This is a genomic window from Rathayibacter sp. VKM Ac-2928 (assembly GCF_022815545.1).
Lineage (GTDB): Bacteria > Actinomycetota > Actinomycetes > Actinomycetales > Microbacteriaceae > Rathayibacter > Rathayibacter festucae.
On sequence record NZ_JALGRU010000001.1, the window covers coordinates 169,669 to 226,262 of the forward strand.

Below are 56,594 nucleotides of genomic sequence, written 5' to 3' on the forward strand. Positions count from 1 at the left end.
CGGCTCGGTCGTCGCCATGGTCGGTGCCATCTCCGCGATCGCGATGAACAACTGGGGCCTGCCCTGGTGGGCCGCCGTGATCGTCGCCCTGGTCACCGGTGCCGCCGTCGGCGCCTGGCAGGGCTTCTGGGTCGCCTTCGTCGGGATACCGGCGTTCATCGTGACCCTCGCGGGCATGCTGATCTTCCGCGGCTTCACCCTGGTCCTGCTCACCGGCGGCACGATCAACGGCCTGCCGACCGAGTTCACCGCGATCGGCGCGGGCTGGCTGCCGGGCGTGCTCGGCGGCATCGCCGGCCGCGACGCGCTCACCCTCGTGCTGGGGCTGCTCGTCTGCGTCGCCCTCGTCGTGCAGCAGGTGCGCACCCGCGCCACGCTGCGCCGTCTCGAGCTCCCGCGCGAGCCGATCGCCTCCTTCTACGTGAAGGCGGTCGTCGCGGTCGTCGCGATCATGGCCCTCGCCTGGCTGCTCGCGGGCTACAGCGGCACGCCGATCATCCTGATCGTGCTCGCCGTGCTGATCCTCGCCTACAGCTTCGTGCTCGGGCGGACGGTCTTCGGCCGCCACATCTACGCGATGGGCGGCAACCTGTTCGCCGCGATGATGTCGGGCGTGAAGACGAAGTGGGTCAACTTCTTCATCTTCGTCAACATGGGCGCGCTGGCCGGTGTCGCCGGCATCGTCAGCACGGCCCGCGCGGGCGGCGCCGTCGCCTCCGCCGGTCAGAACTACGAGCTCGACGCGATCGCCGCGGTCTTCATCGGCGGCGCGGCCGTCCAGGGCGGCGTCGGCACGGTGGTCGGCGCGGTCATCGGCGGTCTCGTGATGGGCGTGCTCAACATGGGCCTGTCGATCCTCTCCGTCGACGCCGCGTGGCAGATGGCGATCAAGGGCTTCGTGCTCCTGCTGGCCGTCGCGTTCGACATCTTCAACAAGAGGAGGGCGGGCGGGCGCTAGCCTTCTCTCCTCCCTGCACCGTGCCCGGGCGCGTGCTCTCTCCACGGAGGGCCCGCGCCCGAGCGCATCCCCGGACCGGTGCCCCATCGCGCCGACGAGAGGCTGAGCAGCATGGCAGGAGCAGTCGGAGCATCGAGCAACGCTCTGCTCCGTCGGCACAACCTCGCCGCCATCGCGACCCTGGTGCACCGCTCCGGACCGATCAGCCGCGCCGAGCTGGGCCGCCTGACCGGCCTGAACCGCTCGGCGGTCGCCAACCTCGTCGGCGAGCTGAGCGAGGTCGGCTGGGTGGAGGAGGAGACCACCGCCTCCGACGGCCGCATCGGCCGCCCGAGCGCGACGGTCGTCCCCGGCCGCACCTTCGCGATGGTCGGCGTCCACCTCGACACCGACGCGATCATCGTCGGCCTGGTCGGCCTGCACGGCGACCTCCTCCGCCGCGTCCGCTTCGACACCCCGAAGCCGGCGAGCCCGGCGACCGTCGTCCGCGTGGTCAGCGGCATCGTGGCCGGCTTCCGCGCCGAGCGGGAGACCCATCGCGTCCTCCTCGGCGCCGGCGTCGCCGTGCCGGGCCTCGTGCAGGCCGACTCGGGCTTCGTGCACCGCGCGCCGCACCTGGGCTGGCGCGACGTCGACCTCGCGTCGCAGCTCAGCCGCGCGCTCGACCTCCCCGTCTCGGTCGGCAACGACGCCACGCTCGGCGCGATCGGCGAGTCGCTGTTCGGAGCCGCGCGGGGCGTCGCCGACGTCGTCTACGTGACCGGCGGCGCCAGCGGCATCGGCGGCGGCGTGATCATCGGCGGCGTCCCCCTGCAGGGCTCCTCCGGGTTCGCGGCGGAGCTCGGCCACACCCTCGTCGCCGCGAACGGCCGCCTCTGCGGCTGCGGGCGGCACGGCTGCCTCGAGGCGGAGGTCCGGATGCGCTCGCTCCTCGACGTGCTCGGCGCCCGCGTCCTCGATCAGGACGAGCTCGACATCGCGCTCGGCACCTCCCGCGACCCCGCCGTCCTCGGGGAGGTGGCCCGCCAGGTCGACCTGCTCGCCGAGGGCCTCTCGACCTACATCAACCTCTTCAACCCGACCGCGGTCGTCCTGGGCGGCTTCCTCGGCTCGCTGCTCACCGTCGACCGCGAGCGCCTGGCGGCCCGCGTCTCGGCGCGCGCCCTCAGCGACCTCGCCCGCGGCGTCCGGATCGAGCGCGCGGCCCTGCGCTCGAGGCTGGAGCTGGTGGGGGCCGCGGAGCTACCCTGGCGTCGCGCGCTCGCGGATCCCGCGGCGGCGGTCGGCGGCTCGGAGCCGCCTCCCGCGTCCGGCCCCGGCTCGCGGACGGACGCCCTCGGCGCCCGCGCCTGACACCGACGTCGAGGAGCACGAGCATGGCCGACTTCAACGAGCAGATCATCGCGGAGTTCCGCGCGAACGGCGGGACGGTGACGACCGCGGGCTTCGGCCGCAGCCTCGTCCTCGTGCACCACACCGGCGCGCGCTCCGGCGAGGAGCGCATCGCCCCGCTGATGGGCCTGCACCCCTCCGACGACGTCTGGCTGATCGCCGCCTCCGCCGCCGGCGCCCCGAAGCACCCCGCCTGGTTCCACAACCTCGAGGCGAACCCCGACACCGTGATCGAGACCCCCGACGACGGCACCGTCCCCGTCCGCGCCCGCGTCCTCGAGGGCGCCGAGCGCGACGCCGGCTGGAAGCGCTTCACCGACGCCTCCGAAGGCTTCAAGGGCTACGAGGCCAAGACCACCCGCACCATCCCGGTCGTAGAGCTGACCCGCCGCTGACCCCCGCCCCCCTCTCCCCCTCCGCGAGATGCCACTTGTGCACGCGACACGCCGTGAAAGGCGTGCACAAGTGGCATCTCGCGGGAGCGGAGCGGTCAGCCGAGCAGGCGGGGGAGCTGCAGCACGAGCCAGGGGGAGAAGGCCCAGGGGGTCGCTCGGACGGCGGCGAGCGTCGCCTCGGGGTCGACCCACTCGACGTCCATGACCTCGTCGGCGCGCGGGTTCAGCGCATCGCGGCTCGACACGGTCGCGGTGTAGACGGGGCAGATCTCGTTCTCGACGATCCCGGAGGCGTCGACCGCGCGGTAGCGGAAGTCCGGCAGCGCGACCTCGAGCGTCTCGAGGCGGGCACCGAGCTCGCGCTCGGCACGGCGCACCACCGCGTCCTCGATCCGCTCGCCGGGAGCGGGGTGCCCGCAGAACGAGTTGGTCCACACGCCGGGCCAGGTGCGCTTGCCGAGCGCGCGCCGGGTGACCAGCAGCGCGCCGTCGGGGGCGAAGACGTGGCAGGAGAACGCGAGGTGCAGGCGGGTCTGCGTGTCGTGCACGGTCGCCTTGTCCGCCACGCCGACGGCGGCCCCGGACTCGTCGAGGAGGACCACCTCCTCGAGGAGATCCAGCTGCTCGAGCTCGTCGGTGCGCACGGCGATTCCTTCCGAAGTCATGACCGTAAGTCAAGCACGACGACGGAACTCAGCCGGCTTATTGCTAGAGAAGCGAGTTTGTTAGCCTCGACCCCGTGGATACGCGCGACCCCGTGGTTCTCTCCCGAAGGCGGCAGGAGCACGTCGATGCTGTCCTCGACCGGTTCTTCTCGCTGGCGCGCTCGCGCGCGACCCGGCTCGGACCCCGCTACCTGACCCTCTGGCAGACCATCGAGGCGAACACCCGCGGCGGCAAGCGCTTCCGCCCGCTGATGGTGATCTCGGCCTACGAGGCGCACGGCGGCCAGGACCCGGAGGCGTCCGCCCACCTGGGCGCGGCCTTCGAACTGCTGCACACCGCGCTGATCGTGCACGACGACGTGATCGACCGCGACTTCGTCCGCCGCGGCGGCCCCAACGTCTCCGGCAGCTACCGCGACGAGGCGACGACCGCCGGCCTCTCGATCCCGATCGCCGAGCACCGCGGCACCTCCGTCGCCGTCATCGCGGGCGACCTCGCGCTCACCGGCGCGCACCGCCTGGTCGAGGGCGTCGGCGCCTCCGACAGCGTCCGCGCCCGCCTGCTCACCCTGCTCGACGAGGCCGTCTTCGCCTCCGCCGCGGGCGAGCTGGCCGACGTCGACTTCTCGCTGATGCCCGGCATGCCCTCCGTCGACGAGGTGCTCGAGATGGAGCGGATGAAGACGGCGGTCTACTCGTTCGAGGCGCCGCTGCAGGCCGGCGCGATCCTGGCCGGCGCCGACGACGCGGCGGTCGAGGCGCTCGGCGAGTTCGGCCGCGGCATCGGCATCGCCTACCAGATCGTCGACGACCTGCTCGGCGTCTTCGGCTCCGAGGGGCAGACCGGCAAGACCACGCTCGGCGATCTCCGCGAGGGCAAGCGCACGGTGCTGATCGCGCACGCGGCCGGCACCGACCGCTGGCCGGAGATCGAGGGGCTGATCGGCGACGAGCACCTCGACCCGGACACGGCGGAGCGGGTGCGCTGCATCCTCGAGGAGTGCGGCTCGCGCGGCTACGCGGAGGCGCTCGCGAGCGACTTCGCGAACCGGGCCTGGGACGCGCTGCACACCCCCGCGGTCACGGAGGCGTTCCGCACCGAGATGCGGCCCCTCGTCTCCAGCGTCCTCGGGCGCACCCGATGACCGCTCGCCACGCGCGGATCTCGGCCCCGATGCCGGTCGACACCCGCCTGCGCCGTACGGTGGCACGATGAGCCGGCAGAGCGAACTGTACGACCGCGTCGCCCACGAGGCGTCCGCGCAGGTGATCCGGCGCTACTCCACCTCCTTCGGCCTGGCGACCCGGCTGCTCGGCGCCGGCGTGCGCGAGCGCGTCGAGGACGTCTACGCGCTGGTGCGCGTGGCCGACGAGATCGTGGACGGGGTCGCCGAGGAGGCGCACCTCGATCGCGCCGCCGTCGAGGAGTCGCTCGACGCCTTCGAGGCCGAGACCGAGCGCGCGCTCGTCAGCGGCTACAGCGCGAACCTCGTGATCCACGCCTTCGCCCGGACCGCGCGGGCGACCGGCTTCGGCACCGAGCTCACCGCACCGTTCTTCGCCTCGATGCGCGCGGACCTCCGCGAGACGGTGCACACCCCCGAGTCGTTCGAGAGCTACGTCTACGGCTCGGCCGAGGTCGTCGGGCTGATGTGCCTGCACGTCTTCCTCGCCGCACCCGACGCGGGCCTCGTCTCGCCCGCCGCGCGCGAGCGCCTCGTCGCCGGCGCCCGTCGCCTGGGCTCCGCGTTCCAGAAGGTCAACTTCCTCCGCGACCTGGCCGCCGACGTCGACGGCCTCGGCCGCAGCTACTTCCCGGGCGTCGACCCGCGGGCGTTCTCGGAGACCGACAAGGCGGCCCTGCTCGCCGACCTCGACGACGACCTCGCCGCCGCCGGCGCGATCGTGCCGGAGCTGCCGCGCTCGAGCCGCCGCGCCGTGCTGCTCGCGCACTCCCTCTTCGCCGCCCTCGCCGACCGGATCCGCGTCACCCCGGCGGAGGAGCTCCTCCGAGCTCGAGTCAGCGTGCCGACCGCGACGAAGGCGGCGCTCGCCGCCCGGGCAGCGGTCTCGACCATCGGCCCGCGCCTGGGCACCGGCCCCGCCCGCGCCTCGCGCTCGGCGAGCGGCCCGCACCGCGCCGTCGTGATCGGCGGTGGCATCGGCGGCCTCGCCTCCGCCGGCCTGCTCGCCCGCGACGGCTGGGACGTCACGCTGCTCGAGCAGCGCGAGGTCGTCGGCGGCCGCGCCGGCTCCTGGGAGCGCGACGGCTTCCGCTTCGACACCGGCCCCTCCTGGTACCTGATGCCCGAGGTGTTCGACCACTTCTTCCGCCTGATGGGCACGAGCGCCGCCGAGCGCCTCGACCTCCAGCGCCTCGACCCGGGCTACCGGGTCTACAGCCAGGGCATCGAGGAGCCGATCGACGTGCTCGCCGATCTCGAGTCGAACCTCGCCCTGTTCGAGAGCATCGAGCCCGGCGCGGGGGCCCGGATGCGGGTCTACCTCGAGTCGGCCCGCGACACCTACGAGGTCGCCAAGCGCCGCTTCCTCTATACGAGCTTCGCGTCCTTCCTCCCGCTGCTGCGCCGCGACGTGCTCAGCCGCACCGGCCGGCTCGGCCGCCTCCTGCTCACCCCGCTCGACACCTTCGCGGCGACGGCGGTCACCGACAACCGGCTCCGGCAGATCCTCGGCTACCCGGCTGTCTTCCTCGGCTCCTCGCCGTTCGCGGCGCCGAGCATGTACCACCTGATGAGCCACCTCGACCTGGCCGACGGCGTGCTCTACCCGATGGGCGGCTTCACCCGCCTGATCGCGGCGGTCGCCGAGGTGGCGGAGGAGGCGGGCGTCACCGTCCGCACCTCCTCGCCCGCCACCCGCATCCTCACGACCCGCGCCCCGCGCGGCAGCCGGCGCGGTGCCGAGGTCGTCGGCGTCGAGTACGAGGGGCCGGAGGGGACGAGGCGGCTCCCGGCCGAGCTCGTCGTCAACGCCTCGGACCTCTTCACCACCGAGCAGTCGCTGCTGCCCGACGAGCTGCGCAGCTACCCGCCCGAGTACTGGGAGAACCGCGAGCCCGGCCCGAGCGCCGTGCTGGTGCTGCTCGGCGTCCGCGGCGCGCTGCCGCAGCTCGAGCACCACACGCTGCTGTTCACGAGCGACTGGCGCGAGAACTTCGGCCGGATCTTCGGCGAGAACCCCTCCGTCCCCGATCCCGCGTCGATCTACGTCTGCCGCCCGAGCGCGACCGACCCCGGCGTCGCTCCCGAGGGTCACGAGAACCTCTTCGTGCTCGTGCCGATCCCGGCCGACACCTCGATCGGCCACGGTGGCGTCGACGGCGCCGGCGACGCGCAGGTCGAGGCGATCGCGGACGCCGCGATCCGCCAGATCGCGACCTGGACCGGTGCCGAGGACCTCGCCGAGCGGATCGTGGTGCGCCGCACCATCGGCCCGGCCGACTTCGAGAGCGACCTCGGCGCCTGGCGCGGCTCGATGCTCGGACCGGCGCACATCCTCTCGCAGAGCGCGTTCTTCCGCTCCGGCAACGCCAGCGCGCACGTCGACGGGCTGCTCTTCGCGGGCAGCTCGACCATCCCGGGCATCGGCCTGCCGATGTGCGTGATCAGCGCCGAGGTGATGCTCAAGCGCGTGCGCGGCGACGTGTCGACGGAGCCGCTGCCGGTGCGCGAGGCGCCCTCGGCGCCGGTCGCTCCGAGCGTGGCTCCCGAGCCCGAGCCCGTGGCCGAGCCCGTGCCCGAGCCCGTGCCCGAGTCGGTCGCGGTCGCGGGGGAGTAGCGCGTGGGGGTTCTCTACCTGCTCGCGCTCGTCGTCTCGATCACCGGGATGGTCGTGCTCGACCGGCGCTTCGGCCTGTTCTTCTGGGCGGACGCCCGCCGTGCCGCGATCGTGCTCCCGGTCGGCGTCGCGTTCTTCCTGCTCTGGGACCTCGCCGGGATCGGCCTCGGCGTCTTCTTCCGCGGTGAGACGCCGTACATGACCGGGCTGCAGATCGCGCCGGAGCTGCCGATCGAGGAGGTCCTCTTCCTCACGCTGCTCTGCTACCTGTCGATGGACGTGCACGGGTTCCTCGCGAAGCGGGCGGAGGCGCGCGCGTGACCTACCTGCTCCTGAACGCGGTGTTCCTCGCGGCGGTCGCGGTGCTGCTCGTGGTCGCGCTCCGCCGCGGCCGGCTCCGGCTGCCCGCGCTGCTCGGCACCCTCGCCGTGCTGCTCGTGATGACCGCCGTCTTCGACAACATCATGATCGGCGTCGGGCTCCTCGTCGCCTACGACGACGACCTGATCTCCGGCATCCGGATCGGCGTCGCGCCGATCGAGGACTTCGCCTACGCGATCGCCGCCGCGCTCGCCCTGCCGGCGCTCTGGACCCTCCTGCCCGCCCGGCGCCGGAGCGCCCCGTGAAGCGGCTGCGCGCGCTGTTCGTCTCGAGCCGCCCGCTGAGCTGGGTCAACACCGCGTACCCGTTCGCCGCGGCCTACCTGCTGACCACCCGCGAGATCGACCTCGCCTTCGTGCTCGGCACCCTCTACTTCCTGATCCCCTACAACCTGGCGATGTACGGGATCAACGACGTCTTCGACTACGAGTCCGATCTGCGGAACCCCCGGAAGGGCGGCGTCGAGGGCGCGGTCCTCGATCGCAGCGAGCACCGCGCGACGCTCGTCGCGGCCGTGGCGACGAACGTCCCGTTCCTGATCGCGCTCGTGCTGCTCGGCTCGCCGCTCTCCTGGCTGGTGCTGGCGATCAGCGTCTTCGCCGTCATCGCCTACAGCGCGCCCGGGCTGCGCTTCAAGGAGCGGCCGTTCGTCGACTCGCTCACCTCGGCGACGCACTTCGTCAGCCCCGCGGTCTACGGCCTCGCGCTCGCGGGCACGACGGCGACGCCGGGTCTGTGGGCCCTGCTGGTCGCGTTCTTCCTCTGGGGGATCGCCAGCCACGCCTTCGGTGCGGTGCAGGACATCCTCGCCGACCGGGCCGGCGGCATCGGCTCGATCGCCACGGTGATCGGCGCGAAGGCGACGGTGCGCTTCGCGATCGGCGCCTACGTCGCCAGCGGGCTGCTCCTGCTGCTGCTGCCCTGGCCGGGAACCCTCGCCGCGCTGCTGGCGATCCCCTACGCGCTGAGCGTCTGGCCGTACCGCTCGCTGACCGACGAGCAGGCCGAGCGGGCGAACGCGGGCTGGAAGCGCTTCCTTGCTCTGAACTTCCTCACCGGGTTCCTGGTGACGCTGCTGCTGATCCTGTTCTGGCTCGCGACCTGATAGGAGCTGCTGATCAATCGCTCGTCCGGGCGGCGGCGGCCGGCGTCTTGACCGGCAGCAGCAGCGCGAGCCCCGCGGCCAGCACGACGACCAGCCCGAGGATGCCCCAGTACTGCACGTCGGCGTCGCCCGAGACGCCCGCGGCGATCGAGACGGCCGCGGCGAAGGCGGCCGGCGCGAGGAACGACGCCGCACGACCGGTCGTGGCGTAGAGACCGAAGATCTCGCCCTCGCGCCCCTCCGGGATCAGCCGGGAGAGGTAGCTGCGGCTCGCCGACTGCGCGGGGCCGACGAACAGGCACAGCAGCAGGCCGAAGACCCAGAACGCGGTCGCGCCGGCGTCGTGCAGGAGGAAGACGGCGCCGCCGCAGACGATCAGCCCGATCAGCGAGGCGACGATGACGGACTTGGGCCCGAGGCGGTCGTCGACGGCGCCGACGGCGATCGTCGCGACCCCGGCGACGATGTTCGCGGCGATCGCGAAGAGGATGACCTGGCCCGCGCTGAAGCCGAAGGTGCCCTGCGCGAGGACGCCGCCGAAGGTGAAGACGCCGGTCAGGCCGTCGCGGAAGACGGCGCTCGCGAGCAGGAAGGCGAGTGTCGTCGGGCTCTCGCGGCGGAGCGCCCCGATCTGGCGGAGGAGCGCGCGGTAGGACTCGAGGACGCTCACCCGCTCCCCGCCGCCGACCCGTCCCGGGAGCTCCGGCACCGCGAACAGCACCGGCAGTGCGAAGACGGCGAACCAGACACCGGCGAGGAGGATCGAGACGCGGACGTCGAGGCCGTCCTCGCCGGTGACGCCGAAGAGCCCGACCTCGGGGGAGATGAAGCCGAAGTAGAGGATCAGCAGGAGCGCGATGCCGCCGACGTAGCCCATGCCCCAGCCGAAGCCGGACACGCGACCGACGCTCGCCCGGGTGGAGACCTGGCTGAGCATCGCGTTGTAGTTGACGCTCGCGAACTCGAAGAAGACCGTGCCGACGGCGAGCAGGCCGAGCCCGAGCCAGAGGTAGGCCGGGTCGGGGCGGACGAGGAACATCAGCAGGATGCACGCGACGACGACCGCGGAGTGCAGGCCGAGCCAGCGGCGCCGGCTCCCGCCGAGGTCGGCGCGGCGACCGGTGACCGGGGCGATCACCGCGACGACGACACCGGCGCCCGCGAGGGTCCAGCCGAGCGCGGCCGAGACACCGCTCGGCGTGCCGAAGAGGCCGTCGGTGGTGAGGTAGACGGTGAAGACGAAGGTCGTGACGACGGCGTTGAAGGCGGCGCTGCCCCAGTCCCACAGCCCCCAGGCGAGGACGGGCCAGCGGCCGGTGCGGGGGCGGGGGGCGGTTCCGGCGGTCATGGACTCACCGTAGGGGGAGCCGGAGAACGGGAGGTAGCGTGACGTTTTCTGCAGCCTGAGAGTTGAGTCGAAGCGACTCAGGTTTTCAGCTCTCGACTTGACTCCCCGCGGCCCATGCGTAAACTTGAGCGTGCGGGGCTCAACTCCCGCGAACGACTTTCCCGCAGAAGATCCACCAGTGAGGGGCGGCCCGACGGCCGCCCGCGAAGGAGAAACACGCATATGTCCCGTGCCGTAGGCATCGACCTGGGAACCACCAACTCGGTCGTGGCCGTCCTCGAAGGTGGCGAGCCCACCGTCATCGCCAACGCCGAGGGCTTCCGCACCACCCCGTCCGTCGTCGCGTTCACCAAGGACGGCGAGGTGCTCGTCGGCGAGACCGCGAAGCGCCAGGCCGTGACGAACGTCGACCGAACCCTCGCCTCCGTCAAGCGCCACATGGGCACCGACTGGACCTTCGCCGTCGAGGACAAGAAGTACACGCCGCAGGAGATCTCGGCGCGCATCCTCGGCAAGCTCAAGCGCGACGCCGAGCAGTACCTGGGCGAGAAGGTGACCGACGCGGTCATCACCGTCCCGGCCTACTTCAACGACGCCGAGCGTCAGGCCACGAAGGACGCCGGCGAGATCGCCGGCCTGAACGTGCTCCGCATCATCAACGAGCCGACCGCCGCGGCGCTCGCCTACGGCCTCGACAAGGGCAAGGAGGACGAGCTCATCCTCGTCTTCGACCTCGGTGGCGGAACCTTCGACGTCTCCCTCCTCGAGGTGGGCAAGGACGACGACTTCTCCACCATCCAGGTCCGCGCGACCTCGGGTGACAACCGCCTCGGCGGCGACGACTGGGACCAGCGCGTCGTCGACTACCTGGTCAAGCGCTTCAAGGACTCGACCGGCGTCGACGTCTCGAAGGACAAGATCGCACGCCAGCGCCTCAAGGAGGCGGCGGAGCAGGCCAAGAAGGAGCTCTCCTCGAGCACCTCGACCAGCATCCAGCTGCCCTACCTCTCGCTCACCGAGAACGGCCCCGCGAACCTCGACGAGACGCTCACCCGCGCCAAGTTCGAGGAGCTCACGAACGACCTGATCGAGCGCACCCGCAAGCCGTTCACCGACGTCATCGCGGAGGCCGGTGTCAAGGTCGACGACATCGCGCACGTCGTGCTCGTCGGCGGCTCGACCCGCATGCCGGCCGTGGCCGAGCTCGTCAAGAAGCTCACCGGCGGCAAGGAGCCCAACAAGGGCGTCAACCCGGACGAGGTCGTCGCCGTCGGCGCCGCGCTGCAGGCCGGCGTCCTCAAGGGCGAGCGCAAGGACGTCCTGCTCATCGACGTCACCCCGCTCTCCCTCGGCATCGAGACCAAGGGAGGGATCATGACCAAGCTCATCGAGCGCAACACGGCCATCCCGACCAAGCGGTCCGAGACCTTCACCACGGCCGACGACAACCAGCCGTCCGTCGCGATCCAGGTCTTCCAGGGCGAGCGCGAGTTCACCCGCGACAACAAGAACCTGGGTACCTTCGAGCTGACCGGCATCGCGCCGGCGCCGCGCGGCATCCCGCAGGTCGAGGTCACCTTCGACATCGACGCCAACGGCATCGTGCACGTGTCCGCCAAGGACAAGGGCACCGGCAAGGAGCAGTCGATGACGATCACCGGCGGCTCGTCGCTGCCCAAGGACGACATCGACCGCATGGTGCGCGAGGCCGAGGAGCACGCCTCCGAGGACAAGGCCCGCCGTGAGGCCGCCGAGGTCCGCAACAACGCCGAGACCCTCGCCTACTCGATCGACAAGCTGATCAAGGAGAACGAGGACAAGCTGCCCGAGGACGTCAAGACCGAGGTCCAGGGCGACGTCGACGCGCTGAAGACCGCGCTCGCCGGCGACGACGACGCGGCCGTCAAGACCGCGTTCGACGCCCTCAACGCCTCGCAGACCAAGATCGGCCAGGCCATCTACTCGCAGGACCAGGCCGCGCAGAGCGCTCCGCAGGACGCGCCGGCCGAGGACGAGAAGAAGGACGACGAGGACATCGTCGACGCCGAGGTCATCGACGAGGACGAGCCGAAGGACACGAAGTAGCGATGGGGAAGCACAACCAGGAGCCGGACAACGGCGTGCCCGAGGACGAGCCGACCAGCGGAGCCGAGGCGGCCGAGTCCGCCCAGGACACCGAGGGCCTGATCGAGGCCGAGGGTCCCGACGTCGAGACGACGCTCTCCGACGCCGACCTCTCGTTCCTCTCCGGTCAGTCCGACGCCGAGACGCTCGCGGCCGAGCACCTCGCCGACCTCCAGCGGGTCACCGCGGAGTACGCGAACTACCGCAAGCGCACCGAGTCGAACCGCCAGGTCGACAAGGAGCGGGCGATCGGCGACGCGGTGAAGGTCATCCTCCCCGTGCTCGACGACATCGACCGCGCCGAGAAGCACGGCGACCTCGCCGAGGGCGGTCCGTTCACCGCCATCGCGCAGAAGCTGCGCGGCGGCATCGAGAAGCTCGGGCTGGTGAAGACGGGCGCCGTGGGCGACCTGTTCGACCCGAACATCCACGAGGCGATCTTCCAGCAGCCCACTCCCGGCGCCGAGACCTCCACGGTCGCGGACGTCGTCGAGTCGGGCTACTACCTCGGCGGCTCGCTGCTGCGCGCCGCCAAGGTGGTCGTCGCGGTCCCCGCCGACTGACCCGCCTCCCGCACCACTGCGGAGCCTCCGCTCCCGAGCAGGGGCCGTCCCGAGCACGGGCGGCCCCTGCCGGGGGGCGGGGGCCGCGCACCACGACGCAGGCCGCAGGACGGCACCGGGCCCCACGACGACCCGGGCCGCAGGACGGCACAGGCCGCACTACCGAGAAGAAAGAGGCGCATGGCCAGCCAGGATTGGTTCGACAAGGACTTCTACAAGATCCTCGGTGTCTCGAAGGACGTCTCCGCGGCGGACCTGAAGAAGACCTACCGCAAGCTCGCCCGGCAGTTCCACCCCGACTCCAACCCGGGGGACGCGAAGGCCGAGGCGCGCTTCAAGGAGATCAGCGAGGCGTACACCGTCCTCTCCGACGCCGAGCACCGCAAGGAGTACGACCAGATCCGCGCCATGGGCTCCGGCGCCCGCTTCACGGCCGGCGGCCAGCCCGGCGGCTTCGACGACGTCTTCGGCAACGTCTTCAACCAGGGTGGCGGCGGCCGCACCTCGTACAGCACCCAGCAGGGTCCGCCCGCCGGCTTCGAGGACATCCTCGGCGGCATGTTCGGCAACGCGGGCGGCGGCCGCTTCGGCCAGCCCAGCGGCGGATTCCGCGGCTTCGGCGGCCCGCAGAAGGGCGCCGACGTCACTGCCAGCACCACCATCGACTTCCGCACCGCCACCCAGGGCGACACCGTGCAGCTGCAGACCGGCGAGGGCCGCGCGCTCTCGGTCCGGATCCCGGCCGGGGTCGCCGACCAGCAGAAGATCCGCGTCCGCGGCAAGGGCCGCCCGAGCCCCGACGGCGGCGAGCCCGGGGATCTCGTGCTCACCGTCGCGGTGCGCAAGCATCCGGTCTTCGAGCGCGACGGCCTGAACCTGCGCGTCACCGTCCCCGTCACCTTCGTCGAGGCCGTCTTCGGCGCGACGATCGAGGTGCCGACCCTCGGCGGCGACCCGGTCAAGCTCCGCGTCGCGCCCGGCACGCCGAGCGGCCGCGTGCTGCGGGTCAAGGGCCGCGGCGTCGCGACCGGCAAGGGCACGGGCGACCTGCTCGCCGAGATCCAGGTCGCGGTGCCCGACCACCTGTCCGGCGCGGCGCGCGACGCCCTCGAGGCCTACGCGGCCGCCGAGCCGTCGGACAACCCGCGGGACGACATCCTGGAGAAGGCCCGCTACTAGCGCGGTCCGGTAGGAGCGCTGCCCGGTCCCGTGCGGGCCGGCCGGAGAGGAGGAGACGTGGACGAGAGCACCCCGGTGTTCGCGATCGCGGTCGCCGCCGACCTCGCCGGCATGCATCCGCAGACCCTGCGGCAGTACGACCGGCTGGGCCTCGTGCGGCCGACCCGGACGGCCGGCAAGTCCCGCCGGTACTCGATGCGCGACGTCGTGCAGCTGCGCGAGGTCGCCCGGCTCTCCTCCGAGGGTGTCTCGCTCGAGGGCATCGCGCGCATCCTCCAGCTCGAGAACCAGGTGCTCTCGCTGTCGCAGCGGGTGCGCGAGCTGGAGTCCGCGCTGGCCGACGAGCTGCTCAACCGTCCCGGCCGCCGGGTCTTCGCCGCGGGCCTCGAGGGCGACGTCGTCACCCTCCGGCACGGCACGCGCGCGCAGCGGCGGACCGAGCTCGTGGTCTGGCGGCCGCTTCCGCGCGGTGCCGACGGGGATGCCGACACCCCCTGAACAGGGCTAGCCTGACGGGGTGCTCGGGACGGACCGGGCCGCTGAGAGGGCACCATGACTCAGGACGACCGCGGCGACGATGCCGCGACGCCGGACGCCGAGACTTCCGACTACAGCCGCGAGGACTACGCGATCCACGCGACCCGGAGCGAGCTGCCGCTCTTCGCGGACGCCGTCGCCGACCGGCGCAACGACTCCGACTGGCTGTCCTCGCTCTCGGGTGTCCTCGGCGGCACCGAGAAGGACACCGCCGCGGCCGCCGCGCAGGCGGCGCTCGAGCGCCGCGCGCGCCGGACCGACGGCGCCTGACCCACCTGCTGCGGCCGGCGGGTCTCGATACGCCCCTGCGGGGCTACTCGACCAGCAGGTGAAGGCGAGGGCCGCCGGCTACTTGCGGGCCGGGATGCGCAGGGGTGCCGGGGCGCCGAGGCGGCCGCCGCTGAGCCGCTGCAGGATCTCGGAGCCGAAGGGCACGGCTCCGACGAGACGGCGCGCGTCGACGTGCTCCTCGTCGGAGTAGCTCACGAGCACGTAGACGCCGACGACGACGATCGCGGCGATGGTGGCGACGCGGACCGGGATCTGGTCGACCGCGCCGCCTCCGCCGTCGACCGGCTCGGCGAGCGTGACGCACATCAGGAAGACCGTCGCGTAGACCGCCAGGTGCCGGTGGGTGCTGCGCCAGGGCCGTGAGAGCGCGGCGATCGGCAGGATCCACAGTGCGTACCACGGGTGGATGGCGGTCGACGCGGTGACGAAGGCCAGCAGCGCGCCGGTCAGGCGGGCGAGCGGGTCGATCGCCCGTCGCGACAGCATCAGTGCACCGGCGATCAGCCCGGCGGCGAGCAGGGCGAGCATCTTCACCACGGCGATCGCCGTCGCCGGGTCGTGGCCGGTCATCTGCACGGCCGTGGAGACCGCGACGACGACCGCGGACATCGGCGCGTACCAGTGCAGGATCGAGCCGGGCACGATCATCGCGCCGATCCAGCCCACGCCCACGCCCGCGGCGAGGCCGATCGCGACCACGACGGCGAGCGCGCCGGCGCCGCTCCAGGCCCAGGCGCGGATCCGCTCGCGCAGCGTCGCGTCGTGGCGGAGCCAGAGCAGCGCGAGCACCGGCAGTGCGATGACCGCCACCGGCTTGACCGCGATCGCCGCCCCCATCAGCAGCACCGCCGCCACCCGGCGGTCGGTGTGCCCGTAGTAGAGCGAGGCGAGGATCAGCGCGATCATCACCGAGTCGTTGTGCCCGGCGACGACGAAGAGGACGAGGGTGAGCGGGTTGGCGACGAGGCTCCAGGCGGTGAGCGGGACGGACAGCCCGCGCAGCCGGGCGAGCCGGAGCGCGTAGACGGCGCTGACCGCGACCCCGGCGACGGAGAGCGCCCGGAGCATCGCGATCGAGAGCTCGGGGAAGGTCCAGCCGGCGACGTGCACGGCGGTCTGCTCGGCGAGCAGGTAGAGCGGGCCGTAGGGCGTCGGGGTGTCGGCCCAGCGCGGATCGACGCCGAGGGCGAACCAGCCGGGGAGGGTGGCGACCCCGCTGGAGTACGGGTTCACGCCGGCCGTCATCAGCCGGCCCTGCGCGACGTAGGAGAACATGTCGCGGCTGAACAGCGGGACGGCGAGCAGCAGGGGAGCGGCCCAGGCCAGCGCGGCGACCAGGATCGCCCGGACCGAGCCGGGCCGGTCGTCCAGCGCGACCGCGCGCAGGCGCAGCCAGGCGACGAGCAGCAGGATCCCGCCGCCGACGACGGCGACGACGCCGAGCTCGGTGGCGCCGGCGGAGGCGCGCAGTGCCGCGATCAGCGGCCAGCTCCGGATCGGCGAGTCGAGCGGCAGGTAGCCGACCGCGAGGGAGCCCGCGAGGATCGCGAGCGAGCCGATCAGCCCGACCGCCAGGGGCGCCGCCGTCGACAGCAGCGGCGCGCGCAGGCGGATGCCCTGCGTCCGGACCTCGTTCGGTCGTCGTGTCGTCCCCCGAGTCACCATCCCGGCCACGCTAGGGGACTCGAATCGGAAAGCGGTGGACAGGCGGTGAACGGTTGACCAGCGGACTCTCAGGCGTTAGCGGTGTCCGGCGCGGCCTCGGCGAAGCGGATCTGGTTGCCGAACGGATCGATCAGATCGAGCGCGAAGCCGAACGGCGACCGGGTGATCCGCGGATTCAGGTACGGGTACTCCTTCGAGTCGAGCTCGGCGTGCAGCTCGCGCACCCCGCGCAGGGCCACGTGCACCGCCGCTCCGGGACTCCCGTCGCGGTGGTGCTCGCTCAAGTGCAGCCGCAGACCGGACCTCGAGACCTGCAGGTAGAGCGGTGCGTCGCGCGAGGCGCGGTGCTCCCAATCGACGGTGAAGCCGAGGTAGTCGACGTAGAACTCGCCCGCCTTCGCGACGGAGAAGATCCTCAGGATCGGCACAGCCGCCTCCAGCCGGACCGCTTCCAGGCGCGGAACGTCGCCTCCGGTCGGATGGTCTCTGGCGCGTCGTCTCGTCTCCACGCCACGAGGCTAGCCGCCTGCGCGAGGGCCGCTCGCCAGCGTCGTCGGCCGACGCCGCTCCGCTCAGTCGAGGAGGCCCCGCTCAGTCGATGAGGTCCAGGGCGCGCAGCCGCGCGAGCGTGTCGACCCCGGCGGGCGGGCAGCGGTGCGCGTCGGCGCCGGTGATCCAGTGCAGCGCGTCGATCTCGCCGCTCGCGCGCGGCTCGCCGGCGAGCTCCGCGGCGAAGACGGTCATGTGCACCTCCCGCCCCTCCGGCTCGCCGTGCGCCTGGGTGCGGACGGTGAAGAGCTCGCGCAGGGCCGTGGGCGCGGTGCCGAGCTCCTCCTCCGTCTCGCGCGCCGCCGCCTCGGCGCTCGTCTCGCCCGGGTCGACCTTGCCGCCCGGGAGGTAGACGACGTCGCGTCCGCGGGCCGTCACCATCAGCACGCGGCGCTCGCGCAGGACGGCGACCGCGGAGACGACGAGGGGAGGGAGGCTGCTCATCCCGCCATCATGCCCGCGGACGGACCCCGCCGCGGTCGGCCGCCGGGCCCGCGGCTACCATGGACGCACACCAGAAGGACGCGCGCAGCCGGCGCGCGCCAGGGCCCCGTGCGCCCGAACAGCTAGGAGCTCCCCGTGGCAGAACCCACCACCCTCGACAAGGTCGTCACCCTCGCCCAGCACCGGGGGTTCGTCTTCCCCTCCGGCGAGATCTACGGGGGCACCCGCTCCGCCTGGGACTACGGCCCCCTCGGTGTCGAGCTCAAGGAGAACATCAAGCGCCAGTGGTGGAAGGCGTTCGTGCAGGGCCGCGGCGACGTCGTCGGCCTCGACTCGGCCGTGATCCTGCCGACCGCGATCTGGAGCGCCTCCGGTCACGTCGGGGTCTTCTCCGACCCGCTGACCGAGTCGCTGATCACCCACAAGCGCTACCGCGCCGACCACCTCTTCGAGAAGTACGAGGAGGTCAACGGGCACGCCCCCGAGAACGGCCTCGCCGACATCCCGGACCCGGAGCACCCCGACAAGATCGGCCAGTGGACCGAGATCAAGCAGTTCTCCGGGCTGATGAAGACCTACCTCGGCGTCGTCGACGACGAGTCGGGGCTGCACTACCTCCGCCCCGAGACCGCGCAGGGCATCTTCACCAACTTCGCCAACGTGCTGCAGAGCGCGCGGAAGAAGCCGCCGTTCGGCATCGGCCAGATCGGCAAGGCGTTCCGCAACGAGATCACCCCCGGCAACTTCATCTTCCGCACCCGCGAGTTCGAGCAGATGGAGCTCGAGTTCTTCGTCGAGCCCGGCACGGACGAGGAGTGGCAGGAGACCTGGATGCAGCTGGCCTGGGACTGGTTCGTCGACCTCGGGATCTCGCCCGAGAACATCCGCCAGTTCGAGCACCCGAAGGACAAGCTCTCCCACTACTCCAAGCGCACCGTCGACATCGAGTACCGCTTCAGCTTCGCGTCGGGCGAGTGGGGCGAGCTGATGGGGGTCGCGAACCGCACCGACTTCGACCTCAAGACGCACATGGAGCACTCCGGCAAGGACCTCTCCTTCTTCGACCAGACGAGGAACGAGCGCTTCGTGCCGTTCGTGATCGAGCCGTCCTTCGGCCTGACCCGCGCGCTGATGGCGTTCCTCGTCGACGCCTACGAGGAGCAGGAGCTGCCGCCGAACGCGAAGGGCAAGGTCGAGACGCGCACCGTGCTGCACCTCGACCCGCGTCTCGCGCCGGTGAAGGTCGCCGTGCTGCCGCTCTCGCGCAACGAGGCCCTCTCGCCGCTCGCCCGCGAGGTCGCCGACCGGCTCCGCGCGCTCTGGAACGTCGACTTCGACGACTCCGGCGCGATCGGCCGACGCTACCGCCGCCAGGACGAGATCGGCACGCCCTACTGCGTGACCATCGACTTCGACTCGCTCGAGGACAACGCGGTGACCGTGCGCGACCGCGACACCATGAAGCAGGAGCGCATCCCGCTCGACCAGCTGGAGACCCACCTCTTCACGGGCCTGCGCGGCGCCTGACCCTTCTCGCGAGAGGCCACTTGTGCACGCCTTCCACGGCGTGTCGCGTGCACAAGTGGCATCTCGCGGAGGGCGTCAGCGCTCGCGGGCGAGGAGGGCGTAGACGAGGGTCGAGGTCCACTCGCCCTTGCAGAACTCGTCGTCGAGGTGGTGCGCCTCGAGGCGCAGGCCGAGTCGCTCGCAGAGGCGGGCGGAGGCGGTGTTGCGCGCGTCGAGCTGTGCGACGATCCGGTGGGCGCCGAGCCGGTCGAACGACAGCTCGATCAGGGCGCGGGCGGCCTCCGTCGCGAAGCCCTGCCCCTGCGCCTCCGGGTGCAGGACCCAGCCGATCTCGACGCCGGCCTGCTCCGTCGAGGTCGCGATCAGCGTGAGATCCCCGACGACCCGGCCGGCGAGCGGCCCGGAGCGCGGCACGATCGCGAGCACGACGACGTCGCCGTCGGCCGCGAGCCGGTCCGACGGCAGCCGGACGGCCAGGTGCGCGCGCGACTCCTCGGGGGTCCGCACCGGCCAGCGCAGATAGCGGACGGCCTCCGGGTCGCCCTGGTAGCGGGCGTGGTCCTCGGCGTCGTCGAGCGAGAGCGGACGCAGCAGCAGCCGCTCCGTCTCGATCGGCTCCGCCTCGTACGGGAGCCGGAGCGGCGTCACGCCGAGGCCGCGGACGCGCCGCCGGCCTCGAGCGGGCGGGCGGCGGTGCGCTCGGCCGGCACCTCGATGCCGAACAGCGCCTCGAGGCCGGTGAGGTACGCCTCCTGCTCGCCGGCGCGGGCATAGTCCCGGGCGCGGACGCTCGGGGTGTGCAGCAGCACGCCGGCCAGGTGCCGCAGCGCCTGCTCGGTGCGGCCGTCCTCGTCGCCGCGGGAGCGGGCGCGCTCGATCTCGGCGTCGAGCGCGTCGAAGACGTGGGCGCGGAGGGCGACCACGGCGGGGGTGAGGCTCTTCTCGTCGGCGACGTCGGAGAACTTGCGGACGGCCTTGTCGACCAGGGCGCGCGCCTGGGTCGACGCGTCGAGCACGTCGAGCGGGGCGTGCAGGCTGATCGTCTCGAGGTCGAGCAGCTCGACGCCGGTCACGGTGGTGACGTCGGCGGCGACGTTGCGGGGGAGGCCGAGGTCGATGATCAGCTGGCGCTCGCGGGAGAAGCCGCGCAGGCGTCCCTCCGCGAGGATCGCCGCGTCGAGGACGGGCTCCTGAGTGGTGGTGCAGGTGATGACGACGTCGGCGGCGACGGCCTCGGTCGCCAGCTCGGCGCCGTCGATCGGGCGCAGCGCGCGGCGGGTCGCGAAGCCCTCGGCGCGGCCGGAGGGGGAGTGGACGGCGATCTCGAGCACGCCGCGGTCCCGCAGCGCGGCGACGGTCGCGCGGGCGTAGCTGCCGGTGCCGATCAGCAGCACCCGGGCGGCGCGCCAGTCGGTGATGCGGCTGGAGGCGAGGTCGAGGGCGAGGCGCACGATCGAGCGGCCGGCGCTGCCGAGGCCGGTGCGGTTCTTGATCCCGCGCGAGGTCTGCGAGGCGCGCTGGAAGAGGCGCTCGAGCTCGGAGGAGGTGGTGCCGAGGCGGCGGGCCTCCTCGAGCGAGCGACGGACCTGGCCGGCGATCTCGCCCTCGCCGACGACGACGGACTCGAGCCCGCTGGAGACGGCGAAGAGGTGCTCGGCGACGCGGTCGCCCGAGACGACGGTGACCGAGCTGCGCAGCTCCTCCTGCTCGACGCCGGTCGCGGCGCTCACCGCGGCGGTGGCGGCCTCGACGGTCACGGCCTGCGCGGCGGTGAGCGGCTCGTCGATGTCGAGGTAGGCCTCGAAGCGGTTGCAGGTGGCGACGACCACGGCACCCGAGACGAAGTCGATGCCGTCCGAGAGCGCCGACGCGACGGCGGAGGAGTCGACGGAGAGCTTCTCGAGGAGATCGAAGCTGGCGTTCTTGTGCGACGCCGTCAGACACAGAAGCACCAGGGCAGTCTACCCGGGGCGTCCGGGGGTCGGCCGCGGTCCTGGGGAAGACTGCACGAATGCTCCCGGATCAGCGGGGCCTGGAATAATGCCGCGGTGACCTCCCCCATCGCCGGCCTGCTCGATCCGCTGCACCCGCTCGCCTCCGGGCGCACGGCCGACTCCTCCCTCCTGCGGGCCTACCGCTCCGATCGACCGGAGTCGACGCCCGTCTGGTTCATGCGCCAGGCCGGTCGCAGCCTGCCCGAGTACCGGGCGCTGCGCACCGACACCCAGATGCTCGACGCCTGCCTCGACCCGGCGCTCGCGAGCGAGATCACCCTGCAGCCGATCCGCCGTCACGGCGTGGACGCGGCGATCTTCTTCAGCGACATCGTCATCCCGCTGCGCCTCGCGGGCGTGGCGGTCGACATCGTCCCCGGGCGCGGACCCGTTCTCGAGAAGGCGGTGCGCACCGCCGCGGACGTCGACGAGCTGGTCGCGCTCGATCCGGCCCTGCTCGACGAGACGCTCGAGCCGATCCGCGAGGGCGTCCGCCGCACGGTCGAGGGTCTGCGGGAGATCGGCGAGGGCGGGACGCCGCTGATCGGCTTCGCCGGCGCCCCCTTCACCCTCGCGGCCTACCTCGTGGAGGGCGGGCCGTCCAAGGACCACATCCGCGCCCGCACCCTGATGCACGCCGACCCGGAGGCCTGGGCCCGGCTGATGGAGTGGACCGCCGAGGTCACCGGCCGCTTCCTCCGCGCGCAGGTGCTGGCCGGGGCGAGCGCCGCGCAGCTCTTCGACTCCTGGGCCGGCGCGCTGTCCCTCGCCGACTACACGGCGCACGTGGCTCCCGCCTCCTCGCGGGCGCTGACCCACGTGCGCGACCTGGCCTACGACCACGGCGAGATCCGCCGGAACGTGCCGATCGTGCACTTCGGTGTCGGCACCGGCGAGCTGCTCGGCGCGATGCACGGGATCGGCGCGGACGTCGTCGGCGTCGACTACCGGATCCCGCTCGACGAGGCGAACCACCGGCTCGGCGGCTTCGTCCCGGTGCAGGGCAACGTCGACCCGGCGCTGCTCTCCGCCCCGTGGGAGGTGCTGGCCGGGCACGTCGACGACGTCCTCCGCCGCGGCACCAGCGCGCCCGCGCACGTGCTCAACCTCGGCCACGGCGTGCCGCCCGAGACCGACCCCGACGTGCTGACGCGCCTGGTCGCGCACGTGCACGCCTGGCGGCCATGACGGAGGGGAACAGCACCGAGGGGCACGGCACCGGGGCCGGCGCCGACTACGACGTCGCGGTCGTCGGCGGGGGAGTGGCGGGGCTCGCCGCCGCCGCCGAGTGCCTGCGGATCGGCCTGCGCGTGGTGGTGCTCGAGGCGGGCGACGCGGTCGGCGGCTCGGTCGCCCCGCTCGAGATCGCCGGAGCCGTCCTCGACGCCGGCGCCGAGAGCTTCGCCACCCGCGGCGGTCACGTCGAGAAGGCGCTCGCCGCGCTCACCCTCGACGGCCGGCCGCTCGCCGAGTCGATCGTCGAGCCGCGGACCGGCGGATCCTGGCTGCACCTCGCGGGCGGGCGCTCCGTCCCCTCGCCGCGCGCCGGGATCCTCGGCATCCCCGGCACCCCGCTCGCACCCGACGTCGTCCGCGCGATCGGCCGCCGCGGCGCCGCGCGCGCCTGGCTCGACGCCGTGATGCCGGTGCTGCGGATCGGCCGGGCCCACTCCCTCGCCGAGCTGGTGCGCACCCGGATGGGGCAGCGGGTCCTGGACGATCTCGTGGCGCCCGTCGTCTCCGGCGTCTACTCCAGCCGCCCCGAGGACATCGACGTCGACGCGGCGGCCCCCGGGCTGAACGGGGCGATCACCCGGGCGGGCTCGCTCGCCGGCGCGGTCGCCGCCCTGCGCGCGAACCTCCCGGCCGGCGTGGCCGTCCGCGGGATCGACGGCGGGATGCACCGGCTGGTCGCCGCGCTCGTCGAGCGGATCGACTACCTCTCCGGCGAGATCCGGGTGCGGACCGGCGTGACCCGGCTCGAGGGCGACGGCGAGCCGTTCCTGCTCACCCTCGGCGACGGCGCGGTGCTCAGCGCCCGCGCGGTAATCGTTGCGACGCCGGAGCGCGACGCGCGCGAGCTGCTCGCCGGGATCGTCCCCGCCGTGCGCGACGAGGCGGCCGAGGTGCTGCACGACTCCGTCGAGCTGGTCACCCTCGTCGTCGACGACGCCCGCCTGGACGCCGCCCCGCGCGGCTCCGGCGTGCTCGTCGCGCCGACCGCCCGGGACGTCACGGCGAAGGCGATCACCCACGCCACCGCGAAGTGGGCCTGGCTGGCGGCCGGCCTGCCCGCGGGTCGGCACGTCCTCCGCCTCTCCTACGGGCGCCCGGGCGAGCATCCGCCGCTGGAGGGCGCGAGCGACGCCGAGGCGGCCGCGACCGCCCTGCGCGACGCGTCGATCCTGCTGGGGATCGAGCTCGACCCGGCGACCCTCGTCGACTCGGCCCGGGTGCGCTGGGCGAACGTCCGCCCGGCCGCGGCGCTCGGCCGCCGCGCGCACCTGGAGGCCTTCCGCGCGGCGCTCGCCCCGGTCGCCGGGATCGCCGTCACCGGCACCTGGCTCGCGGGGACCGGGCTGGCCTCGGTGCTCCCGCACGCCGCCGAGACCGCCGCTCTTATCCGCCGCCGACTGGTGCGTCAAGGCGTCGGCATACCGCGCGAAGAATATGACGGCGACGGCTACTCTGGGTCGGAGGCTCCCGCATGACTGCGGCGTGCCCCGACACGAGTGGTCATCGACCGCGTGAACGAGCCGCGAGAGCGGCCCAGGACGAGGAGTAGGCGTGAAGGGCAAGATTCTTTTCGTGGCAGGAGCCGCAGCCGGCTACGTGCTGGGAGCGCGTGCCGGTCGGAAGCGGTACGAGCAGATCGCCTCGGCGGCGAACAAGTTCTGGCAGACGCAGCCCGTGCAGGACGTCGCGGGCGCCGTCGGCGGAGCCGCCAAGACGCAGCTCAGCACCGTCTCGGACAAGGCCTACGAGCTCGTCCGCACCGTCGTGGTGAAGGCGGTCTCCGGCGGCAAGAAGGCCCAGGGCGCCTCCTCGGCCGAGGCGACCGCCGCGGCCCGCTCGGCCGCGTCGAAGGTCGACGAGGCCGCCGCCGCGGCCGGCTCCGGAGGATCGACGTCGTCGTCCTCCACCAGCAAGGCGTAGTCCTCATCCCTCCGGGCCGTCCGTTCGGCCGAGGCCCGGCACGACCACCCTCCGAGGAGCCCCCGTGGTGAACGAACGCAATCCGAAGAACGCCCGATCGCTGGGCGAGCTGGTCAGCGACCTCCCCGGTCTCGTGATCGAGCTCGTCAAGGCCGAGATCGCGTCCCTCAAGAACGAGCTGTCCGGGAAGGCGAAGAGCGCCGGACTCGCGGTCGCGCTGTTCGCGGTCGCGGCCTTCTTCCTCCTCACCGCGTGGGCGACCCTCGTCACCTTCGCGATCATCGGCATCGCCTCCTGGCTCCCCGCCTGGCTGTCGGCGCTGATCGTGACCGTGTTCTTCCTGCTCGTGGCGGTCGTGCTGATCCTGGTCGGCGTCAAGTCGATCAAGAAGGCCGTCCCGCCCGTTCCGCAGGACTCGATCGAGAGCATCAAGAAGGACGTCCAGGCGTTCAAGGGAGTCGGCAGCTATGACAACTGATCGCGCTGTATCCAGCACCACGCCCCGCTTCGTCGACCCGGCGGAGCTCCAGCCGAGCCAGCTGAAGGCGGACATCGAGCGCGCGCGCACCGAGCTCGCCGCGACGCTCGACGCCATCGAGTACAAGGTGAACGTCCCGCGCAAGGTGCGGAACGTCCAGCGGACGCTCGAGCGCAAGGTCTCCGTCGTGCGCAAGCACCACCCCGAGGCGCTGATCGCCGGGGCCGCCGGTGCTGCCGCCGCGGTCGGCCTCGTCGTCTGGGGCATCGTCCGCGCCGTCGTCGAGGACTGACCCCACCCGCCTCACCTCCTGCGCCGAGGGGTCCGGATCGCTAGCGCTCCGGACCCCTCGGCGCCAGAGCTCCTCCCGCTTTTGTGCATCCGCACGAGCGGAGGGATGATGGATCAATGACCGATCAGACCGCCGACACGGCGGGTCCCGTTCAGTCCGCCCCCGACACGAGCGCCGCTCCGGCGCCGCAGCCCCCCGCCGATCAGGATCACTCCGATCAGGCCCTGGGATACACGCTCTGGGCGGTTCTCCGCAGGGATCCCTCACGTCCGTTCACCCTCTCCGCCGACGAGGCCGCCCAGGCGGCCGCCGGCTACGAGGACACCGTCGCGCGGCTCGCGGGCGAGGGCGTCACGGTGCGCGGCACCTACGACGTCTCGGCCCTGCGAGCCGACGCCGACATCATGCTCTGGCTGACCGGAGCCGCGCCCGAGGAGCTGCAGCGCGCCTACCGGGATCTCCGCCGCACCGAGCTGCTCTGCGCGCTGCTGCCCACCTGGAACGCGATGGGCGTGCACCGCGACGCCGAGTTCAGCGCGAACCACCTCCCCGCCTACATGCGCGGAAAGGCGCCCGCCCGCTGGCTGACGGTCTACCCGTTCGTCCGCTCCTACGAGTGGTACATCCTCCCCGAGGAGGAGCGCCGCACGATGCTCGCCCAGCACGGCCGTCAGGGCTCGCGCTTCCGCTCCGTCCTGACCAACACGGTGGCCTCGTTCTCGCTCGGCGACTACGAGTGGATCCTCGCGCTCGAGGACGAGGAGCTGGTCAACCTGGTCGACCTCATGCGCGATCTGCGAGCCACCGAGGCCCGCCGCCACGTGCGCGAGGAAGTCCCCTTCTACACCGGTCGGCGCATCGAGGCCGACCAGATCGCCGAGGTCCTCCGATGAGCAGCACCGTCCCCGCCCCCGAGGCGCGCGACTTCGCCGAACCCGTCCCCGAGGTCGCCGAGGGCGTCCTCGTCCGCGGTGCCACGCCGGCCGCGGCGTCGGGCCCCGAGCACGTCACCGAGCCGGTCGCCTACGACGCGATCCTGCTCGCCGGCTTCGGCGGCCCCGAGGGCCAGGACGACGTCATCCCGTTCCTGCGCAACGTCACCCGCGGCCGCGGCATCCCGGAGGAGCGCCTCGAGGAGGTCGCCCACCACTACCGCCACTTCGGCGGCGTCAGCCCGATCAACGCGCAGAACCGCGCGCTCAAGGCCGCCCTCGAGGCCGAGCTCGCGAACCGCGGCATCGACCTGCCGGTGCTCTGGGGCAACCGCAACTGGGCGCCGTACATGAGCGAGGCGGTGACGGAGGCGAAGGAGCGCGGCTTCTCGAACCTGATCGCCATCGCCACCAGCGCCTACTCCTCCTTCTCCTCCTGCCGGCAGTACCGCGAGGACTTCGCGGCCGCGCTCGACGCGACCGGCCTCGAGGGCGAGCTGCGGATCGACAAGGTCCGCCAGTTCTTCGACCACCCCGGCTTCGTCATGCCGTTCGTGAAGGCCGTCCACGACGGGCTCGACGAGCTGCGCTCGCGCCTGCCCGGGCTGGACGTGGCGACCGAGGTCGAGGTGCTCTTTGCGACGCACTCGATCCCCTCCACCGACGCCGCGCGCAGCGGCCCGCACGAGCGGCACGAGGACGGCACGGTCGTCGACGTCCACCACTTCGGCGACGGCGGCGCCTACGAGGCGCAGCACCTCGCGGTCGCGGAGGTCGTGATGGCGGCGGCCGGCGCGGAGGACGTGCCGTGGCAGCTCGTCTACCAGTCGCGCTCCGGCCCGCCCACCCAGCCGTGGCTCGAGCCCGACATCAACGACGCGATCGCCGAGCTGCCCGCCAAGGGCCGCAAGGCGCTGGTGATCGTTCCGCTCGGCTTCGTCTCGGACCACATGGAGGTCATGTGGGACCTCGACAACGAGGCGCTCGAGACCTCGGAGGAGCACGGCCTCGTCGCCGTCCGCGTGGCGACGCCGGGCACCGACCCGGTCTACGTCTCCGGTCTCGTCGACCTGGTGATGGAGCGGGTCAACGGCACGCCCGTGGAGGACCGTCCGTCGATGACGGCGCTCGGCCCCTGGTACGACGTCTGCCGTCCCGGCTGCTGCGAGAACGTGCGCGCGGGCTTCAAGCCGGCGCTGGCGGGGATCGCGCCGTGACGGGCGGGGTCGCCCTGTGACGGGGAGCATCGCCCCGTGAGCATCCGAGTCGGCACCCGCGCGAGTGCGCTCGCGGTGGCGCAGACCCGGATGACCGCCGATCGGATGGCACAGGCCGCCGGCGTGCCCGTCGAGCTGGTGCGCATCGAGTCCGACGGCGACCGGATGCGCGGCTCGCTCGCCTCGCTCGGCGGCACCGGGGTCTTCGTGAGCGCGCTGCGCGACGCGCTGCTGGCCGGGCGCTGCGACGCGATCGTGCACTCGCTGAAGGACCTGCCGACGGCGCCGGTCGAGGGCCTCGTCCTCGGCGCGGTGCCCGAGCGGGAGGATCCGCGCGACGCGCTCTGCGCCCGCGACGGCGCGACGCTCGCGACGCTGCCCCGCGGTGCGCGGGTCGGCACCGGCTCACCGCGGCGTCGCGCGGCGCTGCTCGCAGCGCGCCCCGACCTCGAGATCGTCGACATCCGCGGGAACATCGACACCCGGCTCGGCCGGGTGGCCGACGGGAGCTCGTCGCCGCTGGACGCGATCGTGCTCGCCCTGTCGGGGCTGCGGCGCCTCGGGCGCACCGACGCGGTCACCGAGGTGCTCGACTTCAGCGTCTCGCCGCACGCGCCCGGTCAGGGTGCGCTGGCGATCGAGGTCCGGGACGAGGAGCCGTCCGACGATCTGCGCGCGGCCCTCGCGGCCGTCGAGCACGCCCCCACCCGGGCGGCGATCACCGCCGAGCGGGCGCTGCTGGCCGTGCTCGAGGCGGGCTGCGCGGCGCCGATCGGCGCGAGCGCGACGGTCGAGGCCGGCCGTGTGGTGACGCGCGGCGTCGTCTTCGCGGTCGACGGCTCTGCGTCCCTCTCTCGGGAGGTGGCGGAGCCGATCGATAACGGTTCGGTCGACGGACCTCGACACCTGGCGGTTTCGCAGTATGGTGGTCGCGAACTGCCCGTCGTCGAAGCCGCGTTCCGTTGCGGCTCTCTGCTCGCTGACGCGCTTCTCGGTGCGGGTGCCGCCCAACTCGCACCTCTGGGAGCCTCTTCGTGATCGTGCCCGCCGCCTACTCCCAGTGGGAGAAGCCGTTGCAGGGCTGGCGTGTCCTCGTCCCCCGCGGAGGTCCGTGGGGCGACGGCGTCGCCGGTGCCCTGCGCGCGAAGGGAGCGTCGCCCGTCGTCGCGCCCATGATCAACTTCGCGCCGACCGACGACTTCCCGGCGCTCGAGCAGGCCCTGGCCGACCTCGAGGCCGGCGCCTTCGACTGGATGACGGTGACCAGCGCGACCACGGTCGACGTGCTGTCCCTGCTGCGCACGACCGTGCCGGCGGGGACGAAGGTCGCCGCCGTCGGCGAGACCACGGCCGCGGCACTCGTGGCGGCCGGCTACTCCGTCGATCTCGTCCCGTCCGAGGACAACTCGGCGAAGGGCCTGCTCGCCGAGTGGGAGCAGGCGACCGGCGGGCAGCACCCGCTCCGGGTGCTCACGCTGCGCTCCGAGATCGCGAAGCCGCTGCTGACCGAGGGCCTGAAGCGCATCGGCCACGACGTCCGCTCGGTGGTCGCCTACCGCACCGTCGGCGTGCAGGTCGAGGACCGCGTCGTCGCCGATGTCGCGAGCGGCGCCGTCCACGCCATTCTGATCACCTCCGGGAGCGTGGCCGAGCAGGTGCAGAAGCAGCTCGGCCCGGTGCCCGAGTCGACGCTGGTCGCCGCCATCGGCCCGCAGACCGCCAAGGACGCGCGCGCCTTCGGCCTGCGCGTCGACGTCGTCGCCGACGAGCGCTCGGCCTCCTCCCTGATCGAGGCCGTCGCCGGCGTCGCCGCGGAGCGCGCGCCCCGCTGACCGACGCTCTTCGCGCACAACATCAGCCAGGAGTCGATCTCATCGCCCACGGGCGATGAGACGGCCTTTCAGCTGATGTTCCTGCGGCGGCGCTGTGCCGGCGTCCAGAGGTGCTTCTGTCTTCGGATGAGCGTCAGCAGGACTTCCTCTGTCCGCGGCCGATCGTCCATGATCTGGTGGTTGTCGAGCCGGATGCAGAGGTACTCCTGGCGGGCGAGTTCGAGGTCGCGCCGCCGGTCCTTGTAAAACTGCTCTGCGCTCGAGTGGTAGCGGTAGCCGTCGCTTTCGACGACCATCCGCTCGCCGACGATCCCGCTCACTCGGCCGACACGGGGGATGTGCACCTGGGGACGGAACTGCACGCCGAGTGCGCGCATGCAGACGCGGGTCTTGCTCTCGAGTCCGGACTGACTGCGTCCGTCGACGCGGTCGAAGACCGAGCGCTTTCCGGCGGGAGCGACGGTGCGGAGTGCCTGCACGTCGTCGACGCCCAGGAGCCCGATGTCGAGGGCGGAGTCGATCGAGGCGATCGCGTCCACCTCGCTCACGCAGGTCACGAGATGCAGAATCGCGGCGCCGATCCCGTCTCGCGCGAAGGACCGGCGGCCCTGGCCCGGCCAGCGACGCCAGTGCCCGACGACTCCGGGCCGGGAGTCGTGAACGGACGAGTCGCCCAGCGCCACGTGGAGGACCGGTCGCTCGGACGTCCAGACGCCGAGATGACGGAGGAGGGACACGCAGGTCAGCACTCCGCCTGCTCTGATCGCTGCGACCTCGATGGGCGACGCTCCGGCGAGGGCGTACCAGCCGCGACGCACCCGGACGACGGTTCCATCGTCGAGAGCACGATCGAGGGTCGAGCGGTTGATGCCCGCGTCGACGAGGGCGCGTGCCGGAGCGAAGCCGCCGCCGGCCGCGAGGAGAGGAGAGAATGCACGCGCTGAAATCTCGCGGCTGCCGACCTGGTGCGGGGCTCAGCGGAGTCGATTCAGGGGACAGACCGGCAAGCGGGGCGCTTGGTGAGGACTCACCATCAGCTGTGCACCACGGTCACCGGCGATGGCGGTCGAGATGGACTGTCAGCTGATGTTCTGCGGTCAGGGGGCGCGACGCGAGCCCGGCTTAGGCTGGAGGCATGACCGCGATCCGCCCGCGGCGCCTCCGCACGACCCCGGCCCTCCGCCGGCTCGTGCGGGAGACGCGCGTCCACCCCGCCCAGCTCGTCCTCCCGCTCTTCGTCGCCGAGGGGATCACGGAGCCTCAGCCGATCGGCTCGATGCCGGGGGTGTCGCACCACTCGCTGGACAGCGTCCGCCGCGCGGTGACCGAGGCGGCCGAGGCGGGGCTCGGCGGCGTCATGCTGTTCGGCGTGCCGACCACCCGCGACGCGGTGGGCTCCGGAGCGACCGACCCCGACGGCGTGCTCAACGCCGCCACGCGGGTCGTCGTCGAGGAGGTCGGCGACGCGCTCGTCGTGCAGACCGATCTCTGCCTCGACGAGTTCACCGACCACGGGCACTGCGGCGTCCTCGACGCGCACGGCCGGGTCGACAACGACGCGACGCTGCTCCGCTACGAGCAGATGGCGCTCGCGCAGGCCGAGGCCGGCTCGCACCTGCTCGGGCTCTCCGGGATGATGGACGGCCAGGTCCGCGCGATCCGCGCGGCCCTCGACGGCGCCGGCCACCTCGACACGGCGATCCTCGCCTACTCCGCGAAGTACGCCTCCAGCTTCTACGGCCCCTTCCGCGAGGCCGTGCAGTCGACGCTCGAGGGCGACCGCCGCACCTACCAGCAGGACCCGGCGAACCGCCGCGAGGGGCTGCGCGAGGCGACGCTCGACCTCGCCGAGGGCGCGGACGTCGTGATGGTGAAGCCGGCGATGTCCTACCTCGACGTGCTCTCGGACGTCGCCGCGATCTCCGACGTGCCGGTCTGGGCGTACCAGGTGTCCGGCGAGTACGCGATGATCGAGGCCGCCGCCGCGAACGGCTGGATCGACCGCGAGGCCGCGATCGTGGAGTCGGTCACCGGCATCGTCCGCGCCGGCGCCGACGCCGTGCTCACCTACTGGGCCGTCGAGCTGGCGAACGATCTGCTGAAGTAGGCACATCCTCCGTGAAGGGTCCGCGCCGTATCGTGGTCGGGTGACTCCCACCGCGAACGACACCCTGTACGAGCGTGCCCGGCACGCGATCCCCGGCGGCGTGAACTCGCCGGTCCGCGCCTTCCGCTCGGTCGGCGGGACCCCGAGGTTCATGGTGTCGGCGACCGGCCCGTACATCACCGACGCCGACGGCCGCGAGTACGTCGACCTGGTCTGCTCCTGGGGTCCGGCCGTCCTCGGCCACGCGCACCCCGAGGTCGTCGCCGCCGTGCAGGAGGCGGCGGCTCGCGGGCTCTCCTTCGGCGCGTCGACCCCGGCCGAGACCGAGCTCGCCGAGCTGGTGGAGGCGCGGATCACGGCCGGCGGAGTGTCGCCGATCGAGAAGCTGCGCCTGGTCTCCACCGGCACCGAGGCGACGATGACCGCGATCCGCCTGGCCCGCGGGGTCACCGGCCGCGACCTGCTGATCAAGTTCTCCGGCCACTACCACGGCCACTCCGACGGCCTGCTCGCCGACGCCGGCTCCGGCCTCGCGACGCTCGCCCTGCCCGCGTCGGCCGGCGTCACCGCGGCCACCGCCGCGCAGACGATCGTGCTGCCCTACAACGACCTCGACGCGGTGCGCGCGGTCCTCGCCGAGCGCGGCTCCGAGATCGCCGCGGTGATCACCGAGGCGGCCGCCGCGAACATGGGCGTCGTCCCGCCCGCGCCGGGCTTCAACGCGGCACTGGCCGAGCTCGTGCACGCCAACGGCTCGCTGCTGATCATGGACGAGGTGCTCACCGGCTTCCGCGTGAGCGCCGGCGGCTGGTGGGGGCTGGAGAACGCGGGCGCCGGTGCGGATGGTGCCGAGGCGCCCTACGTCGCCGACCTCTACACCTTCGGCAAGGTCATCGGCGGCGGGATGCCGGTCGCGGCGCTCGGCGGCCGCGCGGACGTGATGGACCACCTGGCCCCGCTCGGGCCGGTGTACCAGGCGGGCACGCTCTCCGGGAACCCGGTCGCCGTGGCCGCCGGCATCCGCACCCTGCAGCTCGCCGACGACGCCGTCTACGCCTCGCTCGACCGCACCGCCGTGACGCTGCAGCGCGAGGTCTCGGCGGCGCTCTCGGCCGAGGGCGTCGTGCACACGGTGCAGAGCGCGGGCAGCCTCTTCAGCTTCATGTTCACCGACATCGGTGGACCGGTGCGCGACTACGCCCAGGTCCAGGCGCAGGAGTCGTACCGCTACCCGGCCTTCTTCCACGCGATGCTCGACGCGGGCGTCTCGCTGCCGCCGTCGGTGTTCGAGGCGTGGTTCGTCTCGGCCGCGCACGACGACGCGGCGATCGGCCGGATCGTCGACGCGCTGCCGGCCGCCGCGAAGGCCGCGGCGGCAGCGCGCCCGCAGGAGTAGGCGGTCGCGCCGGGGATCAGCCCCGGCGTGACACCGACTTCGGCAGCACGAAGACGAGCGCGAAGGCGGCGATCGCCATCAGCGCGCTGACCAGCATCGCCGGGGCCGCGGCGTCGAGGAAGCCCGAGGCGACGGTGTCCGGGCCGGTGATGACCAGGCCGCCGAAGAGGATGCTGCCGATCGCGGCGATGCCGACCGCCGAGCCGATCCGCTGGATCGCCGAGATCACGCCACTGGCCGCGCCCGCGTCCTGCGGGTCGACCGTCGAGACGATGAACTGCACGTTCGGCGCGATGAAGAAGCCGTTGCCGATGCCCGCGATGAACAGCGGCGCGAGCAGCTGCCAGTTGGTGATCGAGTCGGGCGTCGCGGTCAGCAGCACCAGCCACACCCAGATCAGGCCGACGGCGAGCAGTCCGCTGCCGAGCACCAGGACGTTGCGGCCGAGCTTCGCGGTGAGGCGGTTGCTCTGCGAGGAGCTGACGATGCTGCCGATCGCGAAGGGGATCGAGACGAGGCCCGACTCCAGCGCCGTGTGGCCGAGGCCGGACTGCCAGAGCAGCGAGATGGTGAAGAAGATGCTCGTGAAGGCCGCGAAGTAGACCAGCGCCAGGATCACGCCGCCGGTGAAGGCGGGGTGGCGGAACAGGGTCGGCGGGACGAGCGGCGCGCGGCCGCGGCGGGTGTACGCGACCTCCCAGGCGCCGAACGCGGCGAGGAGGATCACGCCGCCGGCGATCGAGAGGAAGGTCCAGAGCGGCCAGCCCTCGTCCTCGCCCTGGATCAGCGGCACGAGCAGCGCGACGAGCCCGCCCGAGACGAGGATCAGCCCGAGCCAGTCGACGCCGCCGCTCGGGGCGCGGTCGCCGTCCTGGAGCTCGCGGCGGGTCGGCAGCAGCATCGCGGCGGCGATGAGCGTCGCGACGCCGATCGGCAGGTTGACCCAGAAGACCAGGCGCCAGCCGTTCTCGTCGCCGAAGGCCTGGATGATCAGACCGCCGATGATCGGGCCGAGCGCCGACGAGACGCCGAGGACGGCGCCCATCACCGCGAACGCCTTGCCGCGGGCGGGGCCGCGGAAGAGGATCTGGATGTAGGCGTTGACCGCCGGGACGAAGATCCCGCCCGCGAGGCCCTGCACGACGCGCGCGATGACGAGTTGGACGTCGTCGGCGGCCAGGCCGCAGGCGAAGCTCGCGACGGTGAACAGCGCGACGCCGCTGACGAAGACCCACTTGTGCCCGAAGCGGTCGCCGAGGCGGCCGGCCGGGATCAGCGCGAGGCCGAAGGCGAGCGCGTAGCCCGAGATGATCCAGGAGAGCGTCGACTCGGAGGCGTCGAGGGTGGTGCGGATCGTCGGCAGGGCGACGTTCACGATGGTGGTGTCGAGCAGGGCGATGAACATGCCCGCCAGGAGGACCACGAGGGAGCGCCAGGCGCGGCGGTCGGGGGCCGGCGGGGCGCCGGTCACGCGGTCGGACGACGTCTCGGTCATGCGGAGGGAGGCCTTTCGAGAGGCGGGAGAAAGGGGGAGGGGGAGCGGGACCACCCATCGGGGGTACGACCGCATGTGAACTCTCGCAGGAGCACCCGGGTTTCTGCACGCCTTGGCCTGTGGGGGCCTTCAGGTGCGGGGGCGGAACCGCCGTCAGCGGGGGCGGAACCGCCGTCAGCGGGGGCGGAACCGCCGTCAGCGGCGGCGGGACTCGGCGGCGCGGGCGCAGTCGATGCAGAGGTCGGCGGTGGGGCGGGCCTCGAGGCGGGCGGCGCCGATCGGGCGGCCGCAGCGGGCGCAGTCGCCGTAGTCGCCGGCGGCGAGGCGCGCGCGGGCGGCGGCGAGATCGCGCTCGGTGCGCGCGAGAGCGTCGCGCACCCCGGCCATCCGCGACCACTCCGCCGAGAGCGGGGTGCCCTCCGGATCGTGCTCGTCGTCGGCGGTGCCGTCGGCGCGGTCGAGGAGGAGCTCGCGGAGGGACTCATCGAGTGCGGCCGCCTCGCGCCGAGCCTCGGCCTGCCGCTCGGCGAGGCGCACGTCGAGGAGTCGCCGCTCGTCCGGATCCGTGGCCATCCCTCCATGCTGCCACCGCGACCCCCGGGCGCCGAGTGCGATGGGCGGGGCAGACTAGGGGCATGCCCGTCGTGACCGTGCTCCCCGACCGCCTCGAACTCCGCCTGACCCGCGCCGAACGGGTGCTCGCCCTGCACCGCGGCGACGTCGTCGTCGAGCGCTCGAGCATCCGCTCGGCGACCGTCACCGAGGATCCGTGGATCTGGGTGCGCGGGATCCGGGCGCCGGGGACCGCGGTGCCCCTGACCCTCGCGGCCGGCACCTGGAAGTTCCACGGCGGCAAGGACTTCCTGCTGATCAAGCGGACGGCCGCTGCGGTGGTGATCGACCTCGTCGACGAGGAGTACTCGCGCCTGATCGTCAGCACGAAGCACGCCCCGGAGCTGATCGCGGCGCTGCAGCTGGGGACCGCGACCTCGGCGATCCCCGTCATCGAGACGGACGACCTCGTCGTCGTGCCGGCCGTCGCCGAGCAGGCCGCCGAGCGCCTGGCTGCAGCGCAGGCGGAGGCGGAGCGCAGGGACGAGCAGACGCCCGCGGAGGAGACGCTCGCGGAGGAGACGCCTGCGGAGGAGACGCCGGCCGAGAAGGAGACCGTCGCGAAGAAGCCCGCGGCGAAGAAGGCGCCCGCGAAGAAGCCGGCGCCCGAGAAGTCGGCGCGCGAGAAGCCGGTCGCTGAGAAGACCGCCACCGAGGCGCCTGCGCCCGAGAAGCCCGCAGCGAAGAAGCCGACCGCGAAGAAGCCCGCCGCGAAGCCGCGCCCCGACTCCTCCGTGGGTCACGCCTCCGCCGAGCCCAGTGGCGCGACCGAGGCCGCCGAGTAGCTCGGACCGCCGCGCGACCCGAGCTCCGGAGCGTCAGCCCCGGACGTCGACCAGCGTGCGCCCGTGCGCGCGCCCTTCCAGCAGGTCGGCCGCGGCGTCGATCGCGCCCGCGAGCGGCACCGCCGTGGTCAGGCCGTCGAGCAGCTCCAGGTCGAGGTCGTGGGCCAGCCGGCGCCAGGCCTCCTCGCGGAGCTTCCTCGGTGCCTCCACCGAGTTGATGCCCGCGAGCGTCACTCCGCGCAGGATGAACGGCATCACCGTCGCGGGCAGGTCGCCGCCCTGCGCGAGACCGCAGGCGGCGACGGTCCCACCCCAGCGGGTCTGCGCGAGCGCGTTGGCGAGGGTGTGCGAGCCGGCGGAGTCGATCGCGCCTGCCCAGCGCTCGGACTGCAGCGGCCTGCCCTTCTCGGACAGCTCGGCCCGGTCGAGGACCTCCGTCGCGCCCAGGCGCTGGAGCAGCTCGCCGTGCTCGTCCGCGCGCCCGGTCGAGGCGACCACCTCGTGGCCGAGCTTCGCGAGCAGCGCGACGGCGAGGGAGCCCACGCCGCCCGAGGCGCCGGTGACCAGCACCGGTCCGTCGCCGGGGCGGACGCCGTGCCGCTCGAGGGCGAGGACGGCGAGCATCGCGGTGAAGCCGGCGGTGCCGATCGCGCCGGCGCGGGCGGAGGAGATCGCGCCGGGGATGCGCAGCAGCGACGCGGAGTCGACGCGGGCCCGCTCGGTGAAGCCGCCGTCGAAGCGCTCGCCGAGGCCGGCGCCGTTGAGCACCACGCGGTCGCCGGAGTCGAAGCGCTCAGCTGCGGCGCCGTCCGCGTACTCGACCGTGCCGACGACGTCGATGCCCGCGATCAGCGGGGTGCGGCGCACCACACCCGGCCGGCCGGCGAGAGCGAGGGCGTCCTTGTAGTTCACGCTCGAGTACTCGACGGCGAGGGTCACGTCCCCGTGCGAGCGGTCGGGATCGTCCCGCTCGGTCAGTCGTGCGCGATTCGGGGTCTCGGTGTCGGAGGAGGAGTGCTGCTCGACGACGACGGCTCGGAACATGAGCCCACGCTACGCCCGAGCGCGCGGAACGCGCCCGGGCGGCGGGGTCAGTTCAGCGGCCGGGTGCCCTCGGGCAGCGCGCCGCCGGCGTAGAGGGCGGTCGCCGCGTCCTGCAGGGCGGTCAGCGCGACGCGCTGCGTCCACGGTCCGTAGGAGACGCGGGCGAGGCCGAGCTCCTCGAATCGCGCGGGCGATTGCGAGCCGGGGACGCCGATCACGCTGACCCGCTGGCGGCCGAGCGCGGCCACGAGGGCCTCGAGCTCCGCGTCCTGGAGCAGGCCGGGGACGAAGAAGCAGGTCGCCCCCGCGTCGAGGTAGGCGCGTCCGCGCTCGATCGCGTCGGCGAGCACCTCGCCGCGGTCGCGGTCGCCGGCGCGGAGGAAGACGTCGGTGCGGGCGTTGAGGGCGAAGGGCACGGCCTCCTCCTCGGCGGCGGCGACCGCCTTCTCGACGGAGCGCAGCGCCTCGGCGAGCGGCTTCGCCTGGTCCTCGAGGTTCGCGCCGACGACGCCGACCTCGATCGCGCGGCGGATCGTCTCGCCCGCGTCGCCGTAGCCGGCCTCGAGATCGGCCGAGACGGGCACGTCGACCGCGGCGACGATCCGCTCGATCATCCCCAGGTGCAGGTCGAGCGGGATCCGCTCGCCGTCCTCGTAGCCGAAGGTCGCGGCGATCGAGTGGCTCGCCGTCGCGAGCGCCCGGGTCTCGGGGAGGGCGGTGATCGTGGTCGCCGAGACCACGTCCCAGACGTTCACCACGCTCAGCAGCTCGGGGGCGGTGTGGAGGTCGACGAGGGTGCGGCCGCGCGCTTCGATGCTCATCCGAGCACCGTAGCCCGCTCCGCGACGTCCCCGCGGTGCGCCGCGCAGGCCGCGCTCCCGCAGCCCTCGCAGACGACGAGCTGGGCGCGGCAGGCGGGATCGGCGCAGTTGCGCATCCGGCTGGTCGGCGCCGCGCAGACGGCGCAGCGGCCGAGCACCTCGGCGTCCGGGGAGAAGGTCAGCGAGCCGCGCCCGTCGAAGACGTAGAGCGCACCGCGCCAGAGCCCCGTGTCGCGGCGGGCCTCCTGGTAGCGGACGATGCCGCCGTCGAGCTGGTACACCTCGCCGAAGCCGCGGGCGAGCATCAGGCTCGAGAGCACCTCGCAGCGGATCCCGCCGGTGCAGTAGGTGACGACCGGCCGGCCCTTGAGGTGGTCGTAGGCGCCGGAGTCGAGCTGCTCGACGAACTCCCGGGTGCTCGCGACTCCCGGCACGACGGCGCCGTCGAAGCGGCCGATCTCGGCCTCGAAGGCGTTGCGCCCGTCGAAGAAGACCACGTCGTCGCGCTCGGCGACCAGGGCGTCGACCTCGTCGGGCGCGAGCCGAGTGCCGGTGCCGACGACGCCGGACTCGTCCACCCGCAGCTCCTCGGGCGCTCCGAACGACACGATCTCCTCGCGCACCTTCACCGAGAGCCCGGGGAAGTCGACGCTGCGACCCTCCTCGTCCAGGCCCGAGCCGTCGCTCCACTTCACCTCGAGACCGCGGAAGGCGGAGTGCTCGCGGGTGCGGCGGACCCAGCGCTTGAGCGCATCCATCTCGCCGCCGAGGGTGCCGTTGACACCGTCCTTCGAGAGCAGGACCCGGCCGCGCAGGCCGAGGTGCTCGGCGAGCTCGCGCTGCCAGAGCCGGACGGACTCGGGGTCGGCGAGCGGCACGAAGCGGTAGAACAGCAGGATCTTCGGCAGCACCGGGTCATCCTACGAGGGCCGGGCCGGGTCGGCCGAAACGCTCCGGCAACGCGGGTGTGACAGCATCTCCCGGTGACCGACGCCCCTCTCCCCGTGCCGCACAGCCGCTTCGAGGACGTCTTCGGCCTCGTGACCGGTGCGTTCGTCGTCTCGCTCGGCCTGTTCCTGCTCCGCGCGAGCGAGGCGGTGACCGGTGGGACCGCGGGGCTCGCGCTTCTGCTGGGCTACGTCGTGCCGATCCCGTTCGGTGTGATCCTGATCGTCGTCAACCTGCCGTTCCTGGCGCTCTCGCTGTGGAAGAAGGGCTGGCGGTTCACCCTCCGGACGATGTCCTCGATCGTGCTGGTGTCGGTGCTCGCCGGGCTGCACCCGCTCGCCTTCGGCACGATCCGGATCGATCCGGTCTACGGGGTGCTCACCGGCGACGTGCTCGCGGGGATCGGCCTGCTCATCCTGTTCCGGCACGGCTCGAGCCTGGGCGGTTTCAGCATCCTGGCCCTCCTCGCCCAGGAGCGGCTGGGCTGGCGGGCGGGCTACGTGATGATGGCGCTCGACGCCTGCGTGGTCGTCGCGGCGCTGCTGGTGGTACCGCCGCTCAACGTGCTGATCTCGGCCGCGGGCGTCGTGGTGCTGAATCTGGTGCTCGCCTTCAACCACCGGCCCGGGCGCTACCTCGGTTCCTGAGCGGCGTGGCGTGAGCGGCGCAAGCCCTCGACCTGCGGCCGTCGGTTCCTAGGCTGGTCGGAGGCGCGCGACTGCCGCGCCCGAACGGAGAACCGGATGTCCGACTGGAACTACGACCCCTACGCCCGCCTCGGCGAGGTGCCGACCTTCACCCTCGAGAGCGACGACATCAGCGACGGCGCAGCGCTCGCCCCGCGCCACTACGGCGAGGGCTCGGGCGGCGAGGACGTCTCGCCGCAGCTGCGCTGGTCGGGAGCGCCCGCCGAGACCAAGAGCTTCGCGGTGACCGTGTTCGATCCGGACGCGCCCACCGGCTCGGGCTTCTGGCACTGGGCGGTCTACAACCTGCCGGCCGACACGACCGAGCTGCCGACCGGCGCCGGGGCGGCCGGATTCGAGCTGCTGCCCGCGGGCGCTCAGACGCTGCCGAACGAGATGCGGCTGCGCCAGTTCATCGGAGCGGCACCGCCGGACCGCGAGCACCGCTACTTCTTCGTCGTGCACGCGCTCGACGTCGAGGAGCTCGAGCTCGACCCGGAGTCGACGCCGGCGATCCTCGGCTTCAACGTGCACTTCCACACGCTCGCGCGTGCGGTGCTGGTCGCGACGGCGACGCCGGACGGCGCGAAGGGCTGACGACGGCGGGTCTCGGTGCGCCGCTGCGCGGCTGCTCGACCAGCAGGGAGCTTGCTGATCGAGCAGCCCGCGCAGCAGGCGTCTCGAGATCCGCGCTACCCGAAGAGGGTGCGCGCCTCCTCGTAGCGGGAGTCGGGCACCGTCTTCAGGGTGCCGAGGGCCTCGGCGAAGTCGACGTGGTAGATGTCGGTGCCGCGCAGGGCGACCATGCGGCCCCAGTGCTCGGCGACGACGGAGTCGGCCGCGGCCATGCCGAGGCGGGTGGCGAGCACGCGGTCGAAGGCGCTGGGGGTGCCGCCGCGCTGGATGTGGCCGAGTGTGGTGGCGCGGGTCTCGATGCCGGTGCGGTCCTCGATCATCGGGGCGAGCATCTCGCCGATGCCACCCAGGCGCGGACGGCCGAAGGCGTCGAGGCCGCGCTCGGAGTGCGCGTCGTCCATCGAGTCGAGCGAGAAGCCCTCGGCGACGACGACGAGCGGGGCGCGACCGCGGTCCTGCGCGCTCTGCACCCACTCGACGATCTGCTCGATCGAGGTCTTCTTCTCGGGGATGAGGATCACGTGCGCGCCGGCGGCCATGCCGGAGTGCAGCGCGATCCAGCCGACGTGGCGGCCCATGACCTCGGCGACCATGCAGCGGCCGTGCGAGTCGCCGGTGGTGCGCAGGCGGTCCATCGCGTCGGTGGCGATGCCGACGGCGGTGTCGAAGCCGAAGGTGTAGTCGGTGGCGCCGAGGTCGTTGTCGATGGTCTTGGGGACGCCGACGATCTTGAGGCCCGCGTCGGTGAGGCGCTTCGCGGCGGCCAGGGTGCCCTCGCCGCCGATCGCGATGATCGAGTCGATGCCGTTGCGGTCCATCATCTCGGCGATCTTCTCGGGGCCGCCGTTGTCGCCCTCGAAGGGGTTCGTCCGGCTCGTGCCGAGGATCGTGCCGCCCTGCTTGGCGATGCCCTGGATCTCGGGCCGCCCGAGGGGGAGGAGGTCGCCGTCGACCACTCCGCGCCACCCGTTGCGGAAGCCCACGAATTCTTGGTCGTACACCTTGATGCCCTTGTACACGGCACCGCGGATGACGGCGTTCAGCCCGGGGCAGTCGCCCCCGGAGGTCAGGATCCCGATCTTCACCCGCTCAGAGTAGAGGACGCGGGCACGGGGTCGGGTCGCCCGCTCCGGCCGGAGACGACGAAGGGCCCCTCCTCGCCGCCTCGAGGAAGGGCCCTTCGTCGTTCAGGGACTAGAGAGTGTCAGTGACTAGTTGGCCTGGCTGGTGTTGACGACGCCGTTGACACCGGCGGGGAAGAATCCACCGGAGGTCGCGGCCTTGCTGTTCAGGTAGACGACGTTGAGGACCTGGCCGGGGTTGCGGCTGAAGGCGATGCCGTTGGCGTCGGTGGGCTGGATGTTGGCCTGCCCGTCGACCTTGACGCCCTGGTCGTCGTCGGTGGGGCCGTCGAGGCTGTCGCGCGCGTCGGACAGCTTGCCCGCCTGCACGTCGAGACCGGCGCTGTAGATCGCCGAGCGGATGGCACCGGCGTGGTACGCCTCCACCGCGAGGATGCCGGCGGCCGCCTCCAGGTAGAGCTTCGACTGGATGAGGGGGGCAGCGCCCTTGTAGGCGGTGACTCCGACGTCCTCGAAGACGAAGGCGCCGAGCAGGAAGTTCTGCTCGTTGAGGAACGGGTCGAACGTGCCGCCCGCGGGGATGAGGCCGGCCGCGGCTGCCGCCGCGTTGAAGCTGGCCTCGAGGTTGATGGAGGGGCGGGCGACGGCGGCAGCGCCGAGCTGGCCGCGGAGGAACTTGACGTGCGCCTTCTCGTCGTTGGCGACCTCGCGGGCGAAGGACTTCAGCCACGGGGTCTTGAACGGGACGGCGCGGCCGCCCTTGACGCCGCCGAGCTTGCCGGTGCCGCCGGTGTCGCTGCTCGCGAGGCCGGAGCCGGTGACGGCGCGGAGGTAGAACTCGGCCTCGAGGTACTCGAGGTTGAGCGCGAAGTTGAGGACGGCGGCGTCGCCGGGGCCCTCAGCGGCGACCTCTTCGGCCGAGGCGGCGGGGGCGGAGGCCAGGGCCGCCGCTCCGATGCCGAGTCCGGCGACGCCGGTGGCCTCGAAGAAGCGGCGACGGTCGAGAGCCGTCTCCGAGCTCCTGACGATCGCGTTGCGGATGAATGTGGTGTCGAACATGTGCGCATCTCCAGTGATAGGCGGTTGGCCGGGCTGACGGACTGTGCCGCGACAGCGCGAAACTACGCCCGGGATCGGGGCGCTGCCTAGCGGAATCGGGGGATCCAGATTGCGCATGTGTTCTTCCGGGTTGAACCAATCCGGGACGGTCACCGCTCCGAACACGTGGTGGATGGCAGTTCTGCGGGACACCCGATCAGCCCGCCGTTCCGGGTCCCTCGGCGAGTGTCGGCGGCCGCGGCTAGCATCGCTGCGTGTCGTCCGCCCTCCCCGCTCCCGTGCCGTCCCTGGCCACGGTCTACGCGCCCGCCGTGCCGGTGAGCCTCGCGCTCACCCTGCGCACGCTGCTGCGCGGCTCGGGCGACCCGACGATGCTCATCGACGCGACCGGCTTCTGGCGCGCCTTCCGCACGCCGCTCGGCCCCGGCACGCTGCACCTGCGGCAGGCGGCCGACGGCGCCGTGCACGCGCGGGCCTGGGGCGAGGGCGCGGAGTGGCTGATCGATCACGTGCCCGAGCTGCTCGGCCATGGCGACGACTGGAGCGCGCTCGACCTCTCCGCGCACGGCCCGCTGGCCGAGGTGCTGCGCCGCTCGGCGGGGCTGCGGCTGACCCGGGCGAACCTCGTCTTCGAGATGCTGGCGCCGTCGATCCTGGAGCAGAAGGTCACCAGCACGGAGGCGTGGCGCGCCTACCGCGCGCTGGTGCGGCTGCACGGCGAGCCGGCTCCCGGGCCGGTGCCGCTGCACGTGGCGCCGTCGGCCGAGCAGTGGCGCCGGGTCCCGTCCTGGGACTGGCACCGGGCGGGTGTCGACCCGCGGCGCTCGCGCACCGTGCTGACGGCGGCGCTGGTGGCGAAGGGGCTCGAGCGCACGCTGGCGCTCGGCCGCGGCGGCGAGGTCGTGGCGCAGCGCCTGCAGTCGGTGCCCGGCATCGGGCCGTGGACGGCGTCCGAGGTGATGATGCGGGCCCACGGCGACCCGGACGCGGTGAGCGTGGGCGACTACCACCTGGCCGCGGCGGTCGGCTTCGCGCTGACCGGGCGCCTCGGGGTCGACGACGACGGGATGCTCGAGCTGCTCGAGCCGTGGCGCGGGCACCGGCAGCGGATCATCCGCCTGATCGGGACGAGCGGCGCGCGCAAGCCGCGGCACGGCCCGCGGATGACGATCCAGGACCACCGGTGGCACTGACCCGCCGGGTGCTCTGAGGCGGTCCCGCTCTCAGGCGCCGAGCGCCTCCAGCACCGCCATCGCCGCGTTCTGGCCGCCGATCCCGGAGACCCCGCCGCCGCGGCGCGCACCCGCGCCGCAGAGCAGCACCCGCGGGTGCTCGGTGGCCACGCCCCAGCGCTGGGCGGGGGTGTCCAGCGGCTCGTCGTCCTCCGCGAACGGCCAGGACAGCGGTCCGTGGAAGATGTGGCCGCCGGGCAGGCCGAGGTTCTCCTCCAGGTCGCGGGTCGTGCGGGTCTCGATGCAGGGGTTCCCGTCGGCGTCCAGGAGCAGCAGGTCGCGGATCGGCTCGGCGAGCACGGAGTCGATCGAGTCGAGGATCGCGGTCTCGAGCTGCTCGCGCGTCGGAGCGTCGTCGCCGGTCAGCAGCCGGTCGGGGACGTGCAGGGCGAAGACGGTGAGCGTGTGCGCGCCGCTCGCGGCGAGCTCCGGGGAGAGGATCGTCGGATCGGTCAGCGAGTGGCAGTAGATCTCGCAGGGGATCGGCGAGGGCACGCGGCCCTGCTCCGCGGCGCGGTGGGCCTCGTCGAGCTGGCGGTAGCCCTCGTTGACGTGGAAGGTGCCACCGAAGGCCGCCTCCGGGGCGACGCTCTCGTCGCGCAGGCGCGGCAGGCGGCGCAGCACCAGGTTCACCTTCACCTGGGCGCCCTCGGGGCGGACGGCCTCCGGGCGCACGGTCTCGGGGCGCAGGGCCTCGCCGCCGCCGCTCAGCAGCCGGTCGAGGACGAACGGGGCGACGTTCGAGAGCACGAACCGCGCCCGCACCCGCCGACTGCGCGGTCCGCGGCGGTAGACGACGTCGCCGGCCGGGTCGACGCTCGTCACCTCGGCGCCGGTCAGGATCCGGGCGCCGGCGTTCCGGGCCGCCCGCTCCAGCGCGCCCGAGACGGCGCCCATGCCGCCGACCGGGACGTCCCAGTCGCCGGTGCCGCCGCCGATCACGTGGTAGAGCAGGCAGCGGTTCTGCGCGAGGTCGGCGTCGCCGGCCCCGGCGAAGGTGCCGATCAGCGCGTCGGTGAGCAGGACGCCGCGCGCCGTGCTCGATCACCTCGCCGATCGGCCGCTCGATCATCGCCCGCCAGATCGCGTCCTCGCCGACGCTTCGCCGCGCCTCCTCCCGGCGCAGCAGCGGCTGGGTGAGGGTCGGCCAGAGGGCGCGCGCCAGCCGCGAGGTGTGCCGGGAGAAGTCGGCGAAGGTCTCGGCGTCCTCCGGCGTGCCCATCCGCGCGAAGGAGTCCGCGGTCGCCAGGGCGTCGCCGGTGTCGACGAGCAGCCCGCGCGTCGGATCGGCGGGGTCGGGTGTGTAGGAGGAGTAGCGGCGGCGCACGAGCGGCACGTCGACCCGCAGATCGGCGAGGATCGACGGCGGCAGGAGGCTGACGAGGTAGGAGTAGCGGCTGAGCCGCGCCTCGACGCCGCGGAACGGGTACTCCGAGACGGTCGCGCCGCCCGCGCGCGCGCCGCGCTCGAGGACGAGGACGTCGAGTCCGGCTTGGGCGAGGTAGGCCGCCGCGACCAGGCCGTTGTGACCGGCGCCGACGATCACGACGTCGACCGAGGGATCGACCGCGGCGGGGGTGTCGGAGCGCAGCGGGCCGGGCGCGGTGCCGCTGCGCTCGGAGAGGTCTCGGGTGCGGTGCCTGTCGCGTCGGGCCATGGTCCCCAGTCTGGCGCGCGGCGGTCAGGGCTCGTCGCTGCGCAGCGCCTCGGTGACGAACTCGCGCAGGGAGAAGAGGATCTCCTCGCTCGAGCGGCCGCTCGCCTCGACGAGGCGGCCGGTCAGCCAGGTGAGGCAGATGACCGCGGCGCCGGCGACGTCCGAGGAGGTGGGCACGACGACGCCGTCCTCGTCCAGCACGCCGTTCTCGATCGGGCTCAGCGCGCGCTCGAGGACGGCGCGGTTGACGGTGCCGGTCGCCTCGCCGTCGTAGGACGCGGAGCTGTCGATCAGGGCCTGCGCGGCGATCATCGCGGCGCGGGGGATGGGCAGCGGATCCATCGGGGTCTCCGATCGGGAGCGGGAGTGTCGGGTGCGCCCATGGTGCTCCTCCGCCGGGCTCGCGTCCATCGCCCCTCGACGGCGTCGTCCACAGCGGCAGTTCTCCGTCGAGTGTCCACAGACGGGGCGACACGACCGGCCGTCGCACCGGCTCGGGCATAGCCTCGGGGGATGGAGAAGTCGACGCCCTCAGCCGTGCCCGGGAACGACCCGGAGCAGGACGAGACGATCGACCCGCAGGACCGGACGGACGAGACGGACGAGACGGACGAGCCGACCGAGCCGGACGAGCCGACCGAGCACGACGAGCCGACCGAGCGCGACGAGAAGGTCGACCGCCACGCCCTGAGCGACACCGGCCAGTACCAGACCGGCATGGCGCTGCGGCTGCCCCGGCAGAAGCCCGAGTTCGACGTCGAGGCGCCGATCCTGTCGCGCGTCGAGGCGCTGGTGCGCCGCTGGCTGGTGCGCAGCCGGGCGTTCCCGGTCGACCCCGCGGCGCAGCGCCTCGCCGGTGTCCTGCAGGATCCGAACGGTCTCGACTTCACGGTCGGCTTCGTCGACGGGGTCGCCCGCCCGGAGGACCCGGTGGTCGCGGCCGAGAACCTCGCCGCGCTGACCGCGAAGACCCCCGCGTTCCTCCCCTCCTACCTGCGCGCCGCGGTCGCGACCGGCGGCGCCGTCGGCCCGGTGCTGCCGTGGGTCGTCGTCCCGGCGGCCCGCCAGGTGCTGCGCCGGATGGTGGGCCACCTCGTCGTCGACGCCTCCGACGCCCGGCTCGGCTCGGCGATCCGCCGGCTGCGCGAGGGCGGCGACCGCCTCAACCTCAACCTGCTCGGCGAGGCCGTGCTCGGCGAGCGCGAAGCCGACCGGCGCCTCGAGGGCACCCGGCGGCTGCTCGAGCGCGACGACGTCGACTACGTGAGCATCAAGGTCTCCAGCATCGCCAGCCAGCTCTCGATGTGGGCGTTCGACGAGGCCGTCGACCGCGTCGTGCAGCGGCTGACCCCGCTCTACCAGTTCGCCGCGGCGAGCCCGGAGCCCAAGTTCATCAACCTCGACATGGAGGAGTACAGGGATCTCGACCTCACGGTCGCGGTGTTCCGCCGTCTCCTCGAGCAGCCGGGGATGCAGCAGCTCGAGGCCGGGATCGTCCTGCAGGCGTACCTCCCCGACGCCCTCGGCGTGCTGGCCTCGCTGACGGAGTGGGCGACCGAGCGCCGGCGGCTCGGCGGAGCGCCGATCAAGGTCCGCGTGGTGAAGGGCGCGAACCTCGCGATGGAGCGGGTGGACGCGGCGATCCACGACTGGCCGCTCGCGACGGTCGGCAGCAAGGCCGAGGCCGACACGAACTACAAGCGGCTGCTCGACTACGCGCTGCGGCCCGAGCGGACGGACGCGGTCCGGATCGGCGTGGCCGGTCACAACCTCTTCGACATCGCCTGGGCCTGGATCACCGCCAACGAGCGCGGCGTCGCTGACGCGGTCGACATCGAGATGCTGCTCGGGATGGCGACCGGTCAGGCGCGCGCCGTCCGCGAGGACGTCGGCCGGCTCCTGCTCTACACGCCGGTCGTGCACCCGCGCGAATTCGACGTCGCGATCTCGTACCTGATCCGCCGCTTGGAGGAGAACTCCAGCCCGGAGAACTTCCTCTCGGCCGTCTTCGAGCTCGAGGACGAGAGCGTGCTGCAGCGCGAGCTCGGCCGCTTCCGCGCCTCGCTCGAGGCGCTCGACGACACGGTGCCGACCCCGAACCGCACCCAGGACCGCCTCCGCGAGTGGTCGTCCGGCTCCGGCCTCCGCCTCGTGCGCGAGCACGCCGGCGCCGGCGCCCGCGTGCAGGACCCCGCCGCCGAGGGTCTCACCGAGGCGGTGCTGGGGCTGCGCCGCGGCTCCGGGGCCAGCGCGGCGACCAGCGCCTTCCGCAACGAGCCCGACACCGACCCGGCGCTGCCGGGCAACCGCCGCTGGGCCCGGCTGATCACCGATCGCATCGCGCGATCGACCATCGGCACCCTCGCGGCCGACCGCGCCCGGATCACCGACGCGGCGGAGCTGCAGGAGCTGCTGCGCCGGGTCGCGCTCCGGGCGGAGCGCTGGGGCGAGCGCCTCGGCTACGACCGCGCCGCGATCCTCGACCGCGCGGGCCTCGCCCTCGCGGCCAACCGCGACCGGCTGATCGAGGTGATGGCCTCCGAGACCGGCAAGACGGTCGCCGAGGCCGACCCCGAGGTGTCCGAGGCGATCGACTTCGCCCACTACTACGCCACCCGCGCCCGCGAGCTGGACGCCGTCGGCGGCGCGACCTTCGTGCCCGAGCGGGTGACCGTGGTCGCGCCGCCGTGGAACTTCCCCGTCGCGATCCCGGCCGGCTCGATCCTCGCGGCGCTCGCCGCGGGCTCCGGAGTCGTCGTCAAGCCGGCCCCGCAGGCCCGGCGCTCGGCCGCGGTGCTCCTGGAGGCGCTCTGGGACGCCGGGATCCCGCAGGACCTCGTCGCGCTCGTCGACCTCGACGAGGAGACGCTCGGCCGCGCCCTGATCACCGACCCGCTGGTCGACCGGGTGCTGCTCACCGGCTCCTACGAGACGGCGAAGCTCTTCCGCTCCTGGCGCCCCGACCTGCCGCTGCTCGCCGAGACCAGCGGCAAGAACGCGATCGTCGTCACCCCGCACGCGGACTACGACCTCGCCGTCGCCGACATCGTGCGGAGCGCCTTCGGGCACGCCGGGCAGAAGTGCTCGGCCGCCTCCCTGGTGATCCTCGTCGGCTCGGTCGCCCGCTCGAAGCGGTTCCGCGCGCAGCTGGTCGACGCCGTGACGTCCCTCCGCGTCGGCTGGCCGAGCGACCCGGCCGCCGCGATGGGCCCGCTGATCGAGAAGCCGACCGGCAAGCTCGCGCACGCGCTGACCACCCTCGGCGCGGGGGAGTCCTGGCTCGTCGAGCCGAAGCGCCTCGACGACTCCGGGCGGCTGTGGTCGCCGGGTGTGCGCGAGGGCGTCACCGAGAACAGCTACGCCCACCTCACCGAGTTCTTCGGCCCGGTGCTCGGCATCATGCACGCCGCGACCCTCGAGGACGCGATCCGCCTGCAGAACGCCACGGACTACGGCCTCACCGCCGGGCTGCACTCGCTGCACTCGGACGAGCTCGCGCTCTGGCTCGACTCGGTCGAGGCCGGCAACCTCTACGTCAACCGCGGCATCACCGGGGCGATCGTCCGCCGCCAGCCGTTCGGCGGCTGGAAGCGCTCCTCGGTCGGCGGCGGGGCCAAGGCCGGCGGCCCGAACCACCTGATCGGGCTCGGCTCGTGGAAGCCCTCGCCGGCCCGCCCGTCGACGACCCTGCACCTCCGGGGCCTCGACGACCGCGCCCGGCAGTTCATCGAGGCCGCGCAGTCCTCGCTGCAGTTCGAGCAGTTCGACCTGCTGCGCCGCTCCGCGCTCTCGGACCAGCTCGCCTGGGCGACCGAGTTCGGCGTCGTCACCGACATCTCGAAGGTCGGCGTGGAGCGCAACCTGTTCCGCTACCTCCGGGTGCCGGTCGCCGTGCGGCTGGCCGACGGCGGCGACCTCGGCGAGCTCCTCCGCGTCATCGCCGCCGCGCTGCTCGTGCGGGCGCGCCTGGACGTCTCGACGTCGATCCCGCTGCCGCCCAAGGTCGCCGGGATGCTCGCCGGCGACGAGCTGCTCGAGATGGCGGGCCTGGCGCCGAAGGTGGTCGTCGAGTCGGACGCGCAATGGCTCGCCCGCGCCGCGGCCGGCCGGATCACCGCCTCGCGGATCCGGATCGTCGGCGACATCGTCTCGGACCGGGTCGACGAGTTCGGCGGACCCCAGGGCGGCACCGCGCCGTCGCTCGGCCCGGACTCCTCGATCGAGGCGCTGCAGAGCGTCCGCGACTCCACCCGCTCCTTCACCGACGTGGTCAGCGGGATGACCCGCGGCAGCACCGGCAAGCCCGTCCCGCTCGTGCGCGCGGACGGCTCGCGGGTGCCGCTGTCGACGGCGCTCGCCGAGGCGCTCGGCGGCTCGCCCGACGTCGCGATCTACGCCGACCCCGTCACTCCGGCCGGCCGCGTGGAGCTGCTGCCCTTCCTCCGGGAGCAGTCGATCTCGATCACCAACCACCGCTTCGGAGCGCCGATCGACCTGTCCGACGACGTCGTCTGAGCTTGATTCCGAGCCGCCCCCTGTGCGGCTCGGCGCGGTCGGCTCGCGAGGGGGGCGTGTTCCAGGGAGCGGGGTGCGTTCGGCTTCGTGGATTCGCTGGCACGCGAATCCGCGGATCGCCTCGTGCGTGGTCGTCGATCTCGGAGGCGGGACGTCGCACAGTCCTGCTCGCTTGCTTACTTGTCGCGGCAACAAAGCGGTAGGGTGGGGAGATGGATGACGGGGGAGCGGCGGGTGCGGCGGGTACGCGCTGGCTCACGCAGGAGCAGCTGGCGGCGTGGCTGCGGTTCGTCGCGGTGGTCGAGCTGCTGCCCGGCGCGCTCGACACCCAGCTGCAGCGCGACGCGGGGCTGACGCACTTCGAGTACATGACGCTCGCGATGCTGTCGGAGGCGCCCGACCGGGCCCTGCGGATGACGACGCTCGCCGCCCGCACGAACGCTACCCTCCCGCGGCTCTCGCACGTCGTCACCCGGCTCGTCGCCCGCGGCTACCTGGAGCGCCGGCCGTGCCCGACCGACGGGCGCGCGACCAACGCGGTGCTCACGGATGCCGGGCTGCAGAAGATCGTCGACACCGCCCCGGGTCACGTCGCGACGGTGCTCGCGGACGTCATCGACCCGCTCGACGCGGAGCAGATCCCGCAGCTCGCCGACATCATGACGCGGATGCTCACCCGCCTCGATCCGGAGGGCCGGATGACCGTCGACGCCGTGCGCTCGGCGCTCGGCGATCCCGGCCGGCAGGACGGCGAGGACCCGGCCGACCGCGACTGCTGAGCCCCTGGCGGGCATCCCCACCGCGTGCCATCCTCGTCCCGTGCGCTACACGACGACGCTCTTCCAGATCGGCAACAACACCGGCATCGAGGTTCCGTCCGAGGTGCTCGACGCCCTCGGCGGCGGCAAGCGGCCCGCGGTGAGCGTCGTCGTCAACGGCTACGCCTTCCGAGGCACGGTCGGTGCGATGGGCGGCCGTGCGCTGATCTCCTTCTCGTCGGAGAAGCGCGCCGCGTCGGGTCTTGCCGGCGGGGACGCGATCGAGGTCGACCTCGAGCTCGACTCCGCCCCGCGCACGGTCGCCGTGCCGGAGGACCTCGCCGCCGCGCTGAGCGCGGCCGGGGCCACCGCCGCCTTCGACGCCCTCTCGCCGAGTGCGCGGAAGGCCCACGTCACCGCCGTCGAGGGCGCGAAGGCCGCTGAGACGCGGGCGCGCCGCGTCGCTGCGGTCGTCGCGAAGCTCGACTTCTGACGCCGGTGGATCTCGATACGCCCGCTGCGCGGGCTACTCGATCAGCATGAGGCGGGGGGGGGGGGGGGGCGGGGCGTCCGCCCCCGGAGTAGTCACAGCGGCTGACGCGCGGTGCGCCACGCGGTCGATAGGCTGCCGATCGGCGCGCCACGGGGGAGTGCCGCAGGGCGCACGGGCGCCGGAGTCGGGGGACAGACATGGGTGCGGTTCGACGATGGGTGTTCCCGATCCTCTGGCTGGTGGTCATCGGGGCCGTCGCGGTCGCGCTGGTCAAGATCGCGTTCTTCCCGGACGGATCCGCTGAGGCCGACCCGACCGTCCCCACCGGTGAGCTGACCGAGCCGACCGTCGTCGTCGGCCGCGGCACCGTCACCAACGACCTCACGCTGCAGGGCACCGTCGCCGCCGACCCGGCCGTGCCGGTCAAGGCGACCGCCGTCGGCACCGTCGACGACGTCTACATCACCCAGGGCGCGACCGTCGCCTCGGGCGACCTGATCTACGACATCCGCGTCGAGACCGTGCGCGATCCCGTCGAGACGACCGGCGCGGACGGCCTGGTCACCGTCACCCAGCCGCCGCCCTCCGTCCGCTTCGAGCGCGTCTACGCGCCGGCCGCCGGCGTGCTCAGCGCCCTCGGCGTCATCCACGACCAGGCCGTCGCCGTCGGCGAGGTCACCGGCCAGGTCGCCCCGCCGACCTACGCCGTCACCGGCTCGATCGACGCCGAGCAGCTCTACCGGATCCAGAACCGGCCGACCGAGGCGCAGATCGCCGTCACCGGCGGGCCGGCCGCCTTCACCTGCACCGGGCTCACCATCACCACCCCGCTCGCCGGCGAGGGCGAGACGACCGCGGGCGAGACCGGCGGCACGGGTGCGACCGGCGGGTCCGGCACCAGCTTCCGCTGCCAGGTCCCGGGCGAGGTGACCGTGTTCCCCGGCCTCGCCGCCACCGTCACCCTCGCGGGCGGCCTCGCCGAGAACGTGCTCGTCGTGCCGACCACCGCCGTCGAGGGCACCGCCGAGTCGGGCGTCGTCTACCGCCTCGCCGAGGACGGCTCGACCGAGGAGGTCCCGGTCACCCTCGGCCTCACCGACGGGATCAGCATCGAGGTCACCGGCGGCGTGGACGAGGGCGCCGAGATCCTGCAGTTCGTGCCGGGCGCCGCCGCGGGCGAGGGCGAGCAGCTCGAGGGGAACTGCGTGCAGAACGCCGACGGCTCGGTGTACTGCTCGTGACGGACGGGCTCGTGACCGACGGGAAGCGCACGATCCTGCGGCTCGAGGGGATCCGCAAGGTCGTCCCCCTGCCCGACGCACCCCCGCTGACGATCCTCGACGGCGTCGACCTGGAGGTCGGCGAGGGCGACCACGTCTCGGTCGTCGGCCGCAGCGGCTCCGGCAAGTCGACGCTCCTGAACATCCTCGGCCTGATCGACGAGCCGACCGAGGGGCGGATGCTGCTCGAGGGGAAGCCCACCGAGTCGCTCTCCTCGCGGGCCCGCGCGCGGATCCGCGGCGGCAGCATCGGCTTCATCTTCCAGCAGTTCAATCTGCTCGAGGGCCGCACCGCCCGCGAGAACGTGATGACGCCGCTGCTCTACGCGACCGGCACCGAGTTCTGGCGGCGGGCGTCGCTGGCCGCCGAGATGCTGGAGCGGGTCGGGCTGGGGCACCGGGTCGACTCGATGCCCGGCCGGATGTCCGGCGGCGAGCAGCAGCGGATCGCCATCGCGCGCGCTCTCGTCCGCCGTCCGCGGCTGATCCTCGCCGACGAGCCGACCGGCGCGCTCGACACCGACACCGGGGAGAGCGTGATGAGCCTGCTCGACGAGATCGCCCAGGAGTCCGGCTCGGCCCTGGTCACCATCACCCACGACCCGGCGATCGCGGCGCGCGCCGAGCGGCACTACCGGCTCGACCACGGCAGGCTCAGCGCCTCGACGTCCGCGACCGCCGCCCCCGCGACGAGCTCGGGGCGGCACTGATGGGCGGCCTCACCGGCGTCGTCGGCGCGATCGTCGAGGCGTGGACCGAGCTGCGGATCCACCGCGGCCGCGTGCTGCTCTCGCTGATCGGCGTGGCGGTGGCCGTCGCGGCGCTCACCGGCGTCGTCGCCGCGGGCGGGATCGCCCGGCAGGCGAACATCGAGGTCTCGGAGCGCAGCGGCGGCCGGCCCGCCAGCCTGTACATCAGCGCCTACACGACCGGCCCCGAGGGCGTCGTCGACCCGGTCGTGATGCAGAACGCCTGGGAGAAGGTGCTCGAGCGCTACCGCATCGACTACGCGAGCCGCACGACCTACGGCGGCACCCGCGTCCAGTTCACCGACGGCGCGGTCGACGTCGGGATCACCGCGGTCGACCAGCCCTACGCGGAGATGCACCGGGTGGAGCTGACGAGCGGCAGCTGGTTCGCCGAGGGCGACGAGCGGCGGCTCGCTCCTGCTCTCGTGATCAACGAGGTCTTCTGGGACCGCCTCGGGCGCCCGGACCTGCGGACCCACCCGACCGCGACCCTCCTCGGCGGGGAGCACGACACGACCGCGGTCGTGATCGGGGTGACGCCCTCGAACCAGTACGACACCACTCCGAGCGCGATGATGCTCGTCGACGCCTACTCGGCCGTCGCGCCCGAGGCGGACCCCGCGTTCGGCGGGCCGCAGCTGCCGAACTACGAGATGTGGGTGCCACTCGAGATCGCGGACCCGTTGATCGAGGCCGTCAAGCGCGACGTCACCGCGGCCCTCGGCCCGGGCTTCGAGGCGGACGTCTACCGGCAGGACTACCTCAGCTACGACTCCGACCCGTTCGCGGTGCTGACCTGGGTGATCGGCGGTGTCGCCGGCCTCGTGCTGGCGCTCGGCGCGCTCGGACTGCTCAACATCGCGCTCGTCACCGTGCGGCAGAGGATCCGCGAGATCGGCATCCGGCGCAGCTTCGGCGCCTCCTCGGGGCGGATCTTCTTCTCGATCATGATGGAGAGCGTCGTCGCGACGGTCGTCGCCGGCGTGGTCGGCGTGACGATCGCGGTGATCCTGGTGACGAACCCGTGGACGGTCGCACTCGTCAAGGAGAACGGGATCAGCGACATCCCGCCGTTCCCGGTCGAGGCGGCGCTGCTGGGGCTCGGGGCGGCGACGCTCGTGGGCGCGCTGGCCGGGCTCGTGCCCGCGATCGTGGCGGTGCGGGTGAAGGTGATCGACGCGATCCGGTACTGAGCTCCGGAGGCGCGTGCCGGCTCAGGGCAGGGTGAGCACCAGCTCGTCACCGTCGCGCTCGACGGCCGCGTCGACGTAGTGCGGGATCCGCGGGAGCCCGCGGGTGGTCTCGGACTCGTGCGCGCCGACGACGACGACGCGCATGCCGGCGGCGAGACCCGCGAGGATCCCGGCCTCGGCGTCCTCGAAGACGACCGCGTCGGCCGGGTCGACCCCGAGGAGTCCGGCGGCGGCGAGGTAGCCGTCGGGGGCGGGCTTGCCGTGCACGACGTCGTCGGCGGTGACGACGGCGGCGGGGGAGGGGACGCCCGCGGCGGCGAGGCGACCGGCGGCCAGCGCGGGGCTCGCCGAGGTGACCAGCGCGACGCGGTCGCGGGGAAGCGCGGCGAGGAAGGCGACGGCGCCGGGGATCTCGACCGTGCCCTCGGTGTGCTCGAGCTCGTAGGCGTTCAGCTCGTCGACGATCCCGGCGACGTCGCTGCCCGCGGGAGCGAAGCGGCGGACGCTGTCCTCCGCGCGGACCCCGTGCACGGCGCCGAGGACGACGGCGGGGTCGAGGGCGAAGCGCTCGGCGAAGGAGCGCCAGATCGTCTCCACGATCGCGGTGGAGTCGACGAGGGTGCCGTCCATGTCGACGAGCAGGGCGCGGGCGCGGAGGAGGTGCGGCATCCGTCCATCCTGGCGGAGGTGGGCGCACGGCGTCCGCTCAGGCGCGGCAGAGGCCGCGGCAAGGCCGCGCCCAGGTGCGACCGGGGATCGCGGCGATACGCTCGTCTCCGATGGCGGGCAGAGCGCCCGAAGGGGAGCGGAGGACGCGATGACGGACGACCAGGGCGGCAACGAGCACGGCGACGACCGGAACGGCGAGCAGGAGCGGGGCGCTGCCTCGGCCTCCGGACCGCGCGCCGGCTGGTACCCGGATCCCGCGGGCTCACCGCGCCAGCGCTGGTGGGACGGCCAGGGCTGGACCGACTCGCTGCGCGACGCCCCCGCCGCGGCTCCCGCTGCCCCGACCCCTCCCACTGCGCAGAACGCACCGCAGCCGCCCGCGGCGCCGCAGGCGCCGATCGTGCCGCCCGTCTCCGGGCCCGCCTACGGCGAGACCTCGAGCGGCCAGGCCACGAGCTACGGGCAGTCGGCGTCCGGTCAGTCCGCGCCCGAGCGCGAGATCCCGCAGCAGCCGCGGTACGGCGAGCAGACGCCGCAGCAGCCGTACGCTCAGCAGCCGCAGTACAGCCAGCAGCCCCAGTACGGCCAGCAGCCGCCGCAGGAGTACAGCCAGCAGTACCCGCAGCAGTACGGCCAGCAGCCCGCCTACGCCGGCCGCCCCGCGCCGCAGCCGCGCGACCCGAGCATCGTCACCAGCACCCCGTGGATCTGGGTCGTCGTGCTCCTGCCGCTGCTGTCGGCGCTGTCGATCTTCCTGCTCTCGCCGGGGGCCATCGCCGACTCGGCGGTCTCGTCGACCTACGGACCGCGAGCCTCGATGGGGATGTCGACCGCCTACCTCGTCGGGCTCGGCGCCGTCCAGGTCGTCGGCTTCCTGATCTACGCGGCCGAGGTCGTCTTCGCGTTCCTCGACTACCGGCAGCTGAAGAAGGCCGGCGTGCAGCGCCCGTTCCACTGGGCCTGGGCGTTCCTCGCCGCTCCGTACGTCTACGTGATCGGGCGCAGCGTCGTCGTGAAGCGCGTGACCGGCGGGGGCCTGCTGCCGCTGTGGATCTTCCTCGGCGTGGTGGCGGTCTCCTTCATCATCGCGATCGGCTGGACCGCGGCGCTGTTCTCGGAGATGATGCAGACGTTCCCGAGCTCGGGACTCTGATCCTTCGCGGGACTCTCGCCCGCTGAGATCCGCGAGACCGGGGGAGGCCCACTGTGATCAACGGCGACGTGTCGTTCTGGTGGGCCTCCCTCGGTCGTTCCACGCCCCGGGCCGCGCTTCCCGGTCCGCTCGATGTCGACGTCTGCATCGTCGGCGCCGGCTACACCGGCCTGTGGACGGCGTACTCGCTCGCGAAGGCCGACCCGTCGCTGCGGATCGCGATCCTCGAGCAGCGCTTCGCCGGCTTCGGCGCCTCCGGTCGCAACGGCGGCTGGCTGACCAACGAGATCACCGGCGGCGTCGCCTCGTACGCCCGGACGCACGGGAGCGAGGCGGTCGACCGCTTCCAGCTCGCGATGAACGAGACGGTCGACGAGGTGATCGCGGCCGCGGCCGCCGAGGGGATCGACGCCGACATCGTCAAGGGCGGCGAGTTCCAGGTGGCGCGCGGCGAGGCGCAGCGGGCCCGCCTCCTGGCCACCGCGGCGGCGGCCCGTGCCCGCGCTCACACCGACGTCGAGCTGCTCGACGAGCGGGAGACGACCGTGCGGATCGCGGTCAGCGGCGCGTCGGCGGGCCTCTGGCACCCGCACTGCGCGCGCCTGCACCCCGCGAAGCTCGCGGCCGGGCTCGCCCGCACGGTCGAGGCGCTGGGCGTGCGGATCTTCGAGGACACCCGGGTGGAGGAGATCCGACCCGGCGCGGCCGTCACACCCCGCGGGGTCGTCCGCGCGCCGATCGTGCTGCGCGCGACCGAGGGCTTCACCGCCGGGCTCTCCGGACACCACCGCGAGTGGCTGCCGATGAACTCGTCGCTGATCGCGACCGAGCCGCTCGCGCCCGAGGTCTGGGACGAGATCGGCTGGGCCGGTCGCGAGACCCTCGGCGACGCGGCGCACGCCTACATGTACGCGCAGCGGACGGCCGACGACCGCATCGCGATCGGCGGGCGGGGGGTGCCCTACCGCTTCGGCTCCCGGATCGACCGCGACGGGGCGACCGACCCGCGCACGGTCGGCCGGCTGCGCGAGATCCTCGAGCGGTTCTTCCCGGTGCTGCGCGGCGTCGGGATCGAGCACGTCTGGTCCGGCGTGCTCGGTGTCCCGCGCGACTGGCACGCGACCGTCGGGCTCGACCGCGCCACCGGTCTCGGCTGGGCGGGCGGCTTCGTCGGCACCGGCGTCACTGCGACGAATCTCGCCGGGCGCACGCTGCGCGACCTCGTGCTCGGCGAGAGCACGGCGCTCACCGAGCTGCCGTGGGTGGGCCACCGGGTGCGGCCGTGGGAGCCGGAGCCGCTGCGCTGGCTGGCGGTCACGTCGCTCTACCGCGCCTACGGCCTGGCCGACGCGGCGGAAGCGCGGGGCCGGGCGACGACGTCACCGCTCGCGACGCTCGC

At 73.2% G+C, this 56,594-nt stretch carries 54 protein-coding genes and 1 pseudogene (2 of these 55 only partly in view); 37 read left to right on the forward strand and 18 right to left on the reverse strand.

The features are described from left to right. The 3 genes from mmsB to MT350_RS00780 form a co-directional block, all read left to right on the forward strand. Positions 1-958: the 3' portion of a multiple monosaccharide ABC transporter permease gene (gene mmsB / locus MT350_RS00770; RefSeq protein ID WP_123447231.1), read on the forward strand. The gene continues 272 nt to the left of window position 1, outside the view; 958 of the gene's 1,230 nt are visible here — the last part of the coding sequence; the start codon falls outside the window, past its left edge; its stop codon occupies positions 956-958. 111 nt (positions 959-1,069) lie between these two features. Then, entirely contained in the window at positions 1,070-2,311 is a 1,242-nt protein-coding gene (locus MT350_RS00775) for an ROK family transcriptional regulator (protein WP_243615236.1), read from the forward strand. 23 nt (positions 2,312-2,334) lie between these two features. Next, positions 2,335-2,745, forward strand: a complete 411-nt coding sequence (locus MT350_RS00780) for a nitroreductase/quinone reductase family protein (protein WP_243599398.1) — start codon at positions 2,335-2,337, stop codon at positions 2,743-2,745. 95 nt (positions 2,746-2,840) lie between these two features. Here MT350_RS00780 and idi read toward each other — a convergent pair whose 3' ends face one another. Continuing rightward, positions 2,841-3,410, reverse strand: a complete 570-nt coding sequence (gene idi, locus MT350_RS00785) for an isopentenyl-diphosphate Delta-isomerase (protein ID WP_243600430.1) — start codon at positions 3,408-3,410, stop codon at positions 2,841-2,843. Between the two features lie 92 nt (positions 3,411-3,502). Here idi and MT350_RS00790 point away from each other — a divergent pair, with 92 nt between their 5' ends. The 5 genes from MT350_RS00790 to MT350_RS00815 all read left to right on the forward strand — a co-directional run bounded on the left by MT350_RS00790 (position 3,503) and on the right by MT350_RS00815 (position 8,697). Continuing rightward, positions 3,503-4,555: a polyprenyl synthetase family protein gene (locus tag MT350_RS00790; protein ID WP_243615237.1), complete on the forward strand. Its 1,053-nt coding sequence runs from the start codon at positions 3,503-3,505 to the stop codon at positions 4,553-4,555. A gap of 67 nt (positions 4,556-4,622) precedes the next feature. Continuing rightward, positions 4,623-7,211 carry a phytoene desaturase family protein gene (crtI, locus tag MT350_RS00800; protein WP_308197454.1) on the forward strand — a complete coding sequence of 863 codons (2,589 nt, stop codon included), beginning with the start codon at positions 4,623-4,625 and terminating at the stop codon, positions 7,209-7,211. 3 nt (positions 7,212-7,214) lie between these two features. Beyond that, entirely contained in the window at positions 7,215-7,532 is a 318-nt protein-coding gene (locus MT350_RS00805; RefSeq protein ID WP_243600431.1) for a lycopene cyclase domain-containing protein, read from the forward strand. Continuing rightward, positions 7,529-7,837 carry a lycopene cyclase domain-containing protein gene (locus tag MT350_RS00810; protein WP_127888373.1) on the forward strand — a complete coding sequence of 103 codons (309 nt, stop codon included), beginning with the start codon at positions 7,529-7,531 and terminating at the stop codon, positions 7,835-7,837. The genes MT350_RS00805 and MT350_RS00810 overlap by 4 nt, the downstream gene beginning before the upstream one ends. Further along, entirely contained in the window at positions 7,834-8,697 is an 864-nt protein-coding gene (locus MT350_RS00815; RefSeq protein WP_243600432.1) for a prenyltransferase, read from the forward strand. Before MT350_RS00810 ends, MT350_RS00815 begins: the two co-directional genes overlap by 4 nt. 13 nt (positions 8,698-8,710) lie before the next feature. On the opposite strand, the gene MT350_RS00820 is transcribed toward MT350_RS00815, so the two are convergent. Next, on the reverse strand, positions 8,711-10,045 hold the full coding sequence (locus tag MT350_RS00820) for an MFS transporter (protein ID WP_243615238.1): 1,335 nt from the start codon (positions 10,043-10,045) through the stop codon (positions 8,711-8,713). 222 nt (positions 10,046-10,267) lie between these two features. Here MT350_RS00820 and dnaK point away from each other — a divergent pair, with 222 nt between their 5' ends. From dnaK to MT350_RS00845, 5 genes are all read left to right on the forward strand, one after another. Further along, a complete protein-coding gene (gene dnaK / locus MT350_RS00825; RefSeq protein ID WP_123444861.1) occupies positions 10,268-12,130 on the forward strand; it encodes a molecular chaperone DnaK in 1,863 nt (620 codons plus the stop codon). 2 nt (positions 12,131-12,132) lie between these two features. Then, positions 12,133-12,732 (forward strand): nucleotide exchange factor GrpE, encoded by a 600-nt coding sequence (locus MT350_RS00830; protein WP_123444862.1) that lies wholly within the window; start codon positions 12,133-12,135, stop codon positions 12,730-12,732. 180 nt (positions 12,733-12,912) lie between these two features. After that, positions 12,913-13,911, forward strand: coding sequence for a DnaJ C-terminal domain-containing protein (locus MT350_RS00835; RefSeq protein WP_123444863.1), 999 nt, complete (start codon positions 12,913-12,915; stop codon positions 13,909-13,911). A gap of 57 nt (positions 13,912-13,968) precedes the next feature. Continuing rightward, positions 13,969-14,409, forward strand: a complete 441-nt coding sequence (locus MT350_RS00840) for a heat shock protein transcriptional repressor HspR (protein ID WP_123734887.1) — start codon at positions 13,969-13,971, stop codon at positions 14,407-14,409. 54 nt (positions 14,410-14,463) lie between these two features. Beyond that, a complete protein-coding gene (locus tag MT350_RS00845) occupies positions 14,464-14,718 on the forward strand; it encodes a hypothetical protein (protein WP_243615239.1) in 255 nt (84 codons plus the stop codon). A gap of 78 nt (positions 14,719-14,796) precedes the next feature. Here the strand turns inward: MT350_RS00845 and mptB are convergent, their stop codons facing one another. The 3 genes from mptB to MT350_RS00860 all read right to left on the reverse strand — a co-directional run bounded on the left by mptB (position 14,797) and on the right by MT350_RS00860 (position 17,397). Then, on the reverse strand, positions 14,797-16,404 hold the full coding sequence (gene mptB, locus MT350_RS00850) for a polyprenol phosphomannose-dependent alpha 1,6 mannosyltransferase MptB (RefSeq protein WP_243615240.1): 1,608 nt from the start codon (positions 16,402-16,404) through the stop codon (positions 14,797-14,799). A 68-nt stretch (positions 16,405-16,472) separates the two neighbouring features. Then, a complete protein-coding gene (locus MT350_RS00855) occupies positions 16,473-16,913 on the reverse strand; it encodes a glyoxalase superfamily protein (RefSeq protein WP_308197423.1) in 441 nt (146 codons plus the stop codon). Between the two features lie 82 nt (positions 16,914-16,995). Then, the gene (locus tag MT350_RS00860; RefSeq protein WP_123734890.1) at positions 16,996-17,397 is read right to left on the reverse strand and encodes an NUDIX domain-containing protein; all 402 of its coding nucleotides are present in this window, start codon (positions 17,395-17,397) and stop codon (positions 16,996-16,998) included. 135 nt (positions 17,398-17,532) lie between these two features. Here MT350_RS00860 and MT350_RS00865 point away from each other — a divergent pair, with 135 nt between their 5' ends. Next, complete coding sequence (locus MT350_RS00865; protein ID WP_243615241.1) at positions 17,533-18,924, forward strand: glycine--tRNA ligase; 1,392 nt, start codon at positions 17,533-17,535, stop codon at positions 18,922-18,924. A gap of 75 nt (positions 18,925-18,999) precedes the next feature. Here MT350_RS00865 and MT350_RS00870 read toward each other — a convergent pair whose 3' ends face one another. Next, entirely contained in the window at positions 19,000-19,572 is a 573-nt protein-coding gene (locus tag MT350_RS00870) for a GNAT family N-acetyltransferase (RefSeq protein WP_243600439.1), read from the reverse strand. After that, complete coding sequence (locus tag MT350_RS00875) at positions 19,569-20,876, reverse strand: glutamyl-tRNA reductase (RefSeq protein WP_243600440.1); 1,308 nt, start codon at positions 20,874-20,876, stop codon at positions 19,569-19,571. The genes MT350_RS00870 and MT350_RS00875 overlap by 4 nt, the downstream gene beginning before the upstream one ends. Positions 20,877-20,972: 96 nt before the next feature. On the opposite strand from MT350_RS00875, the gene hemE reads away from it, so the two are divergent. The 9 genes from hemE to MT350_RS00920 all read left to right on the forward strand — a co-directional run bounded on the left by hemE (position 20,973) and on the right by MT350_RS00920 (position 28,825). After that, the gene (gene hemE / locus MT350_RS00880) at positions 20,973-22,106 is read left to right on the forward strand and encodes a uroporphyrinogen decarboxylase (protein ID WP_243615242.1); all 1,134 of its coding nucleotides are present in this window, start codon (positions 20,973-20,975) and stop codon (positions 22,104-22,106) included. Then, a complete protein-coding gene (locus MT350_RS00885) occupies positions 22,103-23,629 on the forward strand; it encodes an NAD(P)/FAD-dependent oxidoreductase (protein ID WP_243615243.1) in 1,527 nt (508 codons plus the stop codon). Before hemE ends, MT350_RS00885 begins: the two co-directional genes overlap by 4 nt. A 97-nt stretch (positions 23,630-23,726) precedes the next feature. Beyond that, positions 23,727-24,074 carry a YtxH domain-containing protein gene (locus MT350_RS00890; RefSeq protein ID WP_185020476.1) on the forward strand — a complete coding sequence of 116 codons (348 nt, stop codon included), beginning with the start codon at positions 23,727-23,729 and terminating at the stop codon, positions 24,072-24,074. Positions 24,075-24,138: 64 nt separating this feature from the next. Next, a complete protein-coding gene (locus MT350_RS00895) occupies positions 24,139-24,552 on the forward strand; it encodes a phage holin family protein (RefSeq protein WP_123733381.1) in 414 nt (137 codons plus the stop codon). Further along, positions 24,542-24,844 (forward strand): DUF3618 domain-containing protein, encoded by a 303-nt coding sequence (locus tag MT350_RS00900; RefSeq protein WP_123444872.1) that lies wholly within the window; start codon positions 24,542-24,544, stop codon positions 24,842-24,844. Before MT350_RS00895 ends, MT350_RS00900 begins: the two co-directional genes overlap by 11 nt. A gap of 116 nt (positions 24,845-24,960) precedes the next feature. Then, positions 24,961-25,737, forward strand: a complete 777-nt coding sequence (hemQ, locus tag MT350_RS00905; RefSeq protein ID WP_243600444.1) for a hydrogen peroxide-dependent heme synthase — start codon at positions 24,961-24,963, stop codon at positions 25,735-25,737. Further along, entirely contained in the window at positions 25,734-26,993 is a 1,260-nt protein-coding gene (locus tag MT350_RS00910; RefSeq protein ID WP_243600445.1) for a ferrochelatase, read from the forward strand. Before hemQ ends, MT350_RS00910 begins: the two co-directional genes overlap by 4 nt. Positions 26,994-27,029: 36 nt before the next feature. Then, positions 27,030-28,031: a hydroxymethylbilane synthase gene (hemC, locus tag MT350_RS00915; protein WP_308197455.1), complete on the forward strand. Its 1,002-nt coding sequence runs from the start codon at positions 27,030-27,032 to the stop codon at positions 28,029-28,031. Then, positions 28,031-28,825: a uroporphyrinogen-III synthase gene (locus MT350_RS00920; RefSeq protein ID WP_132435642.1), complete on the forward strand. Its 795-nt coding sequence runs from the start codon at positions 28,031-28,033 to the stop codon at positions 28,823-28,825. The genes hemC and MT350_RS00920 overlap by 1 nt, the downstream gene beginning before the upstream one ends. Before the next feature lie 68 nt (positions 28,826-28,893). Here the strand turns inward: MT350_RS00920 and MT350_RS20310 are convergent, their stop codons facing one another. After that, on the reverse strand, positions 28,894-29,382 hold the full coding sequence (locus MT350_RS20310) for an endonuclease domain-containing protein (RefSeq protein ID WP_243615244.1): 489 nt from the start codon (positions 29,380-29,382) through the stop codon (positions 28,894-28,896). Between the two features lie 578 nt (positions 29,383-29,960). Here MT350_RS20310 and hemB point away from each other — a divergent pair. Beyond that, entirely contained in the window at positions 29,961-30,932 is a 972-nt protein-coding gene (gene hemB / locus MT350_RS00930) for a porphobilinogen synthase (protein ID WP_243615245.1), read from the forward strand. Between the two features lie 40 nt (positions 30,933-30,972). Next, entirely contained in the window at positions 30,973-32,328 is a 1,356-nt protein-coding gene (gene hemL / locus MT350_RS00935) for a glutamate-1-semialdehyde 2,1-aminomutase (RefSeq protein ID WP_243615246.1), read from the forward strand. A gap of 16 nt (positions 32,329-32,344) precedes the next feature. Here hemL and MT350_RS00940 read toward each other — a convergent pair whose 3' ends face one another. Both MT350_RS00940 and MT350_RS00945 read right to left on the reverse strand, forming a co-directional pair. Then, positions 32,345-33,823 carry an MFS transporter gene (locus MT350_RS00940; RefSeq protein WP_243580999.1) on the reverse strand — a complete coding sequence of 493 codons (1,479 nt, stop codon included), beginning with the start codon at positions 33,821-33,823 and terminating at the stop codon, positions 32,345-32,347. A gap of 195 nt (positions 33,824-34,018) precedes the next feature. Then, the gene (locus MT350_RS00945; protein WP_243600448.1) at positions 34,019-34,396 is read right to left on the reverse strand and encodes a TraR/DksA C4-type zinc finger protein; all 378 of its coding nucleotides are present in this window, start codon (positions 34,394-34,396) and stop codon (positions 34,019-34,021) included. A 62-nt stretch (positions 34,397-34,458) separates the two neighbouring features. Here MT350_RS00945 and MT350_RS00950 point away from each other — a divergent pair, with 62 nt between their 5' ends. Then, positions 34,459-35,220 (forward strand): hypothetical protein, encoded by a 762-nt coding sequence (locus MT350_RS00950; RefSeq protein WP_243600449.1) that lies wholly within the window; start codon positions 34,459-34,461, stop codon positions 35,218-35,220. A 33-nt stretch (positions 35,221-35,253) separates the two neighbouring features. On the opposite strand, the gene MT350_RS00955 is transcribed toward MT350_RS00950, so the two are convergent. The 3 genes from MT350_RS00955 to MT350_RS00965 are packed head-to-tail and all read right to left on the reverse strand — an operon-like array spanning position 35,254 to position 37,996. Next, positions 35,254-36,264 (reverse strand): MDR family oxidoreductase, encoded by a 1,011-nt coding sequence (locus MT350_RS00955; RefSeq protein WP_243615247.1) that lies wholly within the window; start codon positions 36,262-36,264, stop codon positions 35,254-35,256. Positions 36,265-36,311: 47 nt separating this feature from the next. Then, a complete protein-coding gene (locus MT350_RS00960; RefSeq protein WP_243615248.1) occupies positions 36,312-37,085 on the reverse strand; it encodes an isocitrate lyase/phosphoenolpyruvate mutase family protein in 774 nt (257 codons plus the stop codon). Continuing rightward, positions 37,082-37,996: a rhodanese-related sulfurtransferase gene (locus MT350_RS00965; RefSeq protein WP_243615249.1), complete on the reverse strand. Its 915-nt coding sequence runs from the start codon at positions 37,994-37,996 to the stop codon at positions 37,082-37,084. Before MT350_RS00965 ends, MT350_RS00960 begins: the two co-directional genes overlap by 4 nt. A 72-nt stretch (positions 37,997-38,068) precedes the next feature. Here MT350_RS00965 and MT350_RS00970 point away from each other — a divergent pair, with 72 nt between their 5' ends. Together MT350_RS00970 and MT350_RS00975 are read left to right on the forward strand one after the other, a co-directional pair. Beyond that, positions 38,069-38,680, forward strand: a complete 612-nt coding sequence (locus tag MT350_RS00970; RefSeq protein WP_243615250.1) for a YitT family protein — start codon at positions 38,069-38,071, stop codon at positions 38,678-38,680. A 96-nt stretch (positions 38,681-38,776) separates the two neighbouring features. Further along, positions 38,777-39,316: a YbhB/YbcL family Raf kinase inhibitor-like protein gene (locus tag MT350_RS00975; RefSeq protein WP_159423505.1), complete on the forward strand. Its 540-nt coding sequence runs from the start codon at positions 38,777-38,779 to the stop codon at positions 39,314-39,316. A 95-nt stretch (positions 39,317-39,411) separates the two neighbouring features. Here MT350_RS00975 and MT350_RS00980 read toward each other — a convergent pair whose 3' ends face one another. After that, entirely contained in the window at positions 39,412-40,440 is a 1,029-nt protein-coding gene (locus tag MT350_RS00980; RefSeq protein WP_123701816.1) for a 6-phosphofructokinase, read from the reverse strand. A gap of 126 nt (positions 40,441-40,566) precedes the next feature. Then, complete coding sequence (locus tag MT350_RS00985) at positions 40,567-41,496, reverse strand: ferritin-like domain-containing protein (RefSeq protein ID WP_123701817.1); 930 nt, start codon at positions 41,494-41,496, stop codon at positions 40,567-40,569. A gap of 254 nt (positions 41,497-41,750) precedes the next feature. On the opposite strand from MT350_RS00985, the gene MT350_RS00990 reads away from it, so the two are divergent. Then, a complete protein-coding gene (locus MT350_RS00990) occupies positions 41,751-42,689 on the forward strand; it encodes a DNA-3-methyladenine glycosylase (protein WP_243615251.1) in 939 nt (312 codons plus the stop codon). A 30-nt stretch (positions 42,690-42,719) separates the two neighbouring features. Here MT350_RS00990 and MT350_RS00995 read toward each other — a convergent pair. Together MT350_RS00995 and MT350_RS01000 are read right to left on the reverse strand one after the other, a co-directional pair. Then, positions 42,720-44,319: pseudogene (locus tag MT350_RS00995) on the reverse strand (phytoene desaturase family protein). Positions 44,320-44,409: 90 nt separating this feature from the next. Continuing rightward, positions 44,410-44,727 (reverse strand): hypothetical protein, encoded by a 318-nt coding sequence (locus tag MT350_RS01000; RefSeq protein WP_123701821.1) that lies wholly within the window; start codon positions 44,725-44,727, stop codon positions 44,410-44,412. 375 nt (positions 44,728-45,102) lie between these two features. Between MT350_RS01000 and MT350_RS01005 the strand changes: the two genes are divergently transcribed. From MT350_RS01005 to MT350_RS01030, 6 genes are all read left to right on the forward strand, one after another. Then, positions 45,103-48,900: a proline dehydrogenase family protein gene (locus MT350_RS01005; protein ID WP_374206633.1), complete on the forward strand. Its 3,798-nt coding sequence runs from the start codon at positions 45,103-45,105 to the stop codon at positions 48,898-48,900. A 212-nt stretch (positions 48,901-49,112) separates the two neighbouring features. Further along, positions 49,113-49,679: a MarR family winged helix-turn-helix transcriptional regulator gene (locus tag MT350_RS01010; RefSeq protein WP_123734904.1), complete on the forward strand. Its 567-nt coding sequence runs from the start codon at positions 49,113-49,115 to the stop codon at positions 49,677-49,679. 40 nt (positions 49,680-49,719) lie between these two features. After that, positions 49,720-50,151 (forward strand): DUF1905 domain-containing protein, encoded by a 432-nt coding sequence (locus MT350_RS01015; RefSeq protein WP_243615253.1) that lies wholly within the window; start codon positions 49,720-49,722, stop codon positions 50,149-50,151. Positions 50,152-50,369: 218 nt separating this feature from the next. Then, a complete protein-coding gene (locus MT350_RS01020; protein WP_243615254.1) occupies positions 50,370-51,392 on the forward strand; it encodes an efflux RND transporter periplasmic adaptor subunit in 1,023 nt (340 codons plus the stop codon). An 11-nt stretch (positions 51,393-51,403) separates the two neighbouring features. Further along, complete coding sequence (locus MT350_RS01025; RefSeq protein ID WP_123735562.1) at positions 51,404-52,141, forward strand: ABC transporter ATP-binding protein; 738 nt, start codon at positions 51,404-51,406, stop codon at positions 52,139-52,141. Beyond that, the gene (locus MT350_RS01030) at positions 52,141-53,373 is read left to right on the forward strand and encodes an ABC transporter permease (protein ID WP_132434806.1); all 1,233 of its coding nucleotides are present in this window, start codon (positions 52,141-52,143) and stop codon (positions 53,371-53,373) included. Before MT350_RS01025 ends, MT350_RS01030 begins: the two co-directional genes overlap by 1 nt. Before the next feature lie 21 nt (positions 53,374-53,394). On the opposite strand, the gene MT350_RS01035 is transcribed toward MT350_RS01030, so the two are convergent. Further along, positions 53,395-54,042: an HAD-IA family hydrolase gene (locus MT350_RS01035; RefSeq protein WP_243615255.1), complete on the reverse strand. Its 648-nt coding sequence runs from the start codon at positions 54,040-54,042 to the stop codon at positions 53,395-53,397. A 148-nt stretch (positions 54,043-54,190) separates the two neighbouring features. Between MT350_RS01035 and MT350_RS01040 the strand changes: the two genes are divergently transcribed. Then, entirely contained in the window at positions 54,191-55,195 is a 1,005-nt protein-coding gene (locus MT350_RS01040; RefSeq protein WP_243615256.1) for a DUF2510 domain-containing protein, read from the forward strand. Positions 55,196-55,248: 53 nt separating this feature from the next. Continuing rightward, positions 55,249-56,594, forward strand: partial view of an FAD-binding oxidoreductase gene (locus MT350_RS01045; RefSeq protein WP_243615257.1) — the 5' portion only. The gene runs 28 nt beyond the window's last position; 1,346 of the gene's 1,374 nt are visible here — the first part of the coding sequence; its start codon is at positions 55,249-55,251; the stop codon falls past the right edge of the window.

Excerpts from the sequence above, each read along its gene's own strand:
- MT350_RS00775 (WP_243615236.1), top strand. The coding sequence starts at position 1,070 with ATGGCAGGAGCAGTCGGAGCATCGAGCAACGCTCTGCTCCGTCGGCAC.
- MT350_RS00780 (WP_243599398.1), top strand. The coding sequence starts at position 2,335 with ATGGCCGACTTCAACGAGCAGATCATCGCGGAGTTCCGCGCGAACGGC.
- idi (WP_243600430.1), bottom strand. The coding sequence starts at position 3,410 with ATGACTTCGGAAGGAATCGCCGTGCGCACCGACGAGCTCGAGCAGCTG.
- crtI (WP_308197454.1), top strand. The coding sequence starts at position 4,623 with ATGAGCCGGCAGAGCGAACTGTACGACCGCGTCGCCCACGAGGCGTCC.
- MT350_RS00820 (WP_243615238.1), bottom strand. The coding sequence starts at position 10,045 with ATGACCGCCGGAACCGCCCCCCGCCCCCGCACCGGCCGCTGGCCCGTC.
- dnaK (WP_123444861.1), top strand. The coding sequence starts at position 10,268 with ATGTCCCGTGCCGTAGGCATCGACCTGGGAACCACCAACTCGGTCGTG.
- MT350_RS00830 (WP_123444862.1), top strand. The coding sequence starts at position 12,133 with ATGGGGAAGCACAACCAGGAGCCGGACAACGGCGTGCCCGAGGACGAG.
- MT350_RS00835 (WP_123444863.1), top strand. The coding sequence starts at position 12,913 with ATGGCCAGCCAGGATTGGTTCGACAAGGACTTCTACAAGATCCTCGGT.
- MT350_RS00845 (WP_243615239.1), top strand. The coding sequence starts at position 14,464 with ATGACTCAGGACGACCGCGGCGACGATGCCGCGACGCCGGACGCCGAG.
- mptB (WP_243615240.1), bottom strand. The coding sequence starts at position 16,404 with ATGGTGACTCGGGGGACGACACGACGACCGAACGAGGTCCGGACGCAG.
- MT350_RS00860 (WP_123734890.1), bottom strand. The coding sequence starts at position 17,397 with ATGAGCAGCCTCCCTCCCCTCGTCGTCTCCGCGGTCGCCGTCCTGCGC.
- MT350_RS00885 (WP_243615243.1), top strand. The coding sequence starts at position 22,103 with ATGACGGAGGGGAACAGCACCGAGGGGCACGGCACCGGGGCCGGCGCC.
- MT350_RS00900 (WP_123444872.1), top strand. The coding sequence starts at position 24,542 with ATGACAACTGATCGCGCTGTATCCAGCACCACGCCCCGCTTCGTCGAC.
- hemQ (WP_243600444.1), top strand. The coding sequence starts at position 24,961 with ATGACCGATCAGACCGCCGACACGGCGGGTCCCGTTCAGTCCGCCCCC.
- MT350_RS00910 (WP_243600445.1), top strand. The coding sequence starts at position 25,734 with ATGAGCAGCACCGTCCCCGCCCCCGAGGCGCGCGACTTCGCCGAACCC.
- hemB (WP_243615245.1), top strand. The coding sequence starts at position 29,961 with ATGACCGCGATCCGCCCGCGGCGCCTCCGCACGACCCCGGCCCTCCGC.
- MT350_RS00940 (WP_243580999.1), bottom strand. The coding sequence starts at position 33,823 with ATGACCGAGACGTCGTCCGACCGCGTGACCGGCGCCCCGCCGGCCCCC.
- MT350_RS00945 (WP_243600448.1), bottom strand. The coding sequence starts at position 34,396 with ATGGCCACGGATCCGGACGAGCGGCGACTCCTCGACGTGCGCCTCGCC.
- MT350_RS00950 (WP_243600449.1), top strand. The coding sequence starts at position 34,459 with ATGCCCGTCGTGACCGTGCTCCCCGACCGCCTCGAACTCCGCCTGACC.
- MT350_RS00955 (WP_243615247.1), bottom strand. The coding sequence starts at position 36,264 with ATGTTCCGAGCCGTCGTCGTCGAGCAGCACTCCTCCTCCGACACCGAG.
- MT350_RS00960 (WP_243615248.1), bottom strand. The coding sequence starts at position 37,085 with ATGAGCATCGAAGCGCGCGGCCGCACCCTCGTCGACCTCCACACCGCC.
- MT350_RS00975 (WP_159423505.1), top strand. The coding sequence starts at position 38,777 with ATGTCCGACTGGAACTACGACCCCTACGCCCGCCTCGGCGAGGTGCCG.
- MT350_RS00985 (WP_123701817.1), bottom strand. The coding sequence starts at position 41,496 with ATGTTCGACACCACATTCATCCGCAACGCGATCGTCAGGAGCTCGGAG.
- MT350_RS01000 (WP_123701821.1), bottom strand. The coding sequence starts at position 44,727 with ATGGATCCGCTGCCCATCCCCCGCGCCGCGATGATCGCCGCGCAGGCC.
- MT350_RS01005 (WP_374206633.1), top strand. The coding sequence starts at position 45,103 with ATGGCGCTGCGGCTGCCCCGGCAGAAGCCCGAGTTCGACGTCGAGGCG.
- MT350_RS01010 (WP_123734904.1), top strand. The coding sequence starts at position 49,113 with ATGGATGACGGGGGAGCGGCGGGTGCGGCGGGTACGCGCTGGCTCACG.
- MT350_RS01030 (WP_132434806.1), top strand. The coding sequence starts at position 52,141 with ATGGGCGGCCTCACCGGCGTCGTCGGCGCGATCGTCGAGGCGTGGACC.
- MT350_RS01035 (WP_243615255.1), bottom strand. The coding sequence starts at position 54,042 with ATGCCGCACCTCCTCCGCGCCCGCGCCCTGCTCGTCGACATGGACGGC.
- MT350_RS01040 (WP_243615256.1), top strand. The coding sequence starts at position 54,191 with ATGACGGACGACCAGGGCGGCAACGAGCACGGCGACGACCGGAACGGC.